Below are 57,671 nucleotides of genomic sequence, written 5' to 3'. Positions count from 1 at the left end.
AAGGGCTATCCTTGGGGGAATTGTGGGAAAATCATCGAGATTTATTTGGAAATATGGAGGGGGAACGGTTCCCCCTTCTTACAAAAATTTTGGATGCCAATCAAGATTTATCTGTTCAAGTTCATCCCAATAATGAATATGCTAGCGTGCATGAGAATGGAGAATTAGGAAAAACAGAATGCTGGTATGTAATCGATTCCACTAAAGACGCAGAAATTATATATGGGCATCATGCGAAAACAAGAGAAGAATTAATGTCTATGATTGAACAGAAAGAGTGGAACAAACTGTTACATCGTGTGAAGGTGAAACCTGGAGATTTCTATTATGTGCCGAGTGGAACTGTTCATGCAATTGGTAAAGGGATTTTAGTATTAGAAACACAACAAAATTCTGATACAACCTATAGATTGTATGATTATGATAGAAGAGATTCAGAAGGGAATTTACGTGATCTGCATCTTGAAAAGAGCATTGATGTAATAGAAACTCCATTTATATCAAATCAGTTAATGGTTAAACATGAAAAAGTAGATGATTTGAGTATAACTAGCTTTATCAAATGTCCATATTTTTCAGTGGCAAAATGGGAGTTAGATGGATTAACTAGTTTGGAACAACAAAAAGAATTCCTTCTTGTTAGTGTAATAGAGGGTGCAGGTGAGTTAATTAAAGAAGGGGAGGACTATTCCTTTAAAAAAGGAGACCACTTTATAATACCTAATTACTTTGGAAGATACGATTTGGTAGGTAACTTTATATGTATTGTTTCAGGTATATGTTAAATTATATAATTTATTTATATATATTAATAAATGTATTATTTAAACACAAATTAACCAGTTCTTGATTTTGAGGAGCTGGTTAATTTCTGTGAAGAGTATTGATTTTAAAATCTTTTTATTACCTGCAACATTTAGTATTCATTTTCTTGTTATTTGATACTTGATCCATAATTTTCTAAAAGGGTAAAGTTATGGTTCAAATTGTGACAGATGTATGTTGCTACTCACATTTATAGAAAGATGTGAAAATAGTAATTAAGTTTAGAGTGTAAGAACGTAATTATATGTAATAGAATTGTAGAACTGTCGATGCATTCTGACCAAAACTCTTTCATAAGTAAGTAAGAGAAACTTATATTATTATTTATTTTTATGAAACATTGGATGTCAGATGTGTATTTATTTAATTGTACATTGGAATATATAAAAATCACGCAAACTCCAGATTAACTTCACACTCACATAGATAATGCGTTATATAATAGTTTTTAATGGTACACTAATGTTTATCTATTAAAATATAAATTTTGATACGGGATACTTGGATAAATAACTTCTCATAAGAAAATAATAAAGGAGAATAACTATGACAAGCACTGTACTGGAATCAAAAAAAACTAATATTACAGAAGAAGATGTTGAAATTTTAAAAATAATGGCGCATCCAATTCGTTTACGTATTGTAAATGAGCTAAGCAAGCATAATACTTTTAATGTTTCGCAGCTAACAAAAATTTTAGAGATACCCCAATCATCTGTGTCACAACATTTATCGAAAATGAAGGGTAAAGTACTAAAAGCTGAACGTAAAGGTTTAGAAATTTATTATTCCATTCGTAACAATAAAGCAACTCAAATTGTTGGCATACTTGGATATTAAACTATGTATACAATAGCATGAAGATAGAGTAGTACCTGAGTAAGGGTGCTACTCTTTTTGGATTCTATAAATACAACATGACAAATGTTACTTTTTCATAAAAGAACAAGAACATACTAGGAATTATGTTTTCCTACATTGAATTTAAACGTATATGCCATTAAAAATAGATGCCAGACACTTAGGATGTACAAAGTTAAAAACCACTCATCAAACCGCTGGAGGGATACAATGTCTTATAAAACGATACATACCGATTTTCGAAATGACTATACAAATGCTCGAGATGTCTTGTTAAATGAAGGGATCGTTGAAATTGGTCATGTTCAATATGAAAGTCAAAAAGGGCTGATCATACGTCCTGACTACGAAATAGAAGGAGAAATATATTTTTTTCGGGAATGAAAGCAGTGGGTAATACGATATATAGTGTGCAATTAGGCCCTTTTCATCAGTTAAAAGAGGCGGAGTACATTCTACTAGAAGAAAAATCTTGTATTACTATATAAATGAGAGATATAGCTATTAGCTAGGAAGAGATATAGCAAGTTGAGCGATGTTAATTTTACAAGAACCTGCTTACTTACTTATACTCCTTAAATCTCGAATTTTTTCAACAGCTACAACAAAAACGTAGTATGAACGAGCTGAAAAAATCAAAGCCACATTCGATAACATAAAACATGTACCTAATTAGTATTTAGAAGGTAAGTAGCATGCATCTTGATGTACTGATCTTAGAAGAATATCGAACAGTATTAGATACGAAGATTCAAATTTAGGTGACGATACTTAAACTACACGGTATATCAATTTGATTTGATATACATACGAAATACAATGTGACATACTTGTATTAAAAAATAAAGAAAAGTTTAACAATATCCTTTCAATGGATTCTTAACACAATTAATTGATTAAACTGAGTTTTTTTTTAAAGCAGCCACCTTAGCTACGTTATTAGGACTTTTAGGCTTTTTAGAGCAACTGGGAGCTGAGTCTAAAAAGGAAATAAAAAAATAATTAATTGTAAAACTTGAGGAACGTTCCTTCAACTGTATTATAATAAAGAAAGTAAGAAAAAGAGCCATAATCCCCAATGGCTGAGATTATGGCTCTTTTAAGATGCAAGAAGTAGACACAAGAGAAAAAATCAGTGACAAGGTACTGATAAATAGAAGAGACTTGTCACTGATTTTTTCTCTTTAAAAGTATACCACAAACTAGTTTTAATATTTATAGTAAATAAATTACAAAAAACCAATTCTTGTATGGTAGAATTGGTTTTTTATAATAAACATCGCCTAAAGGAGACTCGACTCTTTTTTTTAGTATAACATAAATTAATAGAAAATTCAAAATAAAAAATCATTAAACTAGAAATATCAATTAAAAAGATATAGCACATGTTACCGAGGTTCACTTATATAAGTTATGGTAAGCAGCTTATCAAAAAAAGTGCAGAAGGATGTTGCTAAGGACAGAACCTTTTGAAAGGAAATGTTCTATAGATGTGCAATTTTAGTGTGAACTTTTATGATATATGCGAAAAAACATGAACAATTTTGTGCATGCGTAATAAAAAGCTATGTCCTGTCTATATAAATATATGCTTGTCTAGTTAAAATGTGTATAGTATTTCAAAAAAATCGGCATTTATTGATAAATGTGTAGAGCGCCTTGAGAAGAAGATGCTTTTAAGGTGAGTATACAGTAACGACTATTCATTTCAATATATGTAATTTATGGGGAATTTGAAACAACTTTAAAACAATAGCTTGTTTCATAGAAAGGGTTAGTAACCAGAAAAAATAAAGAGCACCCTATAAGGGGTCTTATGACTAATACTGAGGTAACTATGCATTTTGTATGTGTTTTAGCAGATAAAGTGAATAAAAGAAGCGTTTGTGTTTAAATATTCCTGAAAACAATATTACTCTTACTGGTAAAGAGTACGATATATATAAGTTTTTTGAGATACAAAACATGTCATAAAAAATCATTCTTTAAAAAGGTTCTGTTGTGAGAGTAGGCCCTTTTAGGGAGAATAATATGAGTGGGAAAGCTTTCACATACATAATATATATGTATTTTTATAAATGGTGACAAGTTAATTGAAAGGATAAGAGCAGTTAGAGTAGACTAACTGCTCAATACAGAAAAGAGAAGAGAAGAAATACTGGGACAGATTAAATGATTTATGGCTTATTGCCTGTGTATAGTATGTGTTTATTATTTAGAAATATTCAGGTGTATCAAAGTGAAAAAAGAGTAAACTTGACCAAGACTAATTCCAGGAATGAATAGTCAAATAAACGGATTACTGTTGTTTCATTGTGCTTCTTGGTAATATTTGTTACAGTTTGTAGTCAACTTGTATTTACTACTACAAGTTGACTATGCTTTTTAGAAAGGATAATCAGTTTTCTGTATTTTAAATTAATTTGTTGCGAAATACGTACCTAGAGCGGCATTTGTATTTAATTGTGTTACGATAGTTATATAGTAGCAAGTATTGAGAATATATATAAATAGGGGGCTTGTTTCATGTATAACTTACAAGGAGATACGTATGAACAATTAAAAGTAAAAAAGGGGGACTGCACCATATTTTTAAAGAGTGGGGTTCCCATACGCGGGAAAATTCTTGCAACAGATAAATTTACGGTTCTTATGATGGTTCAGGGTAAGCAACAACTAACTTACAAACAAGCGATTTCCACAATTATTAGGTAATTCATATTCTATTTTTCGGGGGAGAGAGACAAAAAATAAAAAAAAGAAGATTGAATCAATCTTCTTTAAAAAAGGAATAGATGACAGGATAGTACCCAGCTCTTAATCAATTATAATTAAGTATACAAATATATTCAACTTATTTTGAATTTTCTCAATATTGATTATATCATTCTCAAATTATAATATAAGTAATTCTTTTTATTATTATATATTTGTTCTTTCCTGTTGCAGCGTCCTCGTTATAGGGATGCTCTTTTTTGTATAACAAATCCAAAATAAAAAAGATAAGACCGGAGAGGATCTTATCTTTTTCATAAGGAGAAAAAGTCAAAGACTTTCTTAACATTAATAATATTATATTCCTTACTTTATTTCTATATAAAACCTATATTTAACATCTATTTCTATATTGAGAAACAAATTATAAAATGTGCTATAAATTATTTGAAAATCCAATGCTGTAACAGGAGCTACGAAAAATAAGATTAAGTGTTCTTTATTTTATATACTTGCCAACCAGTATGAAGAATCAAAATTGGGGGAAACTATTGAATACTTAACGATAATTTAGGGGGACACAAAATGGATCATAACACAAAAGTAAAACTTGGAGATTACGTTCAATTTTCATATCGTAAAAATCCTAATTTACAATTAACAGGATTTGTAGTGACTGTTCTACAAAATACAATTGTTGTAGATATTACAGAAGTAATGGATATTGAAGTAGATGATGTTAGGCAAGTTGTGAAGCATGGGTATTATAATAAAATAGTTCCTACGCAGATTAAAAATAACGTTTCATAAAAAAGTGCTCCTATATAAATTTAGGAGCAATTTTTTATAGAAATAATCTTGAATATATTTTGTATCCCGACATCTCATCCAATTCTAAAATTTAGCTAGTTAGATAATACAACAGATTTAGAAAAATGAGTATATCTCCATAAAATTATATAAATACATTATTGATGTTCCGAAAAAACTACTAACAAGAAGTAAATTCTGAACACAATCATATTGACAATGATAATCATTATCAATATGATTGTAGTGTTAATTATTTTTTATTACTCTTTATGTAAGGGAGATATTATATTGGGAAAAATTAAGACGAAATATCTAAAAAGATTGGTTGTGGCTGCATCCTTAGTAGTTCCATTTAACGTGCTTGCTTCTCCAATAGTTAAAGCAGAAACGCCTATTCAAGTAAATACAAATCAAAAAGTTTCAGAAGGTACCTATGATGTAATCTTAAAAACATATCGGGATCAAACCAATGAATCATCTATCACATCTAATTACTTAAAGGAGCCAAAAGTTACGATTAAAGATGGAAAGAAAATTGTAACGGTAACCGTTCAGGATAGTGACTATTTTCAATATCTTAGAGTAGAAGATTATCGTACACCTGGTGTATTCCATGATGTACAGGTAATTTCTGAAGATAAAAGAAAAAATGGGACAAAAGTGGTTCAATTTGAGATAGGAGAATTCTCAAAGAAATATAATATGCAGATGCATGTTCTGATTCCGACCATGGGATATGATCATAAATATCAAGTTCAATTTGAAATAGATGCTTCAAATATGAAAGAGGATTCCAGCAATAAACCAGTTGATAGTAAAGAGTTAATACCCGATGAAAAGTTAAGACAACATATTAATCAATGGGTCTTAAATAGAGAGGATGCAAATGCACCTATAACAAAAGAAGATTTATTGGAAATTAAAGATATATATTTAGACAATAAGGAGATAAAGGATTATAGAGGATTAGAGTACCTGCAAAATTTAGAAAGTCTTAGCTTGAGAAATGCACAAATTAAAGATTTGTCAGTAATATCTAAATTGAAAAATCTTAAAGTTATTGATTTATCTTATAGTCAAATGAATGATATTAAACCACTTACTGAATTAAAAAAAGTTGAAGAATTATATTTGAGAGAAACTAAGCTTTCGGACTATTCGCCATTAAACGAGATGAAAAGTATAACACGGTTGGATTTAATAGGAAATAATATAGAGGATATTCGGCCAATATGTACATTAACTTCTTTAAAATCGTTATTTTTATCAAGTAATAATATTAGTAATATAACTGGTATTAACCAATTAACTAATTTAGAAGAATTGTCGCTAGGATATAATACAATCCACAGTATTCAACCAATTAGCGAATTAAAGAATTTAAAAGAGTTAGATTTAAAATATAATGAGATAAATGATATTAGTCCTTTATCTAAATTGGAACAATTAAACACTCTTAACCTGGAAACAAACTACATTAATGATATTTCAACATTAAGTATGTTACCGAATTTAAGTAATGTAAATTTAGATGCAAATGCTATTTCAGATATTCGCCCATTAAAAAATATAAAGCGAGCAAATATCCAAAGGCAAAAAATCTTTTTGAATGAAGGAAATATAAATGAGGCTCAAAAAGTACAAATATTTGATCCAGCGGGGAATCTACCTAAGAGCATTAAATTGAAAGAAGAAGATGGAACAGTTACAAACGGGGTCATAAAATGGAAGACCGCAGGGGAAAAAGAATTTACATTTGAAACCAGCTTTGATGCAGGTGGCTATTATCCAATATTATTTAATGGAACAGTGATGCAAAATGTTGTAGTTAAGAAAGAAACTCCAGCAACCTCTTTTTCAGATGTACCTAATTGGGCCAAAGAATCCGTGGATTATTTAGTTAATAAGCATATTATAAATGGTTATCCAGATGGAAGATTTGCACCATATGATCAATTAACACGTGCACAGGCTGCCAAAATTATTGCAAAAACTGTAGATTTACCTGTAGATTCATCTGCTAAACCAACATTTTATGATTCACAAGATCACTGGGCTGCACCTTACATCGCTGCAGTTGAGAAAAAAGGGATTATTATAGGAGATGGAACAGGAAAATACAATCCAGAAGCAGCTATTACGAGAGCCGAAATGGCGACTATTTTAGTAAGAACATATAATCTTAATACCAAGGTGAATTCCAATAATAGCAAACTTATATTTTCAGACTTAAAAGGCCATTGGGGTGAGGACTATGTAAATATTCTCATTAATAAAGGGATTTCTATTGGTACAGGATCTGGATGGGAACCTGATAGATTCGTAACGCGTGCAGAAGCAGCTCAATTTGTTGCAAAAACAGATAAAATGAAATAGTAATATATGTATAAATTAAAAATACTGGCACATTGTTTTACCACCAGGTACATATCGTTCAGAAATGTGGGGGAAGAGTACTTATACGGTGACAAACATTAAATCCAAAAACTTCAAAATGTCTTCATGATTCTTTAATTAACTATAATAAATAACCCACTCAATTCCAATTAAGTGGGTTATTTATTATAGTCTTAATTTTCAAGATATTTTTTAAGTTCGTAAGCATTATATAAATTATTATCTATACAAGATTGTACTGTTATTTTCAACCCTAGGATTAGATGTTCTATTTCTTCATCCATCAAAAAATTACAATTCTTCTGGTACAAATGTTTTACAATCTGTTTCTTTACTATCTGATGCTTGTTTACCTGTATGACTAATTACATAAATAGCATCTGCATTGCACTTGTTTCCGGAATTCCAATATTTACAGTTATTTACCTCACAAAGAACATCTCTAGCCATTACACTACACCTCCTTTATTAATTATTATTTACAGCGTTAACCCAATTAATACTTTTTGTGTATGATAACCACTTGTACATGATTTGAAACTAAATGACGTTTTTTGTTTGACAGCATTGAAAATGTCTATGGAAGAAATACCGTAATTATATAGTTCCTTCTTGTTATAAGCCATTTTTTGTAATACTATATTTATAAATGATAATGATTATCAATATTAGGAGGGGGTTTTATGAAAGTATTAATTTCTGGTGGTGGTATTGCGGGACTAACTTTAGCAAATTGTCTTTTATCTAATGGTTTTTCTCCAATTATTATTGAAAAGGCTCACTCGTTTCGGTCGATTGGGTCCGTAATTAGTTTAAGAGGAGATGCGATATTTGTTCTTGATAAATTAGGATTATTAGAACAGGTTAAAAAAAACGGAGTCATAGTAGAAATGAGACAATTTGTTGATAAAGGGGGACAAGAACTGCGCAAAATCGATTTTAGAAAATTTCATATCCAACAGGGTGGTTCAATAAGTATTCACCGTTTTATATTGCATGAGATTCTTTATGAATCCATAAGAAATTCTATTGATGTGAATTTTAATACAACAATTCATTCCTTCCATCAAAATAGCGATCAGGTTGAGGTCACCTTCCATGATGGAAGGAAGGAGTCCTTTGATTTAGTCATTGGGGCAGACGGTATTCATTCAGTTACACGTAATTTATTAATGAAAGAACAATATATGAAACAGCTGGATATAGGTTTTTCTGTGTTTACTATACCAAGGCCTACTCTTACCCCTGAGAAATTGAAGCAAAATCAAACTTTAGAGACACTGTTACCAGGATGTTATATTCATTGCGGGATGGATGATACTTATATCTGGGGAATGTTTATATATAAGAATAAACATCGAGAACAGTTCCATAATAAAAATAATAAAGAATTCTTATTAGAGTTATGCAAAGACATTGAGTGGGGGATACGTGACGTTATTGAAAGTATAAATAACGAAAATCTTATTTTTCAAGATCAAATGACACTTGTCCAGTTACCACAATGGAGCGATGGACGTATAGTATTATTAGGCGATGCGGCTCATGCTATGACCTTTATGTCAGGAACTGGTGGTGGGAAATCTATGCTGGGGGCTTACAAATTGACTCAAGAGTTAATACATTGTCCTTCTCACAAAGAAGCCTTCTATAACTATGAATCTTACTTAAAATATGAAATTGAAAAAATACAAAAAAAATCTATCAAAGCAGCGAATTTTTCTTCATCTGACAGTCATATAATGAGATATTTCAAAGTTGCAATGTTAAAGTATTTTCCAACCGTACTTATGAATAGCATATTAAAAAAATTATTTATTGTAAAACCACAAAATTACTATAATTTATGACAGATCAAACAAATTACCGAATTATAGTTTAGTAACGTTTAGAGCACTTAATCAATACTATTTTTAATAGTGAGATATTTTACGTTCATTTTTCTGCTGTTTGAATGTAAGCAGTTATGGGTGTTCCTACAGGAAATGTTTCTGTGATATCTTTTGTTGTATATGTTCCATCTACAGATTGAGTTTTAGCTGCGATGAAATCAGTTTGATAGGCACATCCTGTTGAACATATTAAAAAAATTCCAGTAATAATACTTGCACAAGTTGTTTTTACAATTCACAAAATCCTTCTATAACTGTTCATATTGTCAACCCATTTAGGATAACAAATTGTATATAAGAAGTTTGTTAGTTTATACGAGTCGTAAATCAATGAAAATACAAATATTTTGGCAGTTTTTGTTTCAAACAAAAGAAAAGACACCCTAAGGTGCTTTCTGCGATTTGAATCATTAGCAATATGGTATTGAATGCCAATCCGATTATTGTTTTACCACATTAAGTAACTTCAGTTATTGATAAATAAAGAAAAGCGTTATTTTTATCGGAAATGGCAGGTGATTGACCAAATCACCTGCCATTTTGCCTGAGGAGTAAAACTCCGTTTTGAAAGAGTGTAGCTGACTCGTAGATAGTATGTGTAATGTGGAAAAGAATATTCGTAAAGTAGAATTAAAAAGAACCTGTTGTTTATAACAAACAGGTTCTGATCAGAGCCATAGACTCAATTACAGGAACTACAAATCTACTGGGGGGTAGTGTAATTCCTGATTAATATTAAGTTATGTTAATGAAATCTAAATATGATTAATCAAATGATAACTAAACAAAATTCTTATTATACGAGTAAAAATAAAAGAACCCGTTTGTTATAAACGGATTCTTCCCTTAAGGTGTGCAAGGAATACAAGGTAACTGGCCTAGGGAAACCTGTAGAATTCCTTGTGCTTGTAATGTATGCAAAGGAATCAATAAGGTGAATGAATTTCAAACAAAAGCATTATTTCGCAACAAACGAAAAAGAGCACACATATAAGCATGCCCTTTGACAAGAAAGGTAGATTTCTATGAGTGGATGCCTCCAATCGCTAATGAATATCCGTTTTCATTAAATTATATGTGAATTTTAATTAGTAATGATTATAAAAAAATTATAGAAAAGAATGCATAAGAAAAAGTGCCTTCGAACAGCGCTCTTTCCTGGATTGAATAATCGAATAAGCTAATAAAGAAAGGTGCATCAAAATACCCTTTATAGATTATTCATCTTCACATAAAAGGTGATAAATTTAAAAGGACAGCTAACGAAAGTTAACTGTCCAACCCTTAAAGAAAGGGAGGAATTAATGGGTATATAAAAATTCCTCTACCTATATTGTTAACGAAATATTTAGTTTTATTCAGGGAGGGAAAATAAAAAGCTAGGATTTCTCCTAGCCTAAAAGGTATTCGCACACAGTAGAACAGCTTTTATTATAGTATTATTCAAAGTTTATGTACAACAGTAAGTTAAGGGAGAATCTACATTTACTAATAAGGTAGGTGAAGGTCTCATGAAACAGAAAAATCCAAAAGTTGTAATCAGATTTTCATGAGTAAATTTTTAATATTGTATGTTTTGCTAAGACCCATGGAGCTTGTCATTAGAAAAATAAAAAGCGTCTTGGGAGAAAGACGCTCGAAATTGAATGTACTGTAACGACTATTCTTTTTAGTATATGTAATTTATTAAAAGAATGGGACAGTGAAAACAAAATTGTTATTTGAAAGTAAATAAAAAAAGAGCACACGTATAAGTGTGCTTCTAGACTAAAAGGTTTGAATGTATGAACTGTGGAGTGCCATACACAATAATATATGCTTGGCTAATTAAAAGGTGAAAAGATTTATATAAAAACGCTATTTTGTACTTAGTAAATGATAAAGCAGCTAGCTCAATGAACTAACTGCTTTATCATCCAACAGTGACGATATCCACAATACACTGTAACGTAATGTTACAGCTATAGTATGAGAAGAATAAAAAATATTATGTGAAAAAAACAAAATAAAAACCTCATTTTGTTATAAATAAAAGGCGGTTATTTCTAAAATATCTTGCTTCAATAACAGGACATCAAAGTTTATATTTTTTGAACATAAGATAAGTAAACCTCAATTACTTAATCAGTAATAATCTTGATAACTGTATATTAAAATTTCATTTCTATTCTTTTAAGAAAAACTTAAGAAACCTCCTCGATATTTGTTAAGAAATACGATTTATAATGAATTTAAATTAACACCATAGCAATTACATGAATTGTTGTATTATTTCCAGCAATATGGTTATAATGCTTAATTCTTTTGCTTATGGTAAAGAATTATTGGTATGCCGCTTCTATATAAAATACTTTAGCGAGTAAGTGGTAGAATGTACGTTCGAAAATGATATTGGAGAAAATTTTGTGAGTAAAGAAACGATACTAATAGTAGATGACGAGAAAGAAATTCGAGAGCTTATCGCTATTTATTTAAAAAGTGAAGGCTATAGGGTTCTACAAACCAGAGATGGAGAAGAAGGCTTAGAGCTATTAAAGAAAAATGAAGTACATTTAATTGTACTTGATATTATGATGCCAAAAATCGATGGGATCCATATGTGCATGAAAGTTAGAGAAATAGAAGAAATGCCTATTATTATGTTATCAGCCAAAACGCAAGATATGGATAAGATCTTAGGGTTAACAACTGGAGCAGATGACTATGTAACAAAACCGTTTAATCCATTAGAGCTCATTGCACGAATTAAGTCACAGCTTCGTAGATATATGAAAATGAAAAGTAGAGTAAGTGAACAAAACGAAAATGAAGTCGAAATTGGAGATATTAAAATTAATGTAGCAACTTATGAAGTAATTGTTGCAAATCAAGAAGTGAAACTAACCCCCAGAGAATTTTCAATTTTAGAATTGCTAGCCCGGAATCAAGGAATGGTACTGAGTGCCGAACAAATTTATGAAAGAGTGTGGAAAGAACAGTCTTTCCAATCTGATAATACCGTTATGGTACATATTCGGAAATTACGTGAAAAGATAGAGGAAAATCCAAGGTTACAATGAGAATGACTTTCAATATAGTTTAATATGTAATTCTGTATACATAAGGTGGCGATATAAGACAATCTATCTGAGATTTAGAATATTCTTAGAAGAAAAGGGGGACAAATTTTTAAAACCATGAATGGAATTGTAGCTGTTTTTTACATACGTTGGTTTTATAAGTAAGTATTTCGTTGAGTTTATTTTTGTTCGTTTGCTTTAAATGAAATATTTTAATGTTGATAAAGTTTTACAATTTGGGATTATTAAACAAAAATGAGATATTGTGTGTTATACTAAAGGAGCAACAAAGCAAACCATCCTGATAATATTGTGTATATTTATCCTATGTATGTCGTTTGTATTAGAAATGAGAAGTCTCTTTAAAAAGGGGCTTCTTATTTTTGTATGGAGGGGTTATTACAGATGATTAATATCAAATTTTTTTAATTACTATGACAGGCATTGCTTTATTTTTTTATATACAACATGCCGGAAAACCAACGAAAAGAAACAAATAGATATTCTTTGTGGTGGTATTTTTATTTTTCTTTTTGAACTATTTATTTCTTAAATATGTATAGGTAAATGTAGGTGGGGATACGTTTTTTATAATATATATTTTTTAAAGCTATGATAAGGATTTAAATAAGTAATATGATGAAAAATTCCTAAGGTGAAAGTTGTATTAGCTAGTGAGAAAGAAGTATGTTATTAAATATTAGGGGTACGAGAAGGTAAGGAATCCAAGGAAATGTAGAATATAAAAAGGAGCCGTTATTCGACTCCTTTTTATATGAGATAGCTTAATTATTGAAAATATTACCTACTGAAATACTTTTTCAATTGTAGGCATAACAGCTATTGGTGGTAGGGATTTAGTCCATGCAACTGCATATACATTTAATTTCTCACCTAATGTGTAGTTTGCACCATCTGAAACAGGGACCCTTAAAATCTTATTTTGAGAAACTAGATCCCACCAATCATGTTGATAAGCAAGGGCTTCATCTTTTGTAGATGTAGCTGCAACTACTAAATAATTGTTCTCTACTGAAATGACATATCCAGTAAAAGGTTCTTGTTCTTGGTTCTGAATAGAATAAACAGGAATGTTGTTGGCGGAAATCTTGTTAGAATCTGCAAAGGCCGATGTTAATCCGAATGTAAATTAACAATTCTGTCAATATAATTCCAAAAATGTTAATATTATCTATTAATGTAATTGAATTTGTGTTATAATTCACTAGGTGAACTATTATTGTTCATTTCATCTCTTGATGAACGTATGCCCTTCCTTAATTGTAAATATGTTCAATTTTATTGGTGAAGAGGGGAGATATCCCTCTTCTTTTTTTTATGGGATTTTTGGGAATGAACAGAAAAGAAACCTAAAATAAGATATATTCTGGTCAAAAAATTAGAGGAAACCAATTCATTAAAGCAGTAAAAAAGCGTTTTAATGAATTGGTTTCCTTTTTGTTTTAAAAAGAGAATATATTTTCTCAACAGGACAAATGGTAATTAGCTATAAGTATTAATTATAAGGATAACAGGAAAATAGAAATAAATAATAAAGGAGAATGCGAAATGATAACATTAATATCTGAAAGAAATCTAGCTGAAATCCAAGAAGATGATGTAGATGTATTAAAAGTAATGGCACATCCTGTTCGATTACAAATTGTAAATGAATTAATACACCATAAAATGTGTAATGTTACACAGTTAACGGAAATATTAAGACTTCCCCAATCCACTGTTTCACAACATCTATCAAAATTGAGAGGAACCGTACTCCGTTCAGAAAGAAGAGGGTTAGAGATGCATTATTATATAGATAATGCTAAGGCACGTCAGATTGTTGAAATTTTAGGTTTGTAGGTTAATAATACGTAAAAGGTTTCCTGTTACAAAGCAGGAAATCTTTTACGTATGTATAACTAATTGTGTGATAATATCATACCGTAGAAACTACCTAACAATAATTAAATTTAATAGCTTGTTTTATCTTGCCACACATAATTTAACACGATGTATAGGTATAAACTTACAAAAAAGGTTTTTAAATAGAAATTAGATATAACAATGGATAATTGTAAGGGTATTAAAGAAACTAATGAAATAAATAAAATGAAAGAGAGGCTTTAGGTATGGTACTAGGGTATCTCTTTTTGTTTTAATAAGGTTAATTTTATTAGTATTCTTAAAGTGCCTATTGCATGTACTTTCTTATAACTTAATACTAATTTAGTATTAGACTACTGTATTAGGTTGAATGAAGGAGTTAATTTGCTAAATATACTATGTTGTTCATTTCCTTCCTGATTCATACTGGCTTGATAAGTTGAAAATCCTTTATACGTTTTTCTTTTCCATTGCCATAAGCCATTATTTTGATCGAATTCACCATAGTAGTGATTGTAATCCAGTTTGTTCCCAGTGTTTCTATTAAAATTATTGCTTATAAAAATACGGCTATTACTTGCATAGATTTGGTTATTGGTAATTACATTGTTCCGGGTATCGTAATTTAATTCGATTTGGCCACTCTCTTGATCTTTTGTATCATTTTTATAAATCACATTGTTCATAATCGTGTTATTTTCTGCATACCCTTGCTTACTGTCATATCCACCAATTGCAATGCCACTCATGGTATTATTAGATATCGTATTATCTCTAACAGTAATTTGGCTTGCGCTTTTTCCCGCATGTTCGCTGGCCACGTCAATACCAAGGTCGTTTTCATAGCTTTGATTTTGCTCAATTATAATGTTCTTCCCGCCATCCACGTAAATACCATCAGCTGAGTATTCATTATAACTAGTATTATTAAAAGATGAATTATGATGGACAATATTGTTACGAACGGTTCCATTCCTCGCCTGATCTAAAGCAGCCACTGGAGATACTCCTTTATGTCCAATAAGAACAATTTCTATATTGTTGTTATTATGTAATTTGTTATTGGTAACTTCAAAGGAATCTGCATTACCATTTATTATTCCAGCAGATGGACATGTATTTATATTAGAAAAAGATGTAGAAGATACTTTTGCAGTTAATGGAAAAATTAAGTTTATTCCGAATGCAAAATTAACACTACGTCAATTTGTTTCAAAGAAAAAAACAGATGGACAGTTCTCTAGCCCATCAGAAATTTTTGATCCTATAAAAACAACACAGGTTAAAAATTATAATAAAACTACTTCAACTGCTAATTATAATTATGATGAAAGGTATGCTGTTATTGATAATGTAACAACAAGTACCTTTTATGTAGGTTCAAAGACAAGTAAGGCCTATCCTCACCCTCGTGTTGGTGTTAATGAATAAGAAGCACCTATATGGTATCTAGAAAATTCTAACCCGACGCTTGAAGGGAACTATGGAATTGTTTATGACTTTCAATTTAAAAATGCGGCAGGAAAGAAAATTAGAATTAAGCCTGAAATTATATCAGAAAATGATAAGTCAACTGATCCAGAGAAATGCCGGCCACTAGCATTTTATTCACAAGTAACGTACTGGACTTCAGGAAGTTGGAAAAGTACAACCAAATTAACTAAACCTGATCAATATCATTATATAACTATTCAAGCAGATCAACATGTGAAATTTATATTACCAGGAGGTAATAATGGCAATAGCCTTTTTGAAATTATAGAATAATGTTTTGGAAGTTAGAATTAAATAAATAGACAGAGTCATATTGTTGATGCCTATTTTGATTGAAAATGTAAGAGAATAAAAAAATCGTCAGTTGCTTTGTTAAAGGCTGACGATTTTTTTATATAAATTTCTAAAGAGTGTAAAATTAAAGAAATTAAATAGGTATTTGGGACTATATTTGTTTTAAAGAGATTGAGGTGAATCTAATTTCATTGAATCTATCATAATTTTAATATTTTTTGAATTACCTTTAACAGATAGTTTCACTTTTTCAATTTCCAATGTTTTTGAAAAATCTTCATTTCCTATTGAACCAATTAACTGATCTAATTCATTAGTCCATGTAATGTTAGTAGCTTGAATCATTGCCTTGATCGTAGGTATATCTGCGTAGCCAGTATACATAATTCCATTAATTGCTTTTCCGTTTTCTCCTAACATGACACTTACCCATTTCATATCTTGATCTAATTTATCTACTTCTTTAGGGTAATAAAACCTATATGTATTGGATTGCTTTTCTCGTTCAAGATTAAATGGAAGAATTTCAATACCTTGTGTTGATAAATTACTCTTAATTTTATTATAGTTCTTTAAATATTCTTCTACTGTCATATGTTTAAGTGCAATTTTTTCTTTTACATCCACTGGTTCTTTTTCGGGTGCTTCTATTTTGTTGAGAGTATCTTTGTGTTCTATATCTGTGCAACCTAAAAGGCTAGCCGCTATCAGAAAGGTTACGAGTATAAGTATTTTCCTTGGCATAAAAATCTCTCCTTAAGTGATATAGGGAAAATGTCGAAAGAGTTGATATTCTTAACAATTTCGGCATTTTTTAAGTTTGGATACTTAATGTTTTTTATAACGAAAAAGAATCATTTATATGATCTAATTGATTTAAGAAAGAACAGTACAATTAGTCCTGAAATAAATAATAAGACCCCATTTATTAATAAGATTAATGGTGGACCATATATGTCAGCGAAAAATGAGGAGATTGCTAAAGCAACTGGTGATGCAATACTCGTAAGAGAACCAAGTGTTCCAAAAGTCCTTCCCTGTAAATCAGGATCTACCTCAACTTTAATAATCACATTGACAAGCAATGTACAAAATGAAAAAAGTATTCCTAAGAGGAGAATTAATGGTACTGCATAAAGAACAGATGGAGCAAAAGATAGCCCTACAAAGATTGGAGCTAGTAAAACCATGCTAAGGATTATCCACCAACCCCGTCGATGTAACTTATTATCAAAAAAGATAATAATGCCTGCACCTAACATATAACCTATTGGAATGCTAGATTCAATTATCCCAAATTCAATCGGATTTGCCTTCCACACTTTTACAGACATTACTTGAATAAGCATTAATGAAGCAGTGAAAAATGTGATTAAAGTAGGCGAGAGTATAATAACAGATTTAGCAAAAGGGTTCTGCCATATATACTTGAATCCTGCAACAAGGTCCTCCTGAAATGAATTTTTGATTCCTGTTTTTTTTGTAGAATTAGGAAACTTTCCACTTAACAACACTAAAATAGCGGATAACATAAAAGTAACTGCGTCAACTGAGATAGCAATGCTACCACCAAATGCTGCAACTACAACTCCTCCTATTGCTAGCCCTGAAATACGGGATATATTATCTGCTACATTTAATACTCCAGTAGCTTGTTGAACTTTGTCTTTTCCTACAATATCAACTAAGGAAGCATGGAATGCAGGAGACTGAAATAATCCTGCACAAGAAGTAAGGGCGGTTAAGATAATAATAAGAATGAAGGGAGTACCGGGTATTGCAATACAAAATGCGATGCTTAGTATTAAAAGACTTCTTATTATATCTGTTATCCACATTAGTTTTCTGCGATCTACCCTATCTGCGACAGTACCTGCAATGGAAGAAAACAACATGCTCATGACCATATGAGTTATGGCAATTGTAGACATTAATTTGGCACTTCCTGTTGCTTGCAGTACCCAGAGGTTTAAAGCAATACTGTGAAATGAATTTCCAAACATTGATAAGGTATAACCTGTAAATACAAAAGTAAATGTACGATTTTTCCATAATGTCTTTTTCGAAGAAGCAGCAAGAGCGGAATCTAATTCGACCCGTTGTTGCATAGTATTGTCACCTCACAAATTTAAGTATTTAATTTATAAAAATTTGTTTGCAAACTAATAGTGGTGAACATTAGTAATCAAGTGAATTAGATGATTAATTAAATGGAATCTAATTGTAAAAGAGCTATATTAATATAAGATATTGTTATTTTGAGGTAAAAACGGTAGGTATGAAATGGATTTAAGTACATAGATGTTGGAAAAATAAAACGCAATATAAATTGACCATAGAAATCTTAGAATGTAAGTGGATTTAAATTGTTATGAAATTAAATTACGAGAAAATATCTACTAATGGCATTATTAAATTTGTAGAAGTACATCTTTAATTAAGAAAATTTCAAATAGCATTTAGGAAGGAACATTTTAACTGTACAATACTGTTTTAAATTTTATATAAGATTTTTACAAATAAAATATTTCTCCAGATTATTTTGAAATTTCTTTACGGCTTTCCCCTAGGTTTTTAATCTTTGTAAGAGGGGAATCTATATTTATATTTTATAGTTTATTTTGGAATATAAGATTGGTATTAGTAGTATAAATAGTATTTTTATTAATAATCTAGTATTTATTTTTAATACTCCTCTCCGCATAAAGTTTTACCAAATATTTTCAGGTGAATATTACCAAATAAAAAATGTTTTGTCTATGTATTTTATTGGGGCTATATTTTGTAAGCATAATTCTATGTAAGAATTTTCTATATTCACCCTTCTTATATAATGACATTTTTTCCCTTACTTCGACATAAATCAAATGGTACAGTTTATAGGACAAATATAGAAACCACTTGTAGACATTATTTTGTATAAAAAATTGAGTCGAAACATGAGTTACTAGTTAGGGGGCGAAATATATTGTAACTATTTTTCAAATAGTACTTAAGGGTAGAGTGCTAAATGTTTGAAAATAGCTGGTAAATGCTTCTATGGGATGGAGGTTGTCATTTGAAAGAAAAAGATAAGCTTAAGATGAAAAGGAACAACGTTAATTTCTCTAAAGATATAATATATCAAATTGTAACTGACAGATTCCATAATGGATGTCCATCATATAATCCAAAAGGAGAGTTATACGATGAATCTAGGGAAAATAAAAAGAAATACTTTGGTGGGGATTGGATAGGGATTATTGAAAAATTAAATACAAATTATTTTACTAAACTAGGTGTGACGTCATTATGGATATCACAACCGGTAGAAAATATCTTTACACCAATAAATGATTTGGTAGGAAGTACTTCATATCATGGGTATTGGGCTCGTGATTTTAAAAGAACAAATCCTTTTTTTGGGACATTTGAAGACTTTCAAACCTTAATAACAACTGCTCATGCAAAAGATATAAAAATTATTATGGATTTTGCACCTAATCACACTTCACCTGCATTACATGATGATGTAACCTATGCTGAAAATGGTAGATTATATGATAATGGATTGTTACTTGGTGGATACGATAATGATTACAATCATTATTTTCATCATAATGGTGGGACGGATTTTGAAGAATATGAAGATGGAGTTTATCGTAATTTATTTGATCTTGCAGATCTAAATCACCAAAATATAGCTATTGATTTGTATTTTAAAGAAGCTATTAAACTATGGCTAGACCAAGGGATAGATGGTATACGAGTTGACGCAGTAAAACACATGTCATATGGCTGGCAAAAAAGTTGGCTAAATTCAATCTATAATTATAGACCAGTATTTATTTTTGGTGAATGGTATATCAATCCGAATGAATATGACCATAGAAATGTTCATTTTGCAAATAATAGTGGTATGAGTTTATTAGACTTTAGTTTTGCTCATAAAGTGCGTGAAGTTTTTCGAGATGGAATGGATTCTATGCATGGGTTACACAAAATGATTAAAGAAACATATCAAATTTATAATGATGTAAATAATCTTGTTACTTTTATTGATAATCATGATATGGACCGTTTTCACATTAATGGACAAAGTAAACGTAGAATAGAACAATCATTAGCATTTTTGTTAACTTCAAGGGGAATACCTTCTGTATACTACGGTACAGAGCAATATATGGTTGGAAATGGAGATCCGAACAATCGTGGTCAAATGGAATCTTTTGATGTGAATACAGATAACTTTAAGATAATACAATCTTTATCTTCGCTTCGTAGTTTAAATTATGCACTTCCATATGGAAATACCAAAGAAAGATATATAACGGATGATATTTATGTATATGAAAGGTACTTTGGAAGTGATGTGGTATTAATAGCGTTGAATCGAAATTTAACAGAAGGATATGAAATAAAAGATGTTAAAACACTTCTTCCTTCTAGAGAGTATACGGACATATTAGATGGCCTTTTAGATGGTGAAGCAATTAGAGTTGAAAATAATAATATAGATTCATTATGGCTTGGACCTGGGTCAGTACATGTTTGGCACCATAAAGGAGTAAATAGTATACCTTTAATAGGAACTGTGGGACATAAAATGACAACAGTTGGTCAAATAATTTGTATTGAAGGATGTGGCTTTACTTCTAAAAAAGGATCAGTATTATTTGAGGAAAAAGAGGCGGAAGTTGTTTCATGGTCATATATTAGTATAAAAGTAAAAGTTCCAGCAGTGAACGATGGTAAATATGGAATTACTGTTGTAACAGATACAGGAACTAGGAGTAATATCTATAAACATGTAGAGGTCTTAAATACAAAGCAAGTTTGTATTCGATTTGTTATTGAAAATGGATATGAAATACCAGAGAGTGAAGTATTTATAATAGGGAACACATATTCATTAGGAAATATGAATCCTTGCAAGGCAGTAGGGCCATTTTTTAATCAAATAATGTATCAATTTCCTACTGGCTATTTTGATATAAGTGTTGCGGCTGATACCTTGCTTGAATTTAAATTTATTAGAAAGATCAATAACAAACTATTTATTGAAGGCGGGGAGAATCATAAGTATCAAACTCCCGGTTTTGGAACTGGAGAGGTGGTTGTAAAGTGGCAGACTGCAGAAAAAACCATCTTGGTGGAGTCTTAAATATATGAGTCTACTTTTTTACAATTGTAATTAAAACGGAGGATTTCATTCTGGTAGCTAAAACAAAATCTTATACTAAAAAAATCCTCTTAAAAGTTAATAAAGGATAAGGTTTTAAAGCTAAAAAATTTGAAGAGAACTGTATTAATGCAAGTGAAAAATAGAAAGTTGGAGGTTACTATGGAACGAACTTCTAAAGTGATTACGATTGAAAATTTTCATTCTGAAATACTTAAGAATAGTAGAAAATTATTTATATATTTACCACCTGGTTATGAAAGCAATTCGGATCAAAAGTATCCTGTATTATATATGCATGCTGGGCAACGATTGTTTGAACCAGTAGTAAAAAATGATGAATCATGGAATGTTCATAAAACGACTGATATGTTAATTTATGAAGGTAAAATTCAGGAAATAATCATAGTAGGTATAGCACATAAAAGAATTATAGAAAATAATGAGTTTTGTCATTTCATTTCACCAGATAAACATATAGAATGCTCAGGTTTATTATATGAAAAATTTATAATCAATGAGGTGAAACCTTACATTGATGAAAATTTTAGAACATTAACTAATGCTGAAAATACAGCTCTAATAGGGTCATCAGCAGGTGGCTTATCAACTTATAATATTGGTTTCCGCAATCCTGAAGTGTTTGGGAAAATTGGGATGTTATCTCCATTCTTTGTGAAAGTTGAAGATGATCATTCGGAATTAAAATTATATGAAATGTATGAAGGAAAAAAAGACTTGAAAATATGGATGGATATAGGTAGTGCGGAAGGTTTTTTCTTGGTAAAACATGTGAGAGATATTGCAGAAACTTTATTGAAGAATGGTTACAAATATAGAGATGATTTAATTTTTTATCAGGATCCAAATGGTGCACATTTTGAGAAAGACTGGGGAGAACGTATGCATCTACCATTAATATATTTCTTTGGAGATGTTGGTAATATAGTTAATGTTACATTAGATGGTCGAGATATAGTTGGATTAACTGGAATGAAAGTGAAAATTAATCCAATTGTTACGTACGATAGTGGTTTTGAAATGAGTGTTTTAGATGGCGTATTTTTAGTTGATAACTCAGATGTGCTAGAGGTTATGGGGGATGGAACAATTATACCTAAGAAAATAGGAGAAGCCGAAGTTACCTTTGTGACAAAAGGTGTAAAAGGAATACCTAAAAAATATAAGGTAATAGAAACATTATCAGAATTTGTAGATGTTTCTGTAACAGTCGAAGTACCTGAAAATACACCAGTTGGTGAACGAATTTATATGAGTGTAGGCATGATACTAGATAGAATAGAAAAAAATCGTTTTGCAGGGAATTTTAAAGTACCAAGGGACCTTGCATGCAGGTTTAAGTTTTCAAGAGGCTTTAGGCTCTTTGAAGTGGATAAATTAGGACAACCTATTCCAAATAGAAAATTTAAAGCTACTAAGGACTTACAGTTGAATTATACTGTTGAGAACTGGATAGGGCTGTAAAAAAATAAATACGGGGTGAGTGCTGTAGTGAAAATGAAAGAATTAATTCCAACTTTTGATGTCCCTTATTATTATTCATGCTATATACCAATTCTTCACGATAAATTAAAAAGTATGGGTAGCATTAGTTACATGAGTTTAATAGCGAATGAAGAGTTATATAGTATACCAGCATATCGTATGGATACTATCACATCGGTACCTTCTGTAGCAAGATATACACAGTTGTTAGAATATAATCAAACATTTCTTGTGGAAAAACATGTATATTCTAATTTCGAAAAGGGGCTTCAATATATAAAAGAATGTTTGAATCGTCAAGAAGTATTTATTGCCTTAGGAAGCACCTTTTTTCTACCATATAGTAATGATTATTTGAACCCCAAATTTATAAAAAGTCATATAGATGTCCATACGGATAAATATGTTACAGACCATTACCTCGCAATTAACAAACTTACAGAAGATAGAGTATTTGTTCAAGATCCAGTTCCTAATAAATTTATGGGTGAGATATCAATGGAGGATTTCCATTCTTTTTGGAAAGGAGGAAAAGCTATACCTGAATTGGCTCAAGCAAAAGGTATAGAAAGGATTTCATCTTACTCATCAATTGATGTAATTATACAAGAAAAAATAAGCATGGAAAATCTTAGAGATATTTTTTTAAGAACACTAAAAAAAATATCAAGTGAGTATGTTCGAGGTTTAGTTATGCAAAAAAACAATAAGATATATTATTTTGGTAAGATTGCAGCCCTTGAACTTAAAGAAAATATAAATGAAGATTTTCATAAACAAAGAAATATGTTCCCTTTGTATTTGAAATGTTTATTTGATATGAGATGGAGTAGATATTTTTTGTATGACTTACTTATAGACATGAACGAGTTATTTAAAGATAAATTTATTCATATTACTAGTGAGTTAATGAATATAAAACAATCATGGGAAAGACTTTATAAGATTGCACATATTAAATTATTAAAAAAAGATAGTAACTTAAGTGATCTCGAATCTTTTAATTTGATAATGATGGATATTATTAATAGAGAGTGTGTCTTGCATGAGAATATTTTATTTCTTCTGCAACATAATTATAGTCTTCAATCTTAATAGGGAAGAGATAATTGGGAGAAGTAGAGTAAGGCTACTACGTATACTGACAAACTTTATCAGTAGAAGAAGTGTATTTAGTGTTCATGTTATACAGTACTAGAGTTGCTGGAAGGGAATCTTCATAGTAAAAAGATGATTCATAAAAGGAGTGTATTTACTTGAAAGGTACAAATAAAGAAAAAATTATTCAGATTGTATTGTGCTGTGTTGAAGAAGTGAATGAAAATTTTGAAAATAAAATTGATCTTGAAAAAGGCTTGAAAGCACATCTTTATGATTGGGAGGGGTATTTAGATTCGTTAGGGCTGGTATCTTTACTGGTAAGTATTGAACAAGGCTTAGAAGATGAATTGGGTTTATCAGTTGATTTGGTGAATTTAGATACAATGTCACAACATAATAGCCCATTTAAAACAATAGAAGCATTAGTTGCGTATATTTTAGAATGCCAGGAACAGTTAAAATCTCTAACATAACAAAATATTAAAGAAGAACATTTAAAAGGAGGTTAGGTATGTATATTGATTTTTTATTTGAAAGGTTTGAAATGAATAAAGAATGCGAAGCCATTGTTTGGAAGGAGAAAACCTACACATATGAGTGGTTTCTAAATCAAATAAAGATTTATACAAGGGAGTTAAATGAACATCGAAAGATAGATTATACAACAGTCGCTTTGGAAGCTGATTATTCTCCATACTCTATAGCAATGTTTTTAGCACTTATTGAATTAGGATGTACTGTAGTACCAATCTTAAATTCTTTGGTTGACAGTAAGAAGGAAGAATACTATGAAATAGTTGAATTAGAAAATGTAATTAAAGTTGAAAGCGGAAGCTTTGAAATAATCAATAAACAAAGGGATTACATTCAAAATGAATTATTATTACAACTGAAAAAGTTAAAACATCCAGGATTAGTATTGTTTTCATCTGGTACAACTGGACGTAGTAAAGCAATTGTACATGATTTTACATTACTTCAAAAGAAGTACAGTGTCGCAAGGAGTGCAAAACGTGTTATACCATTTATGTTATTTGATCATATTGGAGGGGTTAATACTCTCTTCCAAATTATTTCTAGCTTAGGGTGTTTGGTAATAATTGATGATCGTACCCCTAATCGAGTATGTAACATGATTGAGAAACATCAGGTACAAGCTTTACCTGCATCACCAACTTTTATAAATTTACTTATACTGAGCGAGGTTTATAAAAAGTATAATTTAAATAGTTTACAGACTATTTCTTATGGATCAGAAGTTATGCCTGAGGCTACACTAAGTAAAATAAACGAAATATTTCCTCATGTTAAAATTACACAAATGTATGGGTTATCAGAATATGGGGTTTTATATTCGAAATCTAAATCTAATGACTCTTTGTGGATCAAACTAAGTGATGAGAATATTGAGTCAAGAATTGTGGATGGAATGTTGCAGATTAAATCAATGTCTACAATGATTGGTTATATTAATGCTCCAAGTCCATTTACCAAGGATGGCTGGCTTATGACAGGAGATATGGTGGAAGTAGATGGAGATTATATTAAAATTTTAGGAAGAAAATCAGAGATTATAAATATTGGCGGAGAAAAAGTATTTCCAGCTGAAGTTGAAAATGTAGTACAACTAATGGATGGAGTAGAAGAGGTTGCTGTTGTTGGTGAAAAAAATGCAATCACAGGACAAATGGTTAAGGCTGTGGTTAAATTAAATACAAATGAAAGTGTAAGTGAATTTAGAAAGCGATTAAGAGAGTTCTGTAAAGATAAACTACCATTATATAAGATTCCACAGAAAGTGGTATTAACAACTGAGAAAATGCATACAGAGCGTTTTAAAAAAGATAAGAAGGTATTTATGTAACCGAAAGTTGAAGTCCTTTTTATACAATAATTTAAAATTAAATTATAAACCCCTTATATTTTGAAAAGAAATTTTCAAAATATAAGGGGTTCTTTTTGTTTTTTTCGGATCTAAATTGAGTAATTAATATAAATAAGCTTCTCCGCAAAATAAGAATTTACGTGTTGAGGAGAAACTTTATGTTTACAGAGTTTGTTGTTGTTTATTATTACAATTCGATAGAAAGCGATCTAATGAAATAGATTGACTTTTATTTACTACAAAAAATAAAGAAACAGCCAATAATAATAACTAAAATTCATACCCTCCTATAAATCCTTGATCAAATTTTACAGTAATAATGGCTCCTACCATAAGTAAAGAAAATAAGGTTGAAATAATTCGTGTACAAAGCCCCAGAATAACTAAAATTCCACCCACTAGTTCAAGAATTGCTACTGGATATGCAAGCCAATCAAATATTCCTAGGCTGTTGAAAAAATTTTCTGTATAATGAATGCCATCTTGAAATTTTATGAGTCCATGTGCAAAAAAAGTTAACCCTAATACTAATCTAATAATGAAAAAACTTAACTCATTTTTGTTTGACAATTGATTTTCCTCCATTCAATGATTTTGAAGTCCTTTTAGCTATAGATTTTTCCTTTTCCTTATTCTAATTATCTATATATGATATAGAATCAAAAGACAGTATATTTTTTTGCTTTGCAACTTTACTACTTGATCACTTTTTGTTTATCGGAATAAGGTTCTATCCTTTTAATATTTATTTCTATATCATGAAGTGCTGTATTGTTAATGGATCCTTCAATTATTCCAAATGTTTTATTTAGGATGTGACCAGCACTTTTAAACCCAACATAATGTCCACGAACCATACGTGGAAAACATGCACCAAACATGCCTTGTACTGTTATAATTGATCGGAAATGTAGAACCTCAGTAATTAATGTTCCTATCATTGCTATTTTCATTTTACTATTTGGAGGTACTTTAATAGAATGTTCAATTGAAGGAGAGGTATGAATTGCTTTTGAATTGCTTTCTCCTACAAAAGTTGAAATATTAAATTCATTACCCGATTGAAATTTACCTGCAATGATAAGATCTGATTTTAAAGTTAAACCTGTAATAGATTTCGAAGTCCAAGATTGTATATTGGCCCATTGTTCTTTTATTGTGACTAAAATCTCTTTTTCTTCATTATTAGGATTACATACAAATTGTTCCTGTAGGGTTATTTTATCTATTGAAGGTTTTTCAAGATCTCGAAATATAAAAGGTCCCAGCATTTTATAACAAGCGTGATCATAACATTCAGTAATAGCGGGTTTATTATGAATTGGAAACGTCTCATTATTTACTGCAATTTCATCAGGAAGTATTCCATAAAGATCTTTAAACGCGTCCATTATGGAATCTGTAGTTGAATCTAATGAATCTAGATCTGAAAAAGATAATTTTTCTTGTATAATCATACTAATGCTCCTTGCCTATTTGTGTATTTTATTTGTTTGATCGTGGTCAAAAAACAATAAAAATATGAAGAAGAGATAAATTAATTAATAGTTTGACAGATACAATAATCAATAACTTTTGAGAATAAATTCCATTTTCTGATGGGGGATTCCTATCAATTAATACTCGTTAGAAATTTATAAATATTTGATTGAATTTTAGGGAAATAGAGGTTGTTATTGAAAATCAAACTAAGGATAAAGTTATGGAACGCATTAATAAACGGATTATTAAGTATGGAAAATAATGGATAAATAGCAGAGAGATGAATACGAATGAAAGAAAATCTTGTGAATCATAAAGAATTTAAGAGTTAGAGATATAAATAACAGCACAGATAAGGTTGAAGAAACGTACAAAAGGTTATATTAACTCTAGCTAAATGATAAAAGCCCTGCAGGGGATGCAGGGCAAGACTAAGGGTATTGAAGAATTGTCGATTCTATAAGTAAAGGACTTCTTGGAATGTTATAAGTTTAACACGTAATATATTAAAATAATATATAAAGATGTTACGTAAATGTGAATGTAAAGAACTCAGATGAAAAACATGAAAAAGTTGATAATCCATAGAAGTTATAAGGGATTATGCTTGTAATGGAGTCTTTATATAGTAAATAAGACAGGCTTTTGTTTGTCATAATATCCGTGAATCTAGTAGAATGCACCGCCTAATAGACAGGTTCCTGGATATTACGATGCATGAAAGCATCAAAAAAGCCCGTACAGAAGCACAGGCCGGTTGAAACACATATCGGTAACTAAATATTAACAGAAATACTTAGTAAGTACTATTGAAAAAATAAAAAACTGCTTTTCCCCTAAGACGGTTTGAAGAAAACACATATAATAAAGCACTTATATTATACCAAATATTTTCTCGTACCTTAAATTAAGGAGGAATGTGGAAATGATTGAAAATCTAGTGTTAATTGGCAATCATCATGATTCATCAGCCAATAAATGCTATTGGAAATTGCGAAAGGTATTCTCAAGAGATTTATTAAGTTGATGAGTATTTTTATTTTGATGGTGATTATACACATAACTCAACGGAATGAGTTGACAAAATAAAATTGCTGAAAACTTTTAAAGAAGTGGATATTGTAGTAATTGTTGAAAAGGTTAAAGATAAAAATTTTGAAAAAGATGATGTGCAACTTCATTTAGTGGAGATTACTATTAATGTTAAAGGAAAGAATATCGGGTATAAATCGGCTTCAGCTAGTATATTTATTGATTTAAAAAGTCTATCAATAAAGCTATTCAATATTAATATATAGTATATATTAATCATCCAACAGAAGTGCTTTTTTACTTCTTTTATAGAATCTACACATTAAATATATATTTATACGCATTGCATTGTTACTACAAGCTAAGAAATAGTAATAAAAAGACGGTACTGATGAAACAGTATAAAAATAAAAAGAATCCTAATAGGGGTAATTCTTTATGAAAGTTGAGCATGACAAACCTCCTTGGATATATAGGATATTTTAATATATTGTTGGTCTATTTAAAAGGAAAAACATAATTTTGTACATTGGATTGGAGGATATCTATATAAATAGGTAGAATCTAATTATTTGGTTCACATTTTAATCCAAGGGGTACAAATTCGATGCGACATGAAAAGGATTTGTTGAAACAATGGAAGGCGGATTTGCAAGCTATTCAAGAAGAGAAAAGGCTGAAGAAGAAGGCTAAGAAAAAGAATAAGAAATATAGCATTCCAGGTAATACGGCTGACTTCATGGATGGTAAGAATACTTATCGTAAAGATAATGGGGTATGGAAGCAAAGAAATAAATAATGTGAGGATAAATAAGTTTGATCAAGTTTATAGCAATTATAGGAGGCGCTGTCGTAAGCTGAGAGGCGTCTTGTTTGTTGTTAATATTACAAACAAATGCACACAAAATTAAGATGCCCAACGAGAATGAATAGATCTTGCTAAACAATGTGACGTATACAACTGTTCATATTATTAGGCGTTGGCTGTATCGTGTTTGGTATTGTTATTATGTAGAAAAAAGAGAATGGCGAGCATCTAAATAGGATGCTTTTTCTTTGTTATGTAGAAATCATAAATTAAACGTGAAATTAAATGAGAGTTCACTTTATATAAATGTACTTTTTATCTTTACCTTATTTTAATGTTCCGTATAAGACAGAATCATTATAAAATAAAGGATTCCATATAAAAACTTACTCTATAGAAATTTAAATCCCTAATCCCATAGGGTATTTCTAGCATAAAGAGAGAATATCGGGATCAACGAAATTCAAAAATAGAAGAGCGGTGATTTCCTTATCTAAAAAAACACAAAGAAAGTTCGCGCGAAATACCAATTTTACGAATAATAAGATGTATAAATAAAAATCTAATACGGTATTTAGGGATTTCGAGCTCGTTATCATGTAGATCTGTATATTGGTATGTATCTATATAATTCATGCTTTATATAGAAATCATTAAATGTTAAGTTAGTCATTAATATTTTTTATAGTAAATTACATTTTAATTTATAAGATTATTTCTTAAGTTCATCTAATTAACCTCTCATAATCATGCTTAAATTAGCCAATTCATGTTAGATACCGAATTTTAAACTGTTTTCATATATTGATTATTTGTATGAATTTATATATAAAAATTGTTTTATTTTACATACATTTATATGTAGTTTTTACACTAATTTTTATAGCTTAATACAGATTTATCACGTGCTTATCTATAATTTTATTAGAATGACTACACTATCCTTATTTAATTTCGATTATATTCTAGCATCCCATAATTTAATTATGTAAATAAGTATGTGTAAAAATTGAATTTAACGCGAACTTGTGTTCGTATCCATTTTCTGTTATAGTATATATGAGGTGATTTTTATGGATTACAGTAAACAACGTCAAAAATCAGTACATCGTAAAAAATTATATGAGAATTTAAATGAAATGCCCTTTTACATAGAAGAATTTGTGGAGTACAAAGAATTGCATGATGCCTCTCCCTCCACCCTACTAAATTATGTATATGATTTTAGAGTCTTCTTTAATTGGCTATTATCTGAACAAATTATTGAATTTAAGCCCATTAAAGACATATCCTTCTCTGATTTGGAGAATTTAAAGAAAAAAGATATTGAGAACTTTATGAGATTTCTAAAACTACAACAAAACATGCAGAATTCCTCTGTTAACAGAAAAATTTCGGCCTTAAAGTCTTTATTTAAGTACCTCACCTCCCTATCAGAGAATGAAGATGGAGAATGCTATTTTTATAGAAATGTAATGGCTAAAATTGAAATACATAAAGATAAAGAAACATTAAATGCTCGTGCAAAACGTATGAGATCTAAAATATTCCATAATGATGATGATCAAGAATTTCTGAATTATGTTAAGTACGAACATGAAAAATCTTTAACAAAACATCAGTTATTCTATTTCCTAAGAGATAAGGAGCGTGATGTAGCTATCCTCTCCCTCTTTCTTGGTAGTGGTATTCGTGTAAGTGAATTGGCAGACCTCCGCATGGAAGATATAAACTTAAAGGAAAGACTAATTGATGTAATCCGAAAAGGAAACAAAGAAGATTCCGTTTGGATTACCCCAATTGCATTAAATGATCTTGAAAAATATATGGAGATTAGAGATAACAAATATGCTCCAGGGAAAGAATTACAAAATGTATTCTTATCGAAGTATAAACATACTGCACAGCCTCTTTCTGTTAGGGCTATCCAAGATATAGTAGAAAAATATACTAAAGCCTTTGGCAAAAAAATGTCTCCTCATAAATTACGACATACATTGGCAAATAAGTTATATATGGAAGAAAAAGACTCATTACAAGTGATGCAGCAACTTGGGCATACCAGTCAAGATACAGCTTTGCTATATACACAACTTGGGGAAACAACTATTAAAGATAGTTTAGGCAGAATAGGAAAGAATAAAGAATAAGGGTTTAGCAATTTTGTATTGCTGAACCCTTATTCTTTTCCCTATCCAAAAACAACAAGGGTTTAAATATTATATATATTTCTCTTGAAATGTAGTTTTATTATATAAAAAATACATAATATAAATTTTACATTAATTGGTTTATAAAACATTTCATATTTACTACATTTGCTTCTTTTTACTATTTAATTAGATATAATATTTGTATCAAATGTTTTGGAATTTACTTTTTCTCCATCTATCTTCATATTTATTTTCTGTTTCGGATTTGCTGTTACCACCCAAGCATTCGGTAAATAACGATCTTCATGTGATAATGTAGAAGGTGAATTTATAACCTTTCCGCCTAAATATAGCGTAGCAGAAGAACCTCCATCCATAGCCATTGCATTTACTGCTCCTTTTTCATATAGAATATCTTGACACTCTTTTAACGTAGCCCCTATACTATGCGTCTGTCTACCGTCAATGACTAGAAACATAATTGTACCATCTTCTTTTTGGGCCATAATACTTCGCGGAGCAGAACCCCAACCACCGTCTCCTTCTGTAATCATTTTTTCTCCATTTACAATTAACTGTGGCATAAATCCTGCTGCTGAAACGATTTGTTTATCCAGAAGTTGTTCGGTAGAATAATTTCCTGTTATCATTTGCCCAAACTTTGTTAAACCCGTAATAATTGTAGGGGTATTTCTATCCATATTCGTATCAATAGCTTTCCCATTTTCTATTACTATGCCAGTTGCAACATTTCCTCCACCCCTTCCTGTTTCATCAGCAAATCCACTTGCATTCACAGCAACAAGTGCATGATTACGTTTTGCCATTACACTAATTTTTTCTCCCCTGTTAGCACCCTGTGTTCCTTGATGGCTAACGAGTTTAACATTGAAAGGATTACTAATAGTGACTAACTTTCCTTCGAATAGAAAGCGACTATCTTTATTACTTTTAATTGTTTCTACATCAATTTCTAATGGCTGACTTTTTAATTCTTCTAATCTTTTTCCTACTATTTTTTTATAAATATGCTCATCACTGTTTGACCATTTCGGATGATTAATTCTATCTTGCAGTTTATCTAGTTCCTTTTGGGATAGGAATGTATATTTCGCATATTGTGGATGCTGAGAAGTTAGTATACTCCCAGCGATTGTTATACGAAGCTCTCGGCCATAGCTAGTACCAAATAATATTCCTATGCCAATAATCATTAAAATAGAAAATAGAAGCAAGATTCTTTTGAAGATTTTCCTTAGATGTTTCATAGTTTTATCCTCCAGCATTCATTACATTCAATAAATCCATTAAAATATTATTTATCTAAAGACAAAAGTGTTTGATTTTCTCATTACTAAATTTCCCACTATATTTTAGTAATCAAGGCAAAATACTTATTCCAAATTTGTTTTTTTTAGTGTATATTTACAAATTTAATAACGTCTTTGCAACCATGAAATAAATTACTAATCCTGTTCCGTCAACAAATGTTGTAATAAATGGACCTGAAACAACTGCAGGATCCAGTTTTAATTTTCTTAGAATTAAAGGTAAAACAGCTGCAACAAGAGAGGCCCAAATAACAATAAATAATAAAGTGATTGCTACAACTTGTGCAACTTCTGTTCCAACACCTAACATATAAGCACGAGTGAGTCCAGCTACCGCAAGTGCAAGTCCAAGAAGCATACCAATTGCAAGTTCCTTTTTCATTACACGGAAAATATCTTTAAATTTCATCTCTCCAATACCAATTGCACGAGTAATTGTTGCTACAACCTGTGTTCCTGTATTCCCTCCAGTACCTACTAATAATGGAACAAAGAAAGCAAGGGCAACTACAGTTTCAATTTCGTCCTCAAAATACTTTAATACTGTACCTGTATATGCCTCAGCAACAAAAAGAAGTAATAACCATGGTAGACGTTTTAAGAAAATGCTCCAAATGCTAGCTTCAAAGTAAGATTGATTTAATGGTTCACTTCCGCCTAACTTTTGAATATCTTCTGTAGCTTCTGCTTCCATAACATTCATTACATCATCAAATGTTATGATACCAATCATTTTATTATTTGCTGTTGTGACAGGTATTGCTGCTAAATTATAATTGAGTAGCTTTTTTACAACTTCTTGCTGATCAATTTCAGCTTGTACTGAAATTACCTCTTGAATCATGATAGTAGATAATATCTCTTCATCTGGTGCTAGTAATAACTCATGTATGGAAACGATTCCCTTAAGATAACCGTGATTATCAAGAACATAACTATAAGATATTGATTCTACATTTTTAGAATTTTTCCTAATGTACTTTAATGTCATTTTTACTGACCAATTTCCTCTAACTGCAACAAAATCACTTGTTACAAGACTTCCCGCCGTTTCAGGTTTGAAAGTCATCAATTTTTTCACGTTATGTTTTGTAATTTTATCTAGATACGCCATTAATTTAGCCTGTTTTTCCGGATGAACCGCTAGAAGTAAATCCACTAATTCATCAATCGGTTGTAAATTTAGCAACTTTTTGGCTTTATTTTCAGATAAGTGAATTAAGATATTATATTTTTCTTCTGCACTCATATATTGAAGAATTTTAGAGCTTTTTAATACAGGTATTGTATTTAGTAATATGACTTGATCTTCAATTGAAAACCGTTTTACTTCTTGCGCAACATCATACGAAGGAAGACGTAAAACCTTCTCTGCATCTAAATTTTTTGGGGTTACAAGTAATTCATTTAATAATTTCTTCATGTTAACTCCTCCTCATATTGCTAAGGGAGACTCTAGAGTTTCATGAGTGGTTTTGTTTTATTTTATCTGTCTTAGATTTTTTATTAGAGCAATAATAGTTACATTGCAATCAATTCATTAGTTAGAATTACCTCCTTTTCGAATATAGACAAGATAAAAATAAATAAAATTAAACAGAAAAACCTTTACTCAAAAAGGAGTAAAGGTTTTTTCACAATACAAATAAATGATTATTAAGACCGCCCTGCCAAAATCACAGAAGTGCCTTTCTATCAAATCGTATACCACTCCCTCGTTGAGTTTTAGCACTGTATAGCATAGGTTTTTATAACCAGCTACATTAAGAAGGGCCTTAATCCGACCGTTCCTGTTGACCCATTGGCGTCTCTCGACATTTTTGGGCAGCAGCGTTTCTCTATACAGGAGCCTCACCTAACAAAGATTATTGAATTACTTCAAAATTTAAACCAGAATTTAATATTTGTCAACTCACTTTCAATTCCATTCTTAAAAAAAATCTTCTTTTATGATTAAAATCTGCTTTACTGTTTATCAAATTTATATGGTTAAACTACTTAATCAAACTATACGCTACAAGTCTAAAATATGTACTTATACGGAATTATTACATACATTTTCTCACAACATTTTTCAAAGGATCATAACGCTATAAAACATATAATTTTAGCAATACAGTTACTTGACAAGAAAAAAATATATATTTATGCTTGCTACACGAAACAAATACATAAAATTTATATTGCTGAACCTGTTAGGTGAGGCTCCTATACAAACACAGGCTATTGCCCAAAAATGTCGAAAGACGCCAATGGGTAGAACAGGAATTGTCGGGTTAAGGCTCTTCTTAAGATAGCTAAGTGATGAATTGTCATTACTTTACGTTGTATAGTGCCAAAGCTCTACTAGGGGGAAAAGCCTTATTTAGTCATGCCATTTTAAATCCCCCTAGTATGTAACTAGGGGGATTTTTGCGTAAGAAAATAGGGTGTAAGCAATAAAATCTGCCTAAACAAAATCCTATTTAGTAATTGACGAGAACAAGATTTTATTCATTAGCAAATGTAATATTATGCTTTGTTTTAAATTAGGAGGATATTAAAATGAAAAAAATATTAAAACTCGATTATCTATTGCTCCTCCCTCTATTCATAACATGTACTTTAGGTATTATCATGATGTATAGTGCGAGTTCCATTGTAGCTGTCCAGCATTACGATTATAAAAGTAGACACTTTGTTGATTCTCAATTAACAAAGCTACTTTTAGGAACAATAGGGTTCGTAGTTTGTGCTATACTCCCATATGAAATATGGAAAAAACGAATAGTCTCAATCTTTATTATGGTTGGGGGGATTTTTTTATTAATTATGGTTTTATGGAAAGGAAAAGTGGTAAATAATGCTCAATCATGGATCTTTGGAATACAGCCAGCTGAATTTCTTAAATTAGGAACAATACTCGTAACAGCCCGTTTTTTTGCATTACGACAAGAACAAGCTAAAAATAGCTGGAGTGGTAGCGGAAAACTTTTATTTTTTTTAGCTACAATTTTTTTTCTCATCTTTAAACAACCAAATTTAGGATCAGCAATTTTAATATTAGGTATAGGTTTTAGCATATTTCTTTGCTCAGGAATAAATATAAATCTACTAATCAAAAGAACTTCCATCGGTTCTATTTTGTGGTTCCCTGTTTTATATTTTTTAATTCAATATAGTTTGTCAGAAGTTCAAAAGACACGTATTACTACGATTTTCAATCCCTTTTTTAATGCACAAGGAAATGGATACCAGCTTGTAAATTCTTTTATTGCCATTGGCTCTGGAGGAATTACTGGTCTTGGATTTGGAAATAGCATACAAAAAACAGGTTATCTTCCGGAACCACATACTGATTTTATAATGGCAATAGTTTCTGAAGAACTAGGATTTATTGGTGTATTTATTCTATTGGCTGGAGTTTTGACTATAGTACTTCGCTCTTTAAAAATTGCACAATTATGTGTAGATCCATTCGGCAGTTTTATAGCAATTGGTATAGGATGTATGATTGGTATGCAATCTGTTGTAAATTTAGGTGGTATTACGGGACTATTTCCTCTTACAGGTACTCCATTTCCATTTGTAAGTTTTGGTGGAAGTTCTTTAATGGTCAATTTAATAGCAATAGGAATATTACTTAACATTTCAATTTTCAATAAAATAAGATTCCATCCTAGAAATATTTAACTTATAAAGTAAGCAAACAGTTTTAAGTTTATCTTCCCTTTTTATTTAGCTAGGTGTTTTAAAACATGCAAAGGCATATGTCGTTATAGTTCTTTAGCAAATCAAATTAGCATTTTAGTTATCCCATTAAAGGGTGCTTTAAAAAAATAATAAAAGCCTAATTTCTCCCTTATTACACTGAGAAATTAGGCTTTTATATTTAAATTTTCTTAACTTTTTAAATCCGTATTTTTTCTATTTCTATTTAGAGAGTGCTTTGAATTTTCAAGAACGTAAAGAATTTAATATGCTTTTATGCATATACAATAATGTTTGAATTTCTGTTTCCTCAAGCTGTTCTAATGCTAATGACATTGCTTTATAGGAAGTAGAATTTTCAATAGATTTTTGTGATATTTCTTGCCCCTTCATTGTTACTTTCAATTTTATCTCTCTACGATCTTCAGATGAGGGATTTCGTTCGATTAACCCTAGATTGACTAATTCATCCACATTTACACTCACGGTACTCTTAGGTACTGAAAGTCGTTCTGAAATACTTTTAAGGGTAATATTAGGAATTCCATAAATTGTGTTTAAGATCCCCATTTGTTGTACTGTTAATCCTAAACTAGAGGCATTTTGATTTCTTTGTTTATTGCTACAAATGACTGTACAACTTCTGCCCCTATTTTGAGGCTTTGATTTTTTTGTACCATTGTAGTAACTTCCTCTCTTTACATATAGTTCATCTTTGTATTATTCAAACCTGAACTATTTTATCATGGACTTCTTTCAGAGAAAAGTCAATTAACCAAATTCTATATAAAGCTGCTTAATTCTAAAAGAGGATTTTGTCACATTTCCAATAAGCTACTATTTTTTAATTTTTGATTAAATAATTTAATAATAACTACATAAACTAAACTTACTTGTATCTAATAGGAGTGTATTAGTTGTGGAAAAAAATTCTATATTCCTCATTTTTTTTATAATTTCTCTTTGTTTCAAACCAATATCTATTTATGCTTTTACAGATAGTCGTAAGGCATATGAAAAAACAGGAAAGGTAATTTGGGAAGTAAATACAAAGGAAAAAATAGTTGCACTAACATTTGATGACGGTCCTCACCCTGTTTTCACCCCTCAAATACTTGATATATTAGCTAAATACAATGCAAAAGCAACCTTTTTCGTAGCAGGTAATAAAGTAAAAAGGTTTCCAACTATTTTAAGAAGACAAGTAAAAGAAGGACACGAAATTGCTAATCATACTTATAATCACATTTATGATAAAAACCTTACTGCAGCTAAATTAACATCAGAATTAAACAAAACGGATGAAATTATCAAACAAATTACTGGGTATAAACCAAATCTGTATCGTCCAGTTGGAGGGTTACATAATGATTTAATCATTAATACAGCCATACAAAATGGTAAACTTGTGATCTTATGGTCGTGGCATCAGGATCCCCATGATTGGAGAAGTCCAGCAGCTAGCAAAATTTCGGGGCATATCATAAAAGGTGTGCAGCCTGGAAATATCATTCTACTTCATGATTGGAATGGTAGCGAATTTTCTGAGATATCTCAGACAGTTGAAGCATTAGAACGCATCCTAATCCACTTTAAAAACAATGGTTATACATGTGTCACCGTATCTGAACTGCTCTATCGTTCCGTAAAAATGATCCCCTCTATTTTTGACCCTTTTTATCAGTGAATCTGGGTTTATTTACTTTCTTCTTTTTAAATCTATAGTACTATAGTCTTTTTTATTACATTTAGAGATATTATAGACATTTTCATAATGATTAAATCAAGCTGTCGATATCTTAATTTCAAACAAACTTTTAAAATATTTTATCGCATAGAATAGACAATATGTAGTAGACATCATTATTATCTATTTCTCGTTAAAAGATGTTACTTTTAGAATTAATAACGGCTGTATAATAGGGTTTATCGGTACCAATGGCTCTGGGAAAACCACTACAATTAAAGCAATCCTTGGTCTAATTTTAAAAAATTCTGGGAAAATTAATTTTTTAGGAAACGATATGGATAAGCATGAAAGAAAGTCCAAAAACAAAATTGGTATTGTGCTAGATGAGGGATATTTTTATGATGGATTAACATTAAAAGAAATGAAAAATGTCATTGCTCCTTCTTATACTGATTGGAATGAACCCGTTTTTCAAGATTACATTATACAGTTTAATTTAAATCTAAAACAGAAAATTTCTAACTTATCCAAAGGGACGCGAATGAAATTTGCAGTTGCTTTGGCTCTATCCTACCACGCAGATCTATTACTAATGGATGAGCCAACAAGTGGCTAGGATCCATTAATACGAAGTGAATTAATGGATATTCTCCTTAATTTTATGAAAGAACTGGGAAATAGCTATGCTAATTAACTTAGTAATAAAAGACTTTATGTTAGTCAAAAAATATTTTCTAATTTTACTCGTTTTTGCTGCTATTGCTCCTATTTATCTTTCTACACAATTACAATTAAATGATGGCGGCCTTGTTAACTTTCTTTTAACAGTGATTTTGATGGAATATATTCTGTTCGGAACAGTATCCAAATATGAGGATCAGTACAAGGGAGCTGCTTTACTTTGTGCAACTCCATATACACGAAGCGCATTTGTAAAAGCGAAGTATCTTTTTCTTTTTGTAATTTTTATCTGTGCATTCATTATCCGTGTATATCAGTAATCGCACCATCAGGTATAGAAAACCTAAGTGCTAGTGCTCTTGGAATAACGTTTCTAACTCTAAGTATTTTATTTGGGATACTCCTTCCTGTTCAATTTAAATTTGGTTATGATAAAACAAAAGTCATATCACTTTTAACTACCTTTTAACTACCTTTTTAATACCTTTTGTTGCTCCTACTCTTATACGAGGTCTACAACCAAGTCAAATTGATTTTAAAATTATCTTTCCATTCTCACCAACTGTCCTAACATGGATGCCTTGTTTTAGCTCAATTGTTATTGGTCTTATATCAATGCTACTATCTCAAAAAATATATGCAAAGAAAGATTTATAATTTAAATTTTCTCCGTGATTAACTTATTTTATACCCTAAAAACCTTTTATATCAAAGTAAGCAAAATTTTAAAGTTCACTAGATTGGAACATTTATTTGAATGTTAATATGCTAAAATAGTTAATGTACTGTTAATCTTTCAGCGAATGTATAATGGCCTTTGTTACGATTTAATGTATAGTTGTAAAATAAAAAACCACTTCCTTAAGTAGTGGTTTTTTATTTTACAGTTAATACTTTATAAACGACAAGTTTCAAAGTAATTAAAATGAAACTTACTAAAAGAATAAAGCTATATTTACTTGCTGATTTTATATAAATTAAAATGATTATCTACTATCTAATTGTTCCTTATACTCTTTTAATGCTGCTTTCCAATGTCTTAATGGTTTTAATCCGTTCAGGATAATACAATCTTTGCTTAACACTGAATATTTAGGTCTATTGGCTGTTTGCGGGAATTCTTTAGTCTTTAAAGGAATTATATTGATATCTGTATTGAAGTCTTTAAAAAATTCAACTGCAAACTCATACCACGAACATACTCCTTCATTTGTCGCATGATATAGTCCAAATTGATCTGTCTCTACTAACTCCTCAATAAAGTTTGCTAAATCTATTGCATAGGTAGGTGAGCCAAATTGGTCTGATACTACACGTACTTCACCATATAGACTTGCTATTTTTCCTATTTTAGCAATAAAGTGACCATCGCCCTTTCCAAATATCCAGGACGTTCTAATAATAAAATGTTTCTTGGTGTATTTTTTTACGAAATGTTCTCCAGCCAATTTCGTTTCTCCATATATATTTAATGGATTAGGAAGATCTTCAAGATTGTATGGTGTATGCTTTTCGCCATCAAATACATAATCCGTACTAATATATACAAATTTACATTTTATTCTCCCTGCAGCTTGAGTGATATACTTGGTACCTAATACATTTACTTCATATGCCAACCCTTTGTCTTTCTCTGCCCCATCTACATTTGTAAATGCTGCACAGTGTACAATTACATCCGGCTTTACTCTATCAATGTAAGAGCAGACCTTTATTTTATTTGCAATATCTAACTTGGTTCGATTCACACCATATAGTTCGTGATGTGTTCTGCTGAGTACTTGCATTAAAGTTTGTCCTAGTTGTCCATCTACTCCCGTTATCAGTATCTTCATTTTAAAATACCTCATTTAATTTATGTAATTTTTAGCTAGTAGCAGTTTATGTATGTCGAACAATTAAGATGACTTCCTGCCATCTCTTGTCCGAAGCCCATTCATCTCCCACCTACTCACTTCGCGTTCCTTGAGGAAGGAGCCTTCTTGCCTAAAATTATAAAATTCATTCCCACCACGTACGGTTATCGATATACCACTTAATTGTTTGAGTGAGTCCATGATCAAATAGATAGTGTGGTTTCCAACCTAATTCTTCTTTCAACTTAGTAGCATCCATGGCGTAACGTCGATCATGTCCTAAGCGATCTGGGATAAATGTAATTTGCGATTGATCTTTATTTAGGAATTTGATTATTTTTTGTACAATATCTAGATTTGTATATTCAGTATCTCCTCCGATATTATAAATGTGCCCATCTACTCCACCATGAAGAACTAAATCAATAGCTACACAGTGATCCTCTACATGAAGCCAATCTCTTATATGTAATCCATCACCGTATAGAGGAATATCTTTATTATTTAACGCATGAGTTATTGTTAATGGTATTAATTTTTCCGTGAACTGATAGGGACCATAATTATTGGAACAACGAGTTATATTCATAGGTAAACCGAATGTCTCATGATACGCTCGTACCATTAAGTCCGCACTAGCTTTACTTGCACTATAAGGACTATTAGGAGCTATTATTGAATGCTCTGTAAACGCACCTGTTTGAGATAATGTTCCATATACTTCATCTGTAGAAATTTGTACAAACTTTTTCACTTTTGTTTTATATGCTGATTGTAATAAGGCTTGTGTACCTAATATGTTAGTTTGAACAAAGATATGGGGACTTTTAATACTTCTATCAACGTGAGATTCTGCTGCAAAATTTAATACATAATCAAATTTCTCTTTTTTAAATAACTTATCTATGAATATTTCATTTGAAATATCCCCTTTGATAAATTTATATTTCTGATTTGATGATATTCCCTTGAGATTAGATAAATTTCCTGCATATGTTAATAAATCTACATTTACAATTTGGTATTGAGGATATTTCTTTAAAATGTAACGAATAAAATTACTACCAATAAAACCTGCCCCACCCGTTATTAATAATTTCAATTAAAATCATCTCCATAAACAAAGTTGATATTAGTATCTTTTAATCTAGGCAGTTTTCTATCTTTTTCTGATAAAATTGGTTGATTAGTTGGCCAAAATATTCCTATCGTTTCATCATTCCATAGAATTCCCTCTTCATGGTTAGGGGAATAATACTCATCTACTTTATACTGGACGATAGTATTAGGTTCTATTGTACAAAAACCATGTGCAAACCCTTTAGGAACGGTAAGTAGGCGGTTATTATACTCACTTAAAATTGTTCCGAACCATTGCCCGTACGTGGGGGATCCCTTTCGAATATCTACCACTACATCGTAAATAGAACCAGAAATGCAGCTCACTACCTTCATTTGGGCTTTAGGATTCAACTGATAATGCAGCCCACGTATCGTGCCTGTGTGAAAAGATAATGATTGATTATCTTGTACAAATTCTCCCTGTAAATCTAAAAGTTCAAATTTTTTCTTATTATATGTTTCTATGAAGTAACCACGTTTGTCACTGCATTTATCAAGCTCTATAATAAAAACACCATCTAATGCTGTATGAATTTTACGCATTCTTCTCTCTCCATTCATTTAAATGCTATTGATGGGCAACCCTTAATAAATATCGGCTGTATTGATTTTCCTTTACCGAATTTGCTATTTTTAATAGTTGTTGCTTGGTTATATATTTCTTTTTAAATGCAATTTCTTCTAAACAGGCTACTTTTAAACTCTGTCTTTTCTCAATCGTTTCTATGAATTGTGCTGCTTCTAATAATGATTCGTGTGTGCCTGTATCCAGCCATGCATAGCCTCTTCCCAATAATTCAACTTCTAATTCTCCCATCTTAAGATATTCTTTGTTTATATCTGTTATCTCTAATTCTCCACGACTTGACGGTTTTATGTTTTTTGCTATTTCTATCACACGTTTATCATAAAAATACAGACCAGTTACTACATAGTTTGATTTTGGTTCCTTTGGCTTTTCCATGATATTAATTACATGCTTTTTAGAATCAAACTCCACTACTCCAAAACGCTCTGGATCATTGACATAATAACCAAAAACTGTAGCTCCCCTTTTCTTCTTAACAGCCTTTTCTAGTAATTCTGTTAGTCCATGACCATAAAAGATATTATCGCCAAGAATTAAAGCTACATTATCATTTCCAATAAACTCCTCAGCGATTATAAATGCTTGTGCTATACCTTCTGGATAAGGCTGAACAGCATATGAAAGAGTAATTCCATATTTTGAACCATCACCTAACACTTGCTCAAATTTATTAATATCTTGTGGTGTTGAAATAATTAGTATCTCTCTTATCCCCGCCAACATTAGTACTGATAAAGGATAATAAATCATAGGTTTATCGTAGATAGGTAATAATTGCTTTGATACAATTTGGGTAAGGGGGTACAATCTAGTACCGCTCCCACCTGCAAGAATGATACCTTTCATGGCATTGTGCTCCTTCATAGTTTTTCTGATATGCTCAATTCAGAGCCTAAGCTTTAAAAACTATATAGCTTATTATGCAGGGGGCCATTACTTACTTAATAAAAGTGGCCTCTTACATAAATAATTAATTTAAATATTTTCCTATTACAATAGAATTATAATTGCCACCGTAAGAATATGTACTAATTAAGGCATTGCTTACCGGTGTCTTACGAGCGTTTTCTATGACAAGATCGATTCTTCCTCTATGACTCTTTACATTTTGCGTAGCTGGTATTTCACCGTTAAATGCGCATATTACACTAATAAGAGAAAGAAGGCCTGCAGTTGCATGGGTTTCCCCAAAGATAGATTTTGTAGCACTAACAGGAGCCTCGATACCGAATATACGTTCTATAACTCTCTCTTCAATACGGTCAAAATATGTATGACCATTGGCGGCTGCACAAATATATTCTATCTCTTTTGGAGAAATCATTGCCTCTTTCATTGCTAAACGCATAGATTCCTCCCATGCCTTTCCTAGATGATTTAAGTCCCCTATTTTACTGTCATCAGAGGTTAATCCAAACCCTTTTATTTCAGCTAAAATATTACCATTTCTTTTTAACGCTGCCTCCTCACTTTCTACAATAAAGGCAACGCTCCCTTCACCAAGTATGGTACCGCTACTATTACAATCAAAAGGCCTTATATCCTCAGTTGTTAAGTATCTTTTTATTTTTGAGTGTCCCTCTATTATTGGATTATTTACTTCATCTGCCGTTACCACAATGAATGTGTCATAATCACTAGATTGAATCATGGCATAGGCATAGTATAGTGCACTAATACCAGAAACCCCACCACATGAAATAGTTGAAGTAGGCCCTTTTATTTTAAAGTTTATTGAAATATGTCCAGCTGCTGCGTTCATAACTGTGTTTGGAAATAATTTAGCATTGGCAGCCTTAACACCCTCCTGGATAATAATCCGGTTAAATGATTCTACCGTTGCTACTGGTCCTGTACCAGTAGCAAAAATAATCCCTATCTTATCCCTATTATTTTTATCTATCTTTAAGTTCCCGTTTTCTATAGCCATTTTCACTGACAATACCGCATGTTTGCTAATTGAATCCATCTTTCTTAATAAATTAGGATGTATTAGCCTTCGATAGTTTTGTTCTGGTATTTTTCCAGCTTGTATGCACCTAGGATTATCATTCCACTGTTTAATCTTTGAGGTACCACTCTTTCCCTTAAACATGCAATCTTTAATTTCCTGAAGGTTTGAAGAATTCCCAGCAAGTCCACCTACACCAGTAATTACGACTTTTTTTTCTTTAATTAGCGTTTCCTTTTCCTCTGATAACTCGTGGTTCTCATTGTACTTACAGAATAAAATACTTGCATTATTCCCTCCGAAAGCAAATGAATTTGATAGTACATAACTCAAATCACTTACCCTACCTATGTTAGGTACAAAATCCAGATTAAATTTTTGACTTTCAACTTCAAAGTTTATAGTTGGGGGTAAATATCCATGTTGAATAGCAAGAATACTTGTTACCGATTCTGCCGCCCCTGCGGCTCCTAACATATGTCCTATCATTGATTTAGTTGAAGAAACTGGTGTCTTATTTTCAGTAATTAATGTACGAATTGCTTTTGGCTCTGATACATCATTGGCCGGTGTACCTGTACCATGTCCATTGATATAGCTTACTTCCTTAGCATCTATGCTGGCTTTTTTTAAAGCACCTCGCATGGATCTCAAAGCACCTTCCCCGCCCGGATCTGGTGCTGTCTGATGATATGCATCTGAAGATAAATCGTAATCTACTACTTCAGCTAGGATATTTGCCCCCCTTTTAACCGCATGATCTAATGATTCCAAAACTAGAATAGCTGCACCTTCTCCGATTACCACGCCATTACTCTTGCTATAGGGCGATGGTGGCGTTGGTGCTAATGCTTGTAAACTATTAAAACCACTCATTGACACTTTAGATAAGGGATCTACCCCACCGGTTATCATGACATCTGCTTTGTTATTTCGAATTGTATCCAGCGCAAATCCAATTGAATTTGTACCAGCGGCACATGCATTGGAAATAATCATTTTTGGCCCTTTTATTTTTAAGTCTCGAGTAATATTGTCACAGGGAGTATGGATTGGATACTTAAAGAGTAACGTTTCATCTGCTTTTTCGATTCCATCTTTGATCCACTGTTCATGAAATGCTTCTCCGCTCAACATGCCGCCTAAAGATGTGCCTAATGATATTCCAATTCGGTATGGATTAAAGTTTTCTATTTTTAATTCAGCGTTTTCTACCGCTTCCCTTGCCGCCATGACACCTAATTTTCCACATCGATCCATATCCTTTATTTCATCCTTAAAGAAGTAATCATCTACCTCAAGGTTTTCAATCTCTCCGCCATAATGGGTTACCATTTCAGCCATATCGATATTTTGGATTACTTTAATACCAGATTTCCCTAATCTAATATTATCCCAAAATTCCTTTACACTATTTCCGTTTGAACAAATAATTCCCATTCCAGTCACGACGATTCGTTGATTATTCATGTTCATATGCCATCACCTTTACAGTATTTTGATTGACCATGATTTAGGTAGAATATATGGGGAAGACTGAGTGCGCGCCTCATACAAAGCATTTTCTTTGTTTTTTATATAAAATTCAATCCCTGAAACAGCAAATGGTTCCTCTAATAAAGCAATTCCGAGTCTCCTGTTTAAGACAGGACTTTCTTTAAGTTCAATAACTTTACCAATTAATTGTTCCTCTATAAAAATTTCATCATTAACTGTAATTTCGCTCTCTATTCCTGTCGTGAATCCCACAATTCTTTTATTTACTCCAGCTTCCGATTGCTGTTCTAAGGATTCTCTCCCATAAAATTCATCTTTATAAAAATCAATAAACCATTCTAAACTAGCTTCGAAAATATTTAGTTCTTCTAAATGTTTAAATTCAAAATATGGATGTCGAATTTCTAACATTAACGTCTCTAATGTTTCCCAATCCACTCTTTTTAAGTTAATATCGTCATCTTTAAAAGAATTTATGGTTTCAACTACTATTGGTTCCAAGTATTTTTCAAACAATAATTGATAACCATACTCTGCTGTTACACCTGTTCTTGCCAATAGAATTTCCTTTCCAAATAATTGATTTAGCACAAACGATTGAAATGGTAGTGATGATATTTCGAAATCTAAAAATTTTTGAGCTAATCTCCATGCATAAGGACCTTCAAATCCAAGGAGGGAATGAGTTTGACTTATATCTATAATCTCAATACCATTTGTCTTTTGATTTTCTAACCAAGCTAGTACAGTATCCTTTTTATGCGCTGTAGTAATAACTGTAATAGAATCCTCATTTTTAAATAGATTAATTATATCGATTACATTCCCATCTTCTTGTAACAATAAGGTAAAGAGTGTAGTTTCTTCTTCCATAAACACAATATCTTTCGTAACTAAACGATCTAGGAATTCTACATGATCCTCCCCTTTTACAACAATTCTTCCTGTTTCTGATAAATCTATTACACCTATTCCGCTACGTACTGCATCATATGCTTCATTTTTCTCTTTTTGTATATTAATTTGATTACTCATGATTAAGTGCCCCCAATTCTCTCTTTATCACATCATTTATTGTCGGTAAATTACAGACATTATCTATATATAGTTGTTGCATTTTCTTTAATCTCTCAATCTTAGTTTTGCTATACAGCATATTAAATATGGTTTGACTAGTTTCTTTTAAATCAAACATTTCACAAGTATGCACACATTTAAAATAATCATTTTGCTCCATCAATGGTGCTAATTCTTTATGCCATCCATTTGGAAATACAAGAAATGGATAAAGTCCATTAGGTATTATATAATTCCATTTTTCTATAATGCTTCTTAATGTAGGATTATGGCTATCTCTTTGAGTCTTTAATTCTTCATATTCCATATGGTTTACCAGACTAATTACAGGTATTTTTCCAAATACTGCTTTTCCCATTGAACAAGATGTAATATTATCAGTGATAAATAAATCACACGATAATAATAGTTGTTCGTATTCTTCCAAATGAAGAAATGGTAGCGAAATAAATTCTATTTTCCCTCCATTTTTCATAGAAACAAATTTTGTCTCATCTGAAACCCCAATTAATTTAATACATGTATCGCTCGGAAAGTCCTGTAGATATAGACTTAATAATTCTTGTAATATATATTCATAACTAAACTTTGCATCATTGTACTGTTTCTTCTCCATGAGCCTCATTTTTACTAATAGGTTGGCCCATGATGATTTCGCAATCAAAATTAATTTATCTTGTTCCCTACAACCTAGTTGTGCTCTTATTTTCATTCTTATTTCTTCATCTATTTGTAAAGCCTCTTTATATAATTTGACAGAGATAATTTTCTCACTATCTTGTTTATAACTATTCACTGGACATGTTCTAAGTAGCTTAAATTGAGACGGGATTTTAGGCAGTTCTATCAATGACCTTTTCTTTAAGCTATTGTAATTTGCATTTTTAAAAAGTTTATTTTCTAATAATCTATCCTCACTACCCCAAGCTAAAGAATCAATAGAGAAACTAGGTATGTGTAGGTTTAATAGATAATCAAGATCAATAATTGGAGACTCTAAAAATAAATTATGGTAATCAGCTAAAACAATAGCATCAGGCTGAAAAGAATCAATTATTTGTTTAATAACCTCTTTTTGTCTTAGCCCCTTTGTTAGCGATGTAACATTGGCTACAGATTTACTGGCATACCATGAGAATTTTTCGCTTGTTAAAAAATAAACTTCCCCATCTTTTTGAATTTGTTTAGCTAGACATAAGGCATTATGCAACTCACCAATGCTAAAATGACTAGGTGCAATAAACAATACTTTCATGTCTTATTCCCCTCTACTAAAATTTGCGAAAAGTATTCACTATCAAGTAAAGTTTCTCCAACTGCAATATTAAAGCGAATATCTCCATCATTAAATTCATTCTGATTACCATATATTCCGATTTGTATCCCTTTTTTGGGCCATTCGTATATAAAACATTTTGTACTATGTGATAATGCTAAAATAGATACAAATAACCCATTAGATAATTCGAGAATTACCTTATTATCTAAATAAATCTTTCTTTGTTTGCCATTTGGTATTAATGTGTTTTGCTCTCCATTCTGCCAATAATACATCTTTTTAATTTTTGTTTTTCCTTTTTTCTCCCAGAATAAGTGAAAGACACTAGTTTTCATTTTATCTTTCTGTAGACTTTTCAATTGTATTTGTAAGACAGGTAGATCATATACAGTTGTATATTCAACTTTCCACTCATCAGATTGACAGAAAATCCGATTAATAAATTCCTTATATGTATTTTCCGTCGCTACTACTGATTGATTACTTTTATTGAGATATATTGAATTAATGCTCAAATCTTTCCTACAATCTGGAGTATAAGAATTAGCTGTTGGTATCATTACACCGGGTAAAAAATTATAAGAACTTAATACTGAGTTTTCTTTTAAAATCTCTTTATCTTTATACATAAATTCTGTTATTTTACTACTTTGGTTTACTTTAATCTTTAAATTTAGTACATTATTTTGAACTAGATATTCTTGTTTTTTTTCGCTATATGTTAATTTATTTCTTCCTTTAAGGAATAGATATATTTTTTTAGTTATCGCATTTCTATTTAATTCATCTTGATACGTGAGTACGGCATAATGTGCTTTTGACCAATTGACCTTTCCACTAAATTCAAAATTAAAATTGCTTATAGATTCTATGTCTTGTATAAACAATTGTTGTTCGTAAGATGTCTGAGGGAAAAACAATGTTAATTTCCCCTTTAATATGGAAGAAAATAAGTTTTTTAGACTTCCATGAATATGAAATTCCCCGTTTTCATCTATAATATGAAATTGGTCAGTCTCAATTGAGTACGGAATCTTATTAGATATAAATTTGGATGTATGATTAGTAATATCGTTATAGATTTCTTCCACTTCATCTTTGCTATCACGAGAACATAAAGTATAATAGTGCGTTTTTGTTATACATTTTTCTTTATCATTCCGTTTAAATATTACCGCTGGCATCCATCTTAATCCAAATAGGATACGCTCTATATTTCCTTTCCATATGAATCCAATATTAATATTTTGCGATTCAAACAATGTATAATTTCGCTCATACATGTTTGGATGACTAGGTAGATCGAATTGATTTACAAATTCATAGTCATGTAGTGCATATGGATACTCACCATATACCATAGGTTTAGAAACTAACCCACTTTTTAGTGGTACCGTCATCTTCGCATCATATAACATGCACCAAGGATATATCTTTAAATATTTTCCTTCCTGTGCGAAATCATTTATTTGAACTATCTTATCTGACAAAAAACAAATGCTTCTCTTTAATCTTGTGGCCTCATGAATAATTTCAAAACATGAATCAGATTTTATTTCCCATGACAGCTCATTTAATTTCGGTTCTTTTACTGCATTTAAAAATGGATAGTCTAAATCTGGCCATGCTTCTTTTACCAATAATTGCTGCTTTCTAAGGTTATATATATATAAACAACCAGTACTTTTACTTATTTGTACAGTTATATACATATTTTCTAGAACTAAGTATCCTTTTGTTTCATAAACATGATTTTTCCCATGCGCATAAATCGGAATTATTTCCTTTAATTCCCCAATATTCTTATTTTGATGACTAACAGCCGAAAGTGTCATATTAGTGATACCAATTTTTTTAGGATTCAATACAATAGGATGATCCTTTATTTCACCCGGCTCTATGATACAGATTTGGTGTTTTTCTAGCGGTTTAAAATCTAGTATTTTCGAGTTTCCTTGTTGAATAAGTAGTTTGTAAATTAATCTATCTAAAGAATTATTTTTCACATTAACGATGCATGCAGATTCTTTTCCATTAATTAACTTAGGATAATTAGCAACATTTATTTCTAACGGATTTGCTATGGTTACTCCAAAATGAACAGTTAGTTCTAGTTCTTTTGTTTTTAACTTAGTAACAAGTTCTCCCTCAATTTCCTTAGTTACTGTTATAACTTCTTCCCACTCGTACTTTTTATTTGGGTAAAAAGTTTTCTTTAAATCAATTAAGTAATCTTCCCCTATCCTCGATGTAATACTAGCTTCAATGGGATTTGGAAAATGGTTTTCATATACATAACAGATGCGAATCTTTTCTCCAACAATTAAATTGTTTCCTTCTAAAATATAACTAGTAAATCGTACTTGTTCTGTTTCTACCTCAGTAATTTTTTCACTTTTTATATCAACCCAACAATTCACATCTTTTGCTCCAAGATTAATAGCATACTTTACAACTTCAATTCCATTTCTTGTTATGGCGTTACTCTGAATAGAACGTAGGGATTTCAATCCCCTAACTGTTTTCCAGCCTCTAGATAGCCATATATCTTGGTCACTTTTTGAAATAATTGGTTCAAATGCATTTAATAGATAAGTAATAACATAAGGTAAATAACTTCTTAAATTTAAGTAGCCATCATAGTCTATATACGACCTACTTGTTTGATATAACCCCACTCTTTTATAGAGAGCCATGGCTACTTTATCTTCCGGATTCACTTCTGTATCAATATACTTAATATCTTGTTGGATAAGATTTTTAATCGCATAAGCAAATAATTTATCTGGTATATTTCCCGAACGAAATTCTGGGTGAATTAAAAAGAATCCTGCCCAGGTTCCATCTGGAGTTGATGCTCTTTGACCTGATAAACTAGAAAATAATAAGCTGGCTATAATTTCATTTTCATATTCAGCAATTAAATATAACTGTATCTTCCGCTCTCGAAATAATTGCTTAATATCTTGCTTATTTAAGGGATACCCATATTTAATGGGACCATATTGATATTTGTTATAAAAGTGGGCTAACTTCTCACTATCTGCCTCTGTACACTCACGAACTTGAACATCCATACCATGAATCATATTTCCTCAACTCTTTTAGAAACTTGAATACTACCAGTAGCAACTTTCTTTTTATCTACATAAGCCGAGATTTCCACTTGTGAGATTAATCCAAGAGACCTTCCAATTTGGACATGTAATTCTAGCTGGTCTCCTGGTACTACAGGTTTTAAAAATTTTATATTACGTACAGAAACTAAATAACCCACATATGAACTCGGATCTACTTTAGGTGAACATGCACCATGTGCATCTATTTTTGCTAGTTCCCCTGTAACATAAACAACAGCAGTCATTTGTGCCAAAGCTTCAATAATTAACACTCCAGGCATAATTGATTCATTTGGAAAGTGCCCTTCAAAAAAAGGTTCACTTACTGTTACATTTTTAATACCAATTCCACTCTTTCCTGGCTTAAGTTGAATAACTTTATCTAAGAAAAGGAATGGCCATTTATGCGGTAAGATATTTCGGATTTGATCTGCATTTAATATCGGTCTCACTGCACATCATCCTCCCTATTTTCTTCAATAAAATCGGCAATTTTATTAATAGAACCCAGTACTGCCATATTTTCGTCATATACCGCAACACCAAATTCCTCTTCAATTGCCAGAAATAGCTCTAATGCATCCAAGGAGTCAACCCCTAAGCCTCTTCCGAATAATGGCTGATCATCAGTAATGAAATGCGGTTCGATTTCTAAATCTAATCTCTCAGTAATAATTTCTTTAATTCTAGTAGTTAATTGTTTTCTTTTTTCAGCAATAATTCTTGTTTCTACATACGTAAACATCTGTTTTCCCCTTTTCCTTGTTTAACTCAAAATTCGTCATTAAATCCTCTATTGTTTAGCCATTAACTAATCCACCATCCACCGTAAAAACTTTCCCAGTTATATAACTTGCATAGTTAGAGGATAAAAATGTTGTTAAATGTGCTACCTCTTTAGGATCCCCAATTCTGCCAAGCGGCACTAGCTCTAACATCTTTTTTAATGTCTGTTGATCCATTCCTTTTGTCATATCTGTTTGTATAAAACCAGGTGCAACAGCATTAACCCTAATCCCGTATTCCCCACCTTCTAATGCTAAAGTCTTGGTTAAGGAAATGACCCCACCCTTTGAGGCAGAGTAATTACATTGACCTCTTGCACCCGTTATTCCACTTGTCGACGTAATATTTACAATAGAACCTCTTTTCTGTCTCATCATTATTCTTAATGCTTGTCGGCAACAAAGAAATGTTCCTTTTAAATTTAAATCAACCACATGATCCCACTTTTCCTCGCTCATCATTGCAGCAAATCCATCATTTATAACGCCTGCATTATTTACTAAAATATCTATTCTTTTTTCCTTTGAGCGTATGTGTTGAAACAATTTATGAATAGAGTCTTCATTTGTAATATCTACATGCATAGGAAACGCTTGTCCACCTTTTTCAACTATAGTATTTGCTATTTCATTTGCTGATTTTTGATTACTTTGAAACGTAAAGTAAACAGTTAAGCCCTGTTTGGCTAGGTCCATTGTTATTGATTTACCAATGCCTCGTGATCCTCCAATAACTAATGCCACTTCGTTTCCATTAAACATAGACCCGTTCCCCCTTAAATTCTTTCTCTATTGTAGTAAGGCTTCTTTTTAAATACATCGGTGTTTCTGTAGAGGATACAGATATGTTCTGCTTAAAGGAGCGGCATAACTTGGTTAAAGTATTTCCAGGACCTACTTCTATAAAGTGTTTCGTACCATTATTCAATAAAGTGTAGATAGTGTCTTGCCACATAACTGGATCTACGCATTGTCTTTCTATATCTTGTAAAATATTGATTCTATCTGTAGTTGGTTTTCCTGAACAGTTTAAAACAATTGGTATTTGAGCATTTTTTAACGAAAATAAATTTAAATACTCCTTAAACTCAAGAACCATTTCTCCCATTAAACGTGAGTGAAATGCATGACTAGTTGAGAGTATTCTAGTTTTTATACCATTTTTTTGATCTAGTACCTTTTGAAATTTAAGAATGCTCTTACTCTCGCCAGAAAATACAACCTGTGTAGGGGAATTATAGGCAGCAATATCAATTTCATATTGTTTAGATTCCTCTACAACTTCAAATAATGTTTGATATGTGTTTGACACAATTCCTAACATACACCCCTCTTGCTTTATATTACTCATCAGCTGACCACGCTTCCGTACAATGGATAATGCATCCGAAAATTGTAAAAATCCTGCTTCTACCAGTGCAGAGAATTGTCCTAAGCTATGACCCGCCACTTTAGATGGCCTTATACCGTACAAATGTAAAATTCGTGATATCCCTGTGCTTACCGTAAGAATAGCTGGTTGTGTAACACTGGTTTCTATTAATTTTTCACTTGGCCCATATAAACATAGTTGCTTTAAATCAAATCCTAGCGTATCATTTGCTTCCTCAAATAATGGGACAAATATGTTTGGGTATTTATCTAAATACCCTTTACACATCCCTACAGATTGAGACCCTTGTCCTGGAAAAATAAATGTAATCATATGACACCCCCGCTATTTTCAAATTGAATCTTTTCTAAAATTTCTTCTGGTAATCTACTGATTAATTGATTATTCGACCGTGTTAAAACATGTTTCGAAAATCCTTCCGCTAACAAAACTCGGCATCTCTTGCGGAATAATTTATAAACAAATTCTATATAAACTTTACTTTCATTCTTAAGATAGGTTTCTACAATTAAGTCATCTTGAAATCGAGCTGATTTTTTATAGGTACATCCTATATCAATAATTGGAAAATACAATTTTTCCTGTTTTAAATACTGGTTTATACCAGTCATATCTAGCATTTGAAACCTACCCAGCTCAAACCAATGAAAATAATGAGAGTGGTGAGCAATTCCCATAGGATCGCATTCCCCAAAACGAACATTCACCTCATTTTTTACTAAGTACACTTATTTCACCTACTTTTCATAAGAACGTCGAAATTTTTGTATGGAGATTGTTAAAAATAAAATTCCCATACCAATTAATGCAGCTGATGGAATAAGAACAGAGAAGAACTCTTTGTTATATACTAATAAATCGTTAAAGCCTCCCATTGCCCAGGCTGTAATCGTAATATGTGCTATGTTTTGCATCCATTCCGGCTCTATATAGAGTGGCCACCAAGACCCACCTAAAGCAGACATAGTTAACACGATTAAAATAGAAATACCATTTGCTTGTGATCTTGTTTGACATATAGAAGCTAGTAAAATTGCCAGGCTTGAAGCTGCAAATGCAGTACATATCACTAGTAACATAATTCCTAATACACTTTTTCCAAGCCACATTCCAAATACAAAATGTCCTACGCTAAAAAGGACTGCACATTGAACAATTGCTGTTATAAAGCATGAGAGCATTTTTCCAAAAATAATTGATAATGTATTAATAGGTAAAGTAAGGATTTTTCTTAACGTTCCATTCTCTCTCTCTTCTACTAATGCACCTGCAGCTGCAGCAGTACCTAAGAGTACAAACATTACAGCATATCCTGGTACATTAGATTCAAATGGAGTAGGTTTATGTTCATTATCTGATGCTAATTCTTTAAACTCCACTTTCACATTTACTTCCATTTGGGCAGAGGCTTGTTTTACAATCTCTTTAGTCATATCTCTTTGTATTTCTGACACAATTTGAGTTACAGCATTTGAAACAACACTTGGAATAATACGATCAACCTTATCTTCTATGATGATGACTTTAGCCTCTGTCCCTGAATATACATTTTGTGTAAAACCCTTAGGGATAACGATTGCCGCTTTTTTAGTTTGAACTTCCTTTTTCGCCTGTTCTTCTGTATAGGCTTTCTTTTTACCATTTAATTCATAAGTTTCTTCTAGCTCAAGAGCAGGTATTTTTTTTAACTCTTCAATAACCCTTTTAGATAGTTCTCCATTATCATTTACTACTATAGGAATCTTGAATTTTTCTGTCTTACTATCAAATACATTGGATAATGCAAAACTAGCAACTGCTATTACTATAATGGGTGTAATAAATAAATAGATTAGACCAGGAATATCCTTTAAAAGAATAAGCAGATCTTTCTTTGCTATATACCAAGCTTTCATGTTTACCAACCCCTTTCCATTTACGACCTTAAGTTTTTCCCCGTTAAATGTAAAAATACATTTTCTAAATTAGAGTTTTTAACATTAAATAAATCGATCTTCAGATTATATTTTTGAATCAATTTCATAACTTCCCTTGTAACATTAAAGCTATCTACACATTGAATGATGATTTTTTTATCTACCAATGTGCAGGACTTCACATCTGAAATCATTTTTGTTTTATGTATAAATTCTTCTGGAATATTTGATATTACAATCTCTAAATAATTTTCCCCATATTTTTTTATTAAATTTTTTGGGGTGTCAACATCTAATATTTCACCCTTATCATAAATTGCTACACGATGGCATAACATTTCTGCCTCTTCCATATGATGAGTTGTATATATGACAGTGATTCCTAGTTCTTCTACGAGATGGCGAATACAATTAAAAATATGGTTTCTTGATTGTGGATCAATGCCCACTGTTGGTTCGTCTAAGAAAATAACTTTTGGCTTATTTAACAAACCGATCACTAAATTAATTCTTCTTTTCATACCACCTGAAAATGTATCAATTCTCTTATGTGCCCAATCCTCAAGCTGTGCGAATTGCAAGGCTTCTTTTATGCGGCTTTTTTTCCTATTTCCCTTTAATCCATATAAATCGGCATAAAAAGATAAGTTATCATATGCAGTTAAAGTCGGGTATAGCGCTAAATCTTGAGGTACTACACTCACATTTTTTTTAATCTTATTCCGTTCAGTATACAAGTCGTAGTTACATACTGTACCATCCCCTTCATCTGGCAGAGTAAGAGTAGATAAAATCGATATAAGTGTTGTCTTTCCAGCTCCATTCGGTCCTAGTAATCCTATAATTTCACCTTTACGGATATCTATGCTTAAATTCTTAATAACTGTATAATCTCCATATGATTTCTTAATGTTTCGAATGGAAATCATAGTATTTATATCAGTCATAATGTTTCCCCCTTTTTCTTGCTGTTACAATTTATTAGAAGTGACTCTTCTTTATCTCCATTAAAGCTTCAAGGTATTTATATCCATACTTTTCATCTGGTTCTAGGTATGTGCCTTCTGCCCACTCATTCCAAGCATTAATAAATAAAAAATCAGTGTCATTACTATGTTGTAAAAGATACTTCTTAAACTTATCGGGATTAGCCCCTCCCATAATTAAAGCGCTTTCTTTTTTTCTTGGAGAGTTATCCCAATCTACAAAAGCTCCTTTATATATGTTTTCACGTTCTTTAATTTGACGGTTTAATATTCTTTTCCATACAAAATCATAACTTAAGTGAAAATCTTTTTTTTCTTGATGTAGTGAAGTTGTATTACCTATTAGTTTTTTTAAAGTGTACATAGGTTCAAACTCTATAGCAGCATCAAAAGTAAAGTCTGATTTATCTTCAAAAATTGTTAACATTTCTACAAAGTGTATCCCTAGAAACCCTTCAGATTGAGCCCATTCATTCCATAGACTCAACATTTTATTTAGGTTTGGTATAGAAGCTGGTCGGTAAATTACAAATATCGGTTTATCTTTAATATTTAAATAGTTTTTGTTTTTAAAGAATGGCAATAGATAATTAAAGTGTTCTTTCCAATCAGACTCATCCCCATATTCTTGTCGCATTAATACTTCTTGGTCTTTCCCATCCCAAGACCTTGTCCAAGATTCATTTGCCCAACATAAGCAATATGGGAAATCAATTTCCTTACATTGATTTCTCAATTCTATTGGTTTTTCTAGTAATTTTTTCCCTTTGAACCAATAGTGATAATAGCAAAAACCATCTAAACCATACTGTTTTGCTAAATTTATCTGCCACTTATGTACATCTAAATCTAACAAATTGTAATAATAATCCCGTAATGGAGTCCTAGGCTGATAGTGTCCCAGAAAACGTGGTTTTGCTTTTTTTACATTGGTCCATTCTGTAAAACCCTTTCCCCACCATAAATCGTTTTCAGGTATTTCATGAAATTGTGGTAAGTAAAAAGCAATAGTCTTCATTAGTAAGGACTTCCCCCTTCCCCATATGCAATGACTCACTTATTGATAAAAAACAATTACACAATATAAAACTCTGCTTTTTAACATGAAACTATTTAATCTGATGTTAAATCTTGTCACAAAATAAGGCAAAAAGACCCTAATTATTGTAATTTTCACACATAAAAAACTATATTTTTAATTTTTTTTAGAAAATCATTCAAAAAAACACTTTAAATACAGTTAAGTATTGTATAGTTTTATATTATAGGAGGGGAAAAATATGTCGTTTTTTGGCGAAAAATTCACAAATTTATTGGTAAATTTAGATGTAGCAAGCCTAATTG

42 protein-coding genes, 7 pseudogenes and 2 riboswitches (1 of these 51 running past the window's edge) are annotated in these 57,671 nt (G+C 31.1%); of the genes and pseudogenes, 22 read left to right on the top strand and 27 right to left on the bottom strand.

Going from position 1 to position 57,671, the window contains the following annotated elements; genetic code table 11:
• From manA to MR160_RS06940, 6 genes are all read left to right on the top strand, one after another.
• Window positions 1–785, top strand: partial view of a mannose-6-phosphate isomerase, class I gene (manA, locus tag MR160_RS06965; protein WP_242297154.1) — the 3' portion only. The gene continues 163 nt to the left of window position 1, outside the view; the window shows 785 of its 948 coding nt (coding positions 164–948); the start codon falls outside the window, past its left edge; its stop codon occupies window positions 783–785.
• Window positions 786–1,371: 586 nt separating this feature from the next.
• Window positions 1,372–1,665: an ArsR/SmtB family transcription factor gene (locus MR160_RS06960; RefSeq protein WP_000204906.1), complete on the top strand. Its 294-nt coding sequence runs from the start codon at window positions 1,372–1,374 to the stop codon at window positions 1,663–1,665.
• A 231-nt stretch (window positions 1,666–1,896) separates the two neighbouring features.
• Window positions 1,897–2,070, top strand: a complete 174-nt coding sequence (locus MR160_RS06955) for a hypothetical protein (protein WP_242297153.1) — start codon at window positions 1,897–1,899, stop codon at window positions 2,068–2,070.
• A 2,142-nt stretch (window positions 2,071–4,212) separates the two neighbouring features.
• Window positions 4,213–4,401, top strand: a complete 189-nt coding sequence (gene hfq / locus MR160_RS06950) for an RNA chaperone Hfq (RefSeq protein WP_242297152.1) — start codon at window positions 4,213–4,215, stop codon at window positions 4,399–4,401.
• Between the two features lie 585 nt (window positions 4,402–4,986).
• A complete protein-coding gene (locus tag MR160_RS06945; RefSeq protein ID WP_242297151.1) occupies window positions 4,987–5,211 on the top strand; it encodes a DUF2187 family protein in 225 nt (74 codons plus the stop codon).
• A gap of 291 nt (window positions 5,212–5,502) precedes the next feature.
• Window positions 5,503–7,590 carry an S-layer homology domain-containing protein gene (locus MR160_RS06940; protein WP_242297150.1) on the top strand — a complete coding sequence of 696 codons (2,088 nt, stop codon included), beginning with the start codon at window positions 5,503–5,505 and terminating at the stop codon, window positions 7,588–7,590.
• A gap of 312 nt (window positions 7,591–7,902) precedes the next feature.
• Here MR160_RS06940 and MR160_RS06935 read toward each other — a convergent pair whose 3' ends face one another.
• Window positions 7,903–8,061: a DUF1540 domain-containing protein gene (locus tag MR160_RS06935; protein ID WP_000090307.1), complete on the bottom strand. Its 159-nt coding sequence runs from the start codon at window positions 8,059–8,061 to the stop codon at window positions 7,903–7,905.
• A 233-nt stretch (window positions 8,062–8,294) separates the two neighbouring features.
• On the opposite strand from MR160_RS06935, the gene MR160_RS06930 reads away from it, so the two are divergent.
• The gene (locus MR160_RS06930) at window positions 8,295–9,461 is read left to right on the top strand and encodes an FAD-dependent monooxygenase (protein WP_242297149.1); all 1,167 of its coding nucleotides are present in this window, start codon (window positions 8,295–8,297) and stop codon (window positions 9,459–9,461) included.
• A 68-nt stretch (window positions 9,462–9,529) separates the two neighbouring features.
• Here the strand turns inward: MR160_RS06930 and MR160_RS06925 are convergent.
• Window positions 9,530–9,738 (bottom strand): annotated as a pseudogene (locus MR160_RS06925) (hypothetical protein); the annotation flags it as partial.
• Between the two features lie 2,170 nt (window positions 9,739–11,908).
• On the opposite strand from MR160_RS06925, the gene MR160_RS06920 reads away from it, so the two are divergent.
• Complete coding sequence (locus tag MR160_RS06920) at window positions 11,909–12,562, top strand: response regulator transcription factor (protein WP_242297148.1); 654 nt, start codon at window positions 11,909–11,911, stop codon at window positions 12,560–12,562.
• 805 nt (window positions 12,563–13,367) lie between these two features.
• Here MR160_RS06920 and MR160_RS06915 read toward each other — a convergent pair.
• Window positions 13,368–13,712 (bottom strand): annotated as a pseudogene (locus MR160_RS06915) (DUF3221 domain-containing protein); the annotation flags it as partial.
• Between the two features lie 419 nt (window positions 13,713–14,131).
• On the opposite strand from MR160_RS06915, the gene MR160_RS06910 reads away from it, so the two are divergent.
• Complete coding sequence (locus MR160_RS06910; protein ID WP_242297147.1) at window positions 14,132–14,425, top strand: ArsR/SmtB family transcription factor; 294 nt, start codon at window positions 14,132–14,134, stop codon at window positions 14,423–14,425.
• Window positions 14,426–14,802: 377 nt separating this feature from the next.
• On the opposite strand, the pseudogene MR160_RS06905 reads toward MR160_RS06910, so the two are convergent.
• Window positions 14,803–15,546: pseudogene (locus MR160_RS06905) on the bottom strand (right-handed parallel beta-helix repeat-containing protein); the annotation flags it as partial.
• Between MR160_RS06905 and MR160_RS06900 the strand changes: the two are divergent.
• On the top strand, window positions 15,512–15,880 hold the full coding sequence (locus MR160_RS06900) for a hypothetical protein (protein ID WP_242297146.1): 369 nt from the start codon (window positions 15,512–15,514) through the stop codon (window positions 15,878–15,880). The pseudogene MR160_RS06905 and the gene MR160_RS06900 overlap by 35 nt on opposite strands.
• A 519-nt stretch (window positions 15,881–16,399) precedes the next feature.
• On the opposite strand, the gene MR160_RS06895 is transcribed toward MR160_RS06900, so the two are convergent.
• Both MR160_RS06895 and MR160_RS06890 read right to left on the bottom strand, forming a co-directional pair.
• Window positions 16,400–16,981, bottom strand: coding sequence for a hypothetical protein (locus MR160_RS06895; protein ID WP_242297145.1), 582 nt, complete (start codon window positions 16,979–16,981; stop codon window positions 16,400–16,402).
• 110 nt (window positions 16,982–17,091) lie between these two features.
• On the bottom strand, window positions 17,092–18,345 hold the full coding sequence (locus MR160_RS06890) for an MFS transporter (protein WP_242297144.1): 1,254 nt from the start codon (window positions 18,343–18,345) through the stop codon (window positions 17,092–17,094).
• A gap of 950 nt (window positions 18,346–19,295) precedes the next feature.
• On the opposite strand from MR160_RS06890, the gene MR160_RS06885 reads away from it, so the two are divergent.
• The 5 genes from MR160_RS06885 to MR160_RS06865 all read left to right on the top strand — a co-directional run bounded on the left by MR160_RS06885 (window position 19,296) and on the right by MR160_RS06865 (window position 25,869).
• Window positions 19,296–21,380: an alpha-amylase family glycosyl hydrolase gene (locus tag MR160_RS06885; protein ID WP_242297143.1), complete on the top strand. Its 2,085-nt coding sequence runs from the start codon at window positions 19,296–19,298 to the stop codon at window positions 21,378–21,380.
• A 180-nt stretch (window positions 21,381–21,560) separates the two neighbouring features.
• On the top strand, window positions 21,561–22,883 hold the full coding sequence (locus MR160_RS06880; RefSeq protein WP_242297142.1) for an alpha/beta hydrolase: 1,323 nt from the start codon (window positions 21,561–21,563) through the stop codon (window positions 22,881–22,883).
• Window positions 22,884–22,910: 27 nt separating this feature from the next.
• The gene (locus tag MR160_RS06875) at window positions 22,911–23,999 is read left to right on the top strand and encodes a cysteine peptidase family C39 domain-containing protein (RefSeq protein WP_346670362.1); all 1,089 of its coding nucleotides are present in this window, start codon (window positions 22,911–22,913) and stop codon (window positions 23,997–23,999) included.
• A 161-nt stretch (window positions 24,000–24,160) separates the two neighbouring features.
• Window positions 24,161–24,478 carry an acyl carrier protein gene (locus MR160_RS06870; protein WP_242297141.1) on the top strand — a complete coding sequence of 106 codons (318 nt, stop codon included), beginning with the start codon at window positions 24,161–24,163 and terminating at the stop codon, window positions 24,476–24,478.
• Between the two features lie 38 nt (window positions 24,479–24,516).
• Window positions 24,517–25,869 (top strand): ANL family adenylate-forming protein, encoded by a 1,353-nt coding sequence (locus tag MR160_RS06865; protein ID WP_242297140.1) that lies wholly within the window; start codon window positions 24,517–24,519, stop codon window positions 25,867–25,869.
• A gap of 183 nt (window positions 25,870–26,052) precedes the next feature.
• On the opposite strand, the pseudogene MR160_RS06860 reads toward MR160_RS06865, so the two are convergent.
• Both MR160_RS06860 and MR160_RS06855 read right to left on the bottom strand, forming a co-directional pair.
• A pseudogene (locus tag MR160_RS06860) lies at window positions 26,053–26,475 on the bottom strand (DoxX family protein).
• Between the two features lie 110 nt (window positions 26,476–26,585).
• Window positions 26,586–27,347, bottom strand: a complete 762-nt coding sequence (locus MR160_RS06855) for a hydralysin-2 (RefSeq protein WP_242297139.1) — start codon at window positions 27,345–27,347, stop codon at window positions 26,586–26,588.
• 1,110 nt (window positions 27,348–28,457) lie between these two features.
• On the opposite strand from MR160_RS06855, the gene MR160_RS06850 reads away from it, so the two are divergent.
• The 3 genes from MR160_RS06850 to xerS all read left to right on the top strand — a co-directional run bounded on the left by MR160_RS06850 (window position 28,458) and on the right by xerS (window position 31,362).
• On the top strand, window positions 28,458–28,670 hold the full coding sequence (locus MR160_RS06850; protein WP_242297174.1) for a hypothetical protein: 213 nt from the start codon (window positions 28,458–28,460) through the stop codon (window positions 28,668–28,670).
• Window positions 28,671–29,011: 341 nt separating this feature from the next.
• Window positions 29,012–29,203: a hypothetical protein gene (locus MR160_RS06845; RefSeq protein ID WP_001215520.1), complete on the top strand. Its 192-nt coding sequence runs from the start codon at window positions 29,012–29,014 to the stop codon at window positions 29,201–29,203.
• A 1,082-nt stretch (window positions 29,204–30,285) separates the two neighbouring features.
• On the top strand, window positions 30,286–31,362 hold the full coding sequence (gene xerS / locus MR160_RS06840; protein ID WP_242297138.1) for a tyrosine recombinase XerS: 1,077 nt from the start codon (window positions 30,286–30,288) through the stop codon (window positions 31,360–31,362).
• Window positions 31,363–31,547: 185 nt separating this feature from the next.
• On the opposite strand, the gene MR160_RS06835 is transcribed toward xerS, so the two are convergent.
• Window positions 31,548–32,633, bottom strand: coding sequence for a phosphodiester glycosidase family protein (locus MR160_RS06835; protein WP_242297137.1), 1,086 nt, complete (start codon window positions 32,631–32,633; stop codon window positions 31,548–31,550).
• A gap of 157 nt (window positions 32,634–32,790) precedes the next feature.
• Complete coding sequence (gene mgtE / locus MR160_RS06830) at window positions 32,791–34,119, bottom strand: magnesium transporter (protein ID WP_242297136.1); 1,329 nt, start codon at window positions 34,117–34,119, stop codon at window positions 32,791–32,793.
• A gap of 279 nt (window positions 34,120–34,398) precedes the next feature.
• Window positions 34,399–34,566, bottom strand: a riboswitch (M-box (ykoK) riboswitch).
• 314 nt (window positions 34,567–34,880) lie between these two features.
• Window positions 34,881–35,057, top strand: a riboswitch (M-box (ykoK) riboswitch).
• Window positions 35,058–35,240: 183 nt separating this feature from the next.
• On the opposite strand from mgtE, the gene MR160_RS06825 reads away from it, so the two are divergent.
• Complete coding sequence (locus tag MR160_RS06825; RefSeq protein WP_242297135.1) at window positions 35,241–36,368, top strand: FtsW/RodA/SpoVE family cell cycle protein; 1,128 nt, start codon at window positions 35,241–35,243, stop codon at window positions 36,366–36,368.
• Between the two features lie 264 nt (window positions 36,369–36,632).
• Here MR160_RS06825 and MR160_RS06820 read toward each other — a convergent pair.
• Window positions 36,633–37,066: pseudogene (locus MR160_RS06820) on the bottom strand (MarR family winged helix-turn-helix transcriptional regulator).
• A gap of 239 nt (window positions 37,067–37,305) precedes the next feature.
• Here MR160_RS06820 and MR160_RS06815 point away from each other — a divergent pair.
• The 3 genes and pseudogenes from MR160_RS06815 (at window position 37,306) to MR160_RS06805 (ending at window position 39,414) form a co-directional block, all read left to right on the top strand.
• On the top strand, window positions 37,306–38,073 hold the full coding sequence (locus MR160_RS06815) for a polysaccharide deacetylase family protein (RefSeq protein WP_242297134.1): 768 nt from the start codon (window positions 37,306–37,308) through the stop codon (window positions 38,071–38,073).
• 172 nt (window positions 38,074–38,245) lie between these two features.
• Window positions 38,246–38,758 (top strand): annotated as a pseudogene (locus MR160_RS06810) (ATP-binding cassette domain-containing protein); the annotation flags it as partial.
• Between the two features lies 1 nt (window position 38,759).
• A pseudogene (locus MR160_RS06805) lies at window positions 38,760–39,414 on the top strand (ABC-2 transporter permease).
• 329 nt (window positions 39,415–39,743) lie between these two features.
• On the opposite strand, the gene rfbD reads toward MR160_RS06805, so the two are convergent.
• The 16 genes from rfbD to MR160_RS06725 all read right to left on the bottom strand — a co-directional run bounded on the left by rfbD (window position 39,744) and on the right by MR160_RS06725 (window position 57,345).
• Window positions 39,744–40,592 (bottom strand): dTDP-4-dehydrorhamnose reductase, encoded by an 849-nt coding sequence (gene rfbD / locus MR160_RS06800; RefSeq protein ID WP_242297133.1) that lies wholly within the window; start codon window positions 40,590–40,592, stop codon window positions 39,744–39,746.
• 166 nt (window positions 40,593–40,758) lie between these two features.
• Window positions 40,759–41,715: a dTDP-glucose 4,6-dehydratase gene (gene rfbB, locus MR160_RS06795; protein WP_242297132.1), complete on the bottom strand. Its 957-nt coding sequence runs from the start codon at window positions 41,713–41,715 to the stop codon at window positions 40,759–40,761.
• Window positions 41,712–42,278: a dTDP-4-dehydrorhamnose 3,5-epimerase gene (gene rfbC, locus MR160_RS06790; RefSeq protein WP_242297131.1), complete on the bottom strand. Its 567-nt coding sequence runs from the start codon at window positions 42,276–42,278 to the stop codon at window positions 41,712–41,714. The genes rfbB and rfbC overlap by 4 nt, the downstream gene beginning before the upstream one ends.
• Window positions 42,279–42,303: 25 nt before the next feature.
• On the bottom strand, window positions 42,304–43,170 hold the full coding sequence (gene rfbA, locus MR160_RS06785; RefSeq protein ID WP_242297130.1) for a glucose-1-phosphate thymidylyltransferase RfbA: 867 nt from the start codon (window positions 43,168–43,170) through the stop codon (window positions 42,304–42,306).
• Window positions 43,171–43,294: 124 nt separating this feature from the next.
• Window positions 43,295–45,751 carry a beta-ketoacyl-[acyl-carrier-protein] synthase family protein gene (locus MR160_RS06780; protein WP_242297129.1) on the bottom strand — a complete coding sequence of 819 codons (2,457 nt, stop codon included), beginning with the start codon at window positions 45,749–45,751 and terminating at the stop codon, window positions 43,295–43,297.
• 12 nt (window positions 45,752–45,763) lie between these two features.
• Window positions 45,764–46,807 (bottom strand): aminomethyl transferase family protein, encoded by a 1,044-nt coding sequence (locus tag MR160_RS06775; RefSeq protein WP_242297128.1) that lies wholly within the window; start codon window positions 46,805–46,807, stop codon window positions 45,764–45,766.
• Window positions 46,800–48,104 carry a DUF6365 family protein gene (locus MR160_RS06770; RefSeq protein ID WP_242297127.1) on the bottom strand — a complete coding sequence of 435 codons (1,305 nt, stop codon included), beginning with the start codon at window positions 48,102–48,104 and terminating at the stop codon, window positions 46,800–46,802. Before MR160_RS06770 ends, MR160_RS06775 begins: the two co-directional genes overlap by 8 nt.
• The gene (locus MR160_RS06765) at window positions 48,101–51,217 is read right to left on the bottom strand and encodes a GNAT family N-acetyltransferase (protein WP_242297126.1); all 3,117 of its coding nucleotides are present in this window, start codon (window positions 51,215–51,217) and stop codon (window positions 48,101–48,103) included. The genes MR160_RS06770 and MR160_RS06765 overlap by 4 nt, the downstream gene beginning before the upstream one ends.
• Complete coding sequence (gene fabZ, locus MR160_RS06760) at window positions 51,214–51,699, bottom strand: 3-hydroxyacyl-ACP dehydratase FabZ (protein ID WP_242297125.1); 486 nt, start codon at window positions 51,697–51,699, stop codon at window positions 51,214–51,216. Before fabZ ends, MR160_RS06765 begins: the two co-directional genes overlap by 4 nt.
• Entirely contained in the window at window positions 51,696–51,992 is a 297-nt protein-coding gene (locus tag MR160_RS06755; RefSeq protein WP_061660225.1) for an acyl carrier protein, read from the bottom strand. Before MR160_RS06755 ends, fabZ begins: the two co-directional genes overlap by 4 nt.
• Before the next feature lie 55 nt (window positions 51,993–52,047).
• Window positions 52,048–52,794, bottom strand: coding sequence for a 3-oxoacyl-[acyl-carrier-protein] reductase (fabG, locus tag MR160_RS06750; protein ID WP_242297124.1), 747 nt, complete (start codon window positions 52,792–52,794; stop codon window positions 52,048–52,050).
• A complete protein-coding gene (locus MR160_RS06745) occupies window positions 52,787–53,737 on the bottom strand; it encodes an ACP S-malonyltransferase (RefSeq protein WP_242297123.1) in 951 nt (316 codons plus the stop codon). Before MR160_RS06745 ends, fabG begins: the two co-directional genes overlap by 8 nt.
• The gene (locus MR160_RS06740; RefSeq protein ID WP_242297122.1) at window positions 53,734–54,153 is read right to left on the bottom strand and encodes an acyl-CoA thioesterase; all 420 of its coding nucleotides are present in this window, start codon (window positions 54,151–54,153) and stop codon (window positions 53,734–53,736) included. The genes MR160_RS06745 and MR160_RS06740 overlap by 4 nt, the downstream gene beginning before the upstream one ends.
• A gap of 9 nt (window positions 54,154–54,162) precedes the next feature.
• Complete coding sequence (locus MR160_RS06735; protein ID WP_242297121.1) at window positions 54,163–55,320, bottom strand: ABC transporter permease; 1,158 nt, start codon at window positions 55,318–55,320, stop codon at window positions 54,163–54,165.
• A 20-nt stretch (window positions 55,321–55,340) separates the two neighbouring features.
• Window positions 55,341–56,288, bottom strand: a complete 948-nt coding sequence (locus MR160_RS06730) for an ABC transporter ATP-binding protein (protein WP_242297120.1) — start codon at window positions 56,286–56,288, stop codon at window positions 55,341–55,343.
• Between the two features lie 34 nt (window positions 56,289–56,322).
• Complete coding sequence (locus MR160_RS06725) at window positions 56,323–57,345, bottom strand: glycosyltransferase WbsX family protein (protein ID WP_242297119.1); 1,023 nt, start codon at window positions 57,343–57,345, stop codon at window positions 56,323–56,325.
• Window positions 57,346–57,671: the final 326 nt, after the last annotated feature.

This window comes from Bacillus cereus group sp. BfR-BA-01382 (assembly GCF_022663475.1).
Classification (GTDB): domain Bacteria; phylum Bacillota; class Bacilli; order Bacillales; family Bacillaceae_G; genus Bacillus_A; species Bacillus_A thuringiensis_S.
This window is presented reverse-complemented; position numbering and strand designations above follow the sequence as displayed.

Coding starts and splice junctions, on each gene's coding strand:
- MR160_RS06735 (WP_242297121.1), bottom strand. CDS start 55,320: ATGAAAGCTTGGTATATAGCAAAGAAAGATCTGCTTATTCTTTTAAAG.
- MR160_RS06890 (WP_242297144.1), bottom strand. CDS start 18,345: ATGCAACAACGGGTCGAATTAGATTCCGCTCTTGCTGCTTCTTCGAAA.
- MR160_RS06960 (WP_000204906.1), top strand. CDS start 1,372: ATGACAAGCACTGTACTGGAATCAAAAAAAACTAATATTACAGAAGAA.
- MR160_RS06955 (WP_242297153.1), top strand. CDS start 1,897: ATGTCTTATAAAACGATACATACCGATTTTCGAAATGACTATACAAAT.
- MR160_RS06725 (WP_242297119.1), bottom strand. CDS start 57,345: ATGAAGACTATTGCTTTTTACTTACCACAATTTCATGAAATACCTGAA.
- rfbC (WP_242297131.1), bottom strand. CDS start 42,278: ATGCGTAAAATTCATACAGCATTAGATGGTGTTTTTATTATAGAGCTT.
- MR160_RS06930 (WP_242297149.1), top strand. CDS start 8,295: ATGAAAGTATTAATTTCTGGTGGTGGTATTGCGGGACTAACTTTAGCA.
- hfq (WP_242297152.1), top strand. CDS start 4,213: ATGTATAACTTACAAGGAGATACGTATGAACAATTAAAAGTAAAAAAG.
- MR160_RS06935 (WP_000090307.1), bottom strand. CDS start 8,061: ATGGCTAGAGATGTTCTTTGTGAGGTAAATAACTGTAAATATTGGAAT.
- MR160_RS06945 (WP_242297151.1), top strand. CDS start 4,987: ATGGATCATAACACAAAAGTAAAACTTGGAGATTACGTTCAATTTTCA.
- MR160_RS06755 (WP_061660225.1), bottom strand. CDS start 51,992: ATGTTTACGTATGTAGAAACAAGAATTATTGCTGAAAAAAGAAAACAA.
- xerS (WP_242297138.1), top strand. CDS start 30,286: ATGGATTACAGTAAACAACGTCAAAAATCAGTACATCGTAAAAAATTA.
- fabG (WP_242297124.1), bottom strand. CDS start 52,794: ATGTTTAATGGAAACGAAGTGGCATTAGTTATTGGAGGATCACGAGGC.
- MR160_RS06895 (WP_242297145.1), bottom strand. CDS start 16,981: ATGCCAAGGAAAATACTTATACTCGTAACCTTTCTGATAGCGGCTAGC.
- mgtE (WP_242297136.1), bottom strand. CDS start 34,119: ATGAAGAAATTATTAAATGAATTACTTGTAACCCCAAAAAATTTAGAT.
- MR160_RS06845 (WP_001215520.1), top strand. CDS start 29,012: ATGCGACATGAAAAGGATTTGTTGAAACAATGGAAGGCGGATTTGCAA.
- rfbD (WP_242297133.1), bottom strand. CDS start 40,592: ATGAAGATACTGATAACGGGAGTAGATGGACAACTAGGACAAACTTTA.
- MR160_RS06765 (WP_242297126.1), bottom strand. CDS start 51,217: ATGATTCATGGTATGGATGTTCAAGTTCGTGAGTGTACAGAGGCAGAT.
- rfbA (WP_242297130.1), bottom strand. CDS start 43,170: ATGAAAGGTATCATTCTTGCAGGTGGGAGCGGTACTAGATTGTACCCC.
- MR160_RS06770 (WP_242297127.1), bottom strand. CDS start 48,104: ATGAAAGTATTGTTTATTGCACCTAGTCATTTTAGCATTGGTGAGTTG.
- MR160_RS06825 (WP_242297135.1), top strand. CDS start 35,241: ATGAAAAAAATATTAAAACTCGATTATCTATTGCTCCTCCCTCTATTC.
- MR160_RS06855 (WP_242297139.1), bottom strand. CDS start 27,347: ATGATTATACAAGAAAAATTATCTTTTTCAGATCTAGATTCATTAGAT.
- MR160_RS06730 (WP_242297120.1), bottom strand. CDS start 56,288: ATGACTGATATAAATACTATGATTTCCATTCGAAACATTAAGAAATCA.
- MR160_RS06780 (WP_242297129.1), bottom strand. CDS start 45,751: ATGAACATGAATAATCAACGAATCGTCGTGACTGGAATGGGAATTATT.
- MR160_RS06910 (WP_242297147.1), top strand. CDS start 14,132: ATGATAACATTAATATCTGAAAGAAATCTAGCTGAAATCCAAGAAGAT.
- MR160_RS06865 (WP_242297140.1), top strand. CDS start 24,517: ATGTATATTGATTTTTTATTTGAAAGGTTTGAAATGAATAAAGAATGC.
- MR160_RS06835 (WP_242297137.1), bottom strand. CDS start 32,633: ATGAAACATCTAAGGAAAATCTTCAAAAGAATCTTGCTTCTATTTTCT.
- MR160_RS06880 (WP_242297142.1), top strand. CDS start 21,561: ATGGAACGAACTTCTAAAGTGATTACGATTGAAAATTTTCATTCTGAA.
- MR160_RS06745 (WP_242297123.1), bottom strand. CDS start 53,737: ATGATTACATTTATTTTTCCAGGACAAGGGTCTCAATCTGTAGGGATG.
- MR160_RS06775 (WP_242297128.1), bottom strand. CDS start 46,807: ATGAGTAATCAAATTAATATACAAAAAGAGAAAAATGAAGCATATGAT.